Genomic DNA, 52299 nt, shown 5'->3' with positions numbered 1-52299 from the left:
GGTGAGCGGGGCAGGCGCCGGGTGCGCCCCGAGCGCAGGGCCTTGTCCACCCGCAGCTGCTGACGCAGGCTCCCGGCGCCCTGGACGTAGAGAGCCTGGTAGATCTGCTCATGGGATATGCGCATGGACTCATTGTCGGGGTGGGCCCAGCGCAGGCGCGCGCTGATCTGGCGGGGGCTGGCCCCGTCCTCGAGCAGGGCCACCACCTCGGCGCGCAGGACAGGATCGGCGTCGAGCCTCCTGGTCTTGGGACGGGCCAGGCGCTCCTGGGCCGCAGCCGAGGCCCCCGGGGCCCGGTAGACCCCGTCAGAGCCGGTGTTACGGGCGATCTCCCGCCAGACGGTCTGACGGCACCGCCCCAGGGCGCGGGCGATGGCGGCGGCCGACTCCCCACGGGCCCGGCCCTGAGCGATCAGGACCCGCTCGGCGTCGCTGACGCGCTGCCCGCGCCCGACCCGCCCGGCGCAGGCCGACGCCGACCAGCCCTCACACCCCCGCCGCCTTGGTGAGCGTCCTGATGCTGATGCTGCGTCCTCCACGGCCTGATCGTGCCAGTACCGCCTCGCGGCATCCCGGCTCACCCCGGCCGCGGCTGCCGCCCGGGTCAGGGACGCTCCGGCCAGGACAGCCTGAACGACCTTGGCGCGTCTGGCCTGGTCGGACTGGGCAGTCCCACCCCGTCGTCCGCCCACCAGCTCCACCCCCGCCTCCTGGCACCACAGGCTCACCGACCCACGACAGCACCCCAGATCCCGCCCCACCGCCGAAGCCGACTCACCAGCCACCACCCGCGCCACCGCATCACGACGAACTCCCTGATCAAACCAAGTCCTAGACACAAAACACCCCTCCACGAGTGGTGCATCCACCACCAGAACCCACCGGGTCTTTTCTGAAGATTCGGTCGAAGTGTTGAGGGCGACGGCGGGCTCAGGCGCGGAGCTGAGGTGCACAGTCCACAGTCATACCCAGCCCGCAGTCAGAGGCGCACAGCCGGCGGTCAGTTGCCGGTGCCGTGGAAGACGGCCTCGAGGTTGTTGCCGTCGGGGTCGAGGACAAAGGCCCCGTAGTAGCCGGGGTGATAGTGCGGGCGCTCGCCAGGACCGCCGTTGTCGGTGCCGCCCGCCGCCAGGGCCGCCTCATGGAAGGCGTCCACCTGCACCGTTGACGACGCCGTCACAGCAACGTGGCAGGGCGTCAGGTGCTCCGCCGGGGTCAGCCACAGGTCCGCGTGGACCGGGGTGTCCTCCGGCGCGCCGGGCGTCGACCCACCCAGTCCGGTGACGGGCCCGAACTCCATGACCACGCGGTAGCCCAGCGGCGCGAGCGCCGTCTCGTAGAAGGCTCTCGAGGCCGCCGGATCACTGACATTCACAGAGATGTGATCAATCATGCCTCCAGACTAACCACTGGTTGATACACGGTGGGCGCATTGACAGGATCCAACCATGACATCATCCGCAGCTCCCTCCTCCGAGGACTCAGCAGCCTCCTCGCCCTCCGACGATTCAGCCGGCCCCGTCCCCTCCTCGCGACGCACGCGACCAGTCAACGTATGGGCCCCGATCCCATTGATCGCTTGGGGAGTTCAGATGGTGAGCGCCACGATGTCCCTTGGCTCCAGCAATGGCTCCGCCAAGCCTGCTCAGGACTACGAAGACGGACTGACGAGCTCTGTCGATCTTGCCTTCCCGCAGGCGATCAGTGGCGTGGTCCTGTTCCTGGCCTTGATGGGTGTTCTCATAGCGATACACCTCGCCACGGTCGACCGCGCAGTGGGCGCGGCCGCACTCAGCATGGTTCTGGCCGGCATCTCCCTGTCGGTCTCTCTGACCTACCTCGTCATGTCAGCGGCGCCCGACCACCTCATCTGGTACGACGGGCGCTACCTGGTGAACGTCCTGCCCGCGGTGGTGCTCCTGGCCTCGGCAGTGACGCTCGACCGGCATGCGTCGACACCTGAGGTGGCTCAGTAAGGAGGCACGTCACCGGCGCAGCGGGGCTGCCCGTCGGGCTCACGCAGCGGAGGGGAGGTGCACAGTCGGCGGTCAGTTGCCGGTGCCGTGGAAGACGGCCTCGAGGTTGTTGCCGTCGGGGTCGAGGACAAAGGCCCCGTAGTAGCCGGGGTGATAGTGCGGGCGCTCGCCAGGACCGCCGTTGTCGCTACCACCCGCCGCCAGGGCCTCCTCGTAGAAGGCCTTCGAGGCCGCAGGATCACTGACATTCACAGAGGTATGATTGATCATTCCTCCAGGCAACCCGCTGGTTGATACACGGTGGGCGCGTTAACAGGATCCAGCCATGGCATCGTCCGCAGCCCCTCCGATCTCACATGAGTTCGTGAGGGCGAGACACCTTCATCGGTTCAGCACGAGTCTGACGGCCTGCACCATTGGATTCCGGGGTCAAGGTTGACGTTGACGTGAACTCTTTCTCTTGCTCCGCCGGCCTTGCTCTTATCGGGCGGGGATGTGGACGGTGGAGTGACGGCAACAAGTGTGACGGTGCCCAGCCCATCGATATGAACACTTTCGCCCAGGTGCAGCTCATACTTGGTCGACCTCCTTCCCTTCGGGGTCCACCACACCGAGCCGATCCACTGGTTCTGCTCGACGCGCATACCGCCAGCCTCCAACCTCCCAACCTTGGTCTCAGGAGCCCGAGTCGCTCCCCCGAGAGACACGATATCGCCCTTTCCGATCCCAGTCGGCAGCATAACGCGCGTGATTGATGGAGAAGCGCTTCCAGCCGATCGAGAGGTAGCGCTGGGACGGGTCCACCACAGCCAGCCGCCCACCCCCAGTAGGAGCGCGAGTACGACGACGACTCCGACTGTGCCCCAGAGAACACGCTTCCTTCGGCGCCTCACTCGGTCAATACCGTAAGGGGAAAAGGTCGCCACAGCGGGACTCTCAGGACTCTCATGGACGGGAGGCGCCATAGTCACGACCAATTCCCTTCTTGGAGGAGAATTATCAAGGCACAGTGTTGGACAGAGCCATCATCGATGAAGCGAACTACGTGAAAACCGGTCGCCTTCACGGATTCAGCAGGGATCCCAGGGTTCACACCAGTGCAGTCCGGGGTCAAGTACGACATGAACTCGCGTCGTCCACCCACCTTCTTTTTCCTGAAGGATCAGGGGCGGTGGATTGACGGCGAGGAGGGTGACGGTTCCCAGTCCGTCAATGTTGATACTCTCACCCAAATGCATCTCGTACGTGGTCGCCTTCCCTCCCTTGGGGGTCCAGCGCACCGAGCCGATCCACTGATGACGCTCAGAACGCATTCCCCCGGTCTCCAGCCTCCCGGTCTTGGTCTCAGGAGCAGGAATCGACCCATCAAGCGACATCACGTCACCCCTCCCCACCCCCGCAGGTACAGCAACGCTGGTGGTGCCCGGGCGGGTCCACCACAGCCAGCCGCCCGCCCCCAGTAGGAGCGCGAGTACGACGACGACTCCGACTGTGCCCCAGAGAAGACGCTTCCTTCGGCGCCCCACCTGATCAACACCGTGAGGGGAGGCCGCCGCGGCGGGGCCCACGAGCCCCTCAGGGGCGGGCTGCATCTCGACCATGATCGATTTCCTTCCTGGGAACGAGTTCTAGAGACGCAGCATTGGACAGACGCGTCCCCGGATGAAGCGAGCTCAGTGACGGCCATACGCCTTCACAGGCTCAGCATGGATCCCATTTTCGACACCAGTGCAGCCCAGGATCGAGATTGACGTGAACCTCGGTTGTCCATCCACCTGCCTCGCCTTTGTCAGGGGTGTGCAATCGTGGGTTAACAGCGAGGAGGGTGACGGTGCCCAGCCCATCGATATGAACACTTTCACCCAGGTGCAGCTCATACTTGGTCGGCTCCTCTCCCTTCGGGGTCCACCACACCGAGCCGATCCACTGGTTCTGCTCGACGCGCATACCGCCAGCCTCCAACCTCCCAACCTTGGTCTCAGGAGCCCGAGTCGCTCCCCCGAGAGACACGATATCGCCCTTTCCGAACCCAGTCGGTAGCAGAACGCGCGTGATTGATGGAGGAGCGCTTCCGGCCGATCGAGAGGTAGCGCTGGGACGGGTCCACCACAGCCATCCGCCTGCCCCCAGTAGGAGCGCGAGCACGACGACAACTCCAATGGCACCCCAGAGAACACGCCTCCTTCGGCGCCCCACCTGGTCAACACCTTGAGGGGAGGCCGCCGCAACCGGACTCACTGACCCCTCAGGGGCGGGAGGCGTCTCAGTCACGACCAATTTCCTTCCTGGGAGCGGGCTCTAGAAGCGCAGTGTTGAACAGAGGCGTCCCTGGATGAGGTGAGCTCAGTGACGGCCAGACGTCTTCGCGGGTTCAGCAGGGGTTCCAGGGTTCACACCAGTGCAGGTCTGGGTTGAGGTTGATGTGGACCTTGATGGTCCAGCCGCCGGACTTCTGGTCTGGGCGAAGGGGTGGTGGGTTGACGGCGAGGAGGGTGACGGTGCCCAGGCTGTCGATGTGGACGGTCTCACCCAGGTGCAGCTCGTACACGGTCGGCTTCCCTCCCGTGGGGGTCCAGCGCACCGAGGCGATCCACTGATGACGCTCAGAGCGTAGGCTGTCATATCCCAGCGCTCCCGTTCTGGTCTGTCGGGGAGGAAGTGAATCAGCGAGACGGGCTGTCTCACCCCCCTCCACCCCAGCCGGCAAGGAAACACTCGTGGTACTCGGGCGGGTCCACCACAGCCAGCCGCCCGCCCCCACCGCAATCGCAACAACAATGATAATGGCTGCTTGCAGCATTGCCTTCCCACTTCCCGCCTTTCTCGTGTACCCATTGTTTTCACGCAATGTCACATCGTTTCTTGTATCACCAGCCGTTGCTTTGCTGCGATCGTGCTGCACATCTGTCATAGGTACTCTTTCAGGTGTCTTCCACATCAGGGTATTGGACTGATGTCTGTGCGGGCAAAGTATTTTTCGTAGTCCTCTCGGGTGATTCGGATGAGTCCCCCAGGCTCTGCTACGTTGTTCGGATCTGTGTTCATCCCCCATGGGTTACGTAGAATAACGTAGTTGTCGTCGATGGCTTCAACGGTATATGAGTGGTGGTCACTAATTGTGAGCTCTTGCTCTTTGTCCGACTGCACATCATTCCCACCCGCGCTGGTGGTGTCAATTTTACCATCACCGTTGGTGTCAGTTACTGCCGTGACTTTGTTTCCATTGTTGAAATCTCCTCCTGTTGTTGTCCCGACAACGACTTGTCCGGAGTCAACAGCGTTCTTAATGGTATTCCACTCGCTTTGGTCGTACTTGTGGTCCTCTATTGGTGAGGTCCAGCCGAACCAGCCAGGTTCTGAGCCCCACGTGTCGACGTGGTGAGCATCGGTGCCTGTGCTGACCTTCATAGCATCGTCTTCAACTGCACCGCCGTCGTCGAGGTCTTGGAAGCCGAAGTGCTTGCCGTAGGCGCGTTCGTAGAGGCTCATGAGGGTGGGTCGTCCCTGATGGTCTTTGGTGCCGTCAGAGTAGTAGTCGTCCACGTCGACGTAGACGGGTTTGCCGTTGTCGTAGAGGGTGACGACGAAGCAGCCCTTCTTCTCGTCCCACCTGACCTGGTCCCGCAGGAACTGCTGGCCGTCCTCGGTCCGGGAGTAGCCCTGCAGCGTGGCAAGCAGGTAGCAGTCACCAATACCCTTTTGATTGGCGTCGGGGTCCCAGTCACCCTTGCCGTCGGCCTGCTCCCGCAACCGAGCAATATCCTCCTCCGAAAGCGGAGCATGCCCAAATGGAGCCATCATCATTTGCCGAACAAGATGCTGCAGTCGCTTCTTTTCCTTTTCTCGACTGTCTGCCGCTGCCGCCGCTCCACCATTCTTCCCACCTCCAGGCCCCGCGCTGGCTGCGGTGCCGAGTGAGGCGGCGGCACTAGCAGCTGCCAGGTCGACGGTGGACAGTAGGGTGTTGAAGGTAGTCGTGACGACGGTGGCCGCCACCTGACAGGCCGGAGCCGCCGCAGGACTGGCGATCGAGGTCACCAGCAACCGGGCAGCCTGCGCCCGCAGCTCAGCAGCCATACCGTGAGCCCGCTCCAGAACACCCGCATAAGCATCCATCACGCCGGCCCCGCGCCCCAGCTCCCCGGCCCTACCGGAGAGCTCACCACTCAACGACGAAGCCGCAGCCGAGAAGGCCTGCGCACTGACCCCCTGCCACGACGGAGCCGACGACCCCGCCGAGGACATCAACGACGCCCCCTCACCGACAGCCTCCCCCGACCGGCGCCAGGACGCCGCCAGAGACCTGACCCCACCAGGAGAACCAGGAACCCGCGTAGCAACCACAGCCGCCAACCCAGACAACCCGATTGGCACCACACTCATCGACCCACCCCCAGACCGCCACGGCCCTGGCCGGCGCAAACCCCCGCACCGGCGCCGGTGCTCATCAGGCTGTGGGCGCCGGCGGCTGAGGACTCATCGGTCTCGGCCAGGGCGGACATGGCGTACCTGACCCCGCCGGCAATCTGGTCGGCGCCTGCGGCCCCGTCGCGAGCACCGGCGCTGTGGGCCGCGGCGTAGGCCGCCGCAGCCGCCACCAGCACCCCCGGCCCCAGGTCGCCGCCGCTGCCGGGCTCGACACTGACCGACCCCACCGCGGCCGAGCACTCATCAGCCAAGGACACCACCCGCGCCAGCTCCTCGGACACCACCCGCAACACCATCAGCAACCACTCCAACCACCCGCCCAGGAGGCACCAGCATCGCGCCCCGGGAGAAGCCTTGTAGGAATCAGGGAACGTCACAGAAGTTAATCTGCCGATCAGCAAGCATGCAAGGACCAAGGCCCCGCTCCCGAGCCCAGTCCTGCGCCCGGCCCCGCACTGGGCCACCTACTGGCGCAGCATGCCGCGCGCAACACCCGGTCCCCTTTGGCACGATCACCTGATGTCACTCACCGCACTCCGTCCGGCTTCACCGATGATATCTCCCTGGATTTCACGCCCGCAGGAGGGGGCGAGCCGGTATCCTTTGCTGCAAGGGCGCCATTCATCAGACGTTCTCGGCTCTCAGCAATCCGCCTGATTCCAGGAGCCAGGACCACCTGATTGGCCCCCCGACGACGTAGTCCCGAAACTGAGGGAAGCGAGTGGGTCGTGGCAGACGAGGGCGAAAGCGACGTCAGAAGCGAGGGCGGTGCCCCCGTTGCGGAGACTGCCCCGCAGGTGGGTGGACGGCGAAAGCATGGTGTCACGGTGCGACGCACCCTCCTCGGGATCATAGGAGCCTGCCTGGCCATGGTGATCGGCCTTGCCGGCTGGCTGTACTGGACCCACCCGAGCACCACCACTGCCTCCCTGCCCGACGGCGCCCAGAGGGGCGAGGAAGAATACCTCAGCTGGGCATTACCCCCTCCTGTCACAAGACACGGGATGCTGCGCCCAGGGCCACTGCACTCCAGGAACCACGAATGGGTTGGCACGGTGACATGGAAACCGTTCAATGCGACGGAGCAGGACTATGAGCTGCACCTCGGCGAGAGCGTCCACATCGAGGGACTGGGAACAGTGACCCTCCTCGAAGTCAACCCACCCCCAGCCATCCCAGATATCAACTTCTTCAAGGACAGAAGTGCAGGAGGCTGGAAGTATCGAGTGACTATCGCCCTCGACCCCGGACTCTCCCTGTGCACAAAACGCAACCCATGCACACAGAAATAACGAAGGAATCTGACATCACTTACTTCGGCTCGGCAGCAATACGAGTCTGCGAGAAGTACCTCTCATAGTCTTCCCGACTTATCCTAATGAGCCCACTATCCGCATGCTCACCTTTCGGCGTCAAATTCATTCCCCAAGGATTTCTCAGCGTGACATACTGGTCATCAACTGCCACCACCGTGTACGCATGGGACGTCTTTTCCCCATCTTCATTCTCATGTCCACCCCCTAAAAGACGAACACCTTCCTGGTCGGGCGCCTCCCCGTGAGCCCCCTTGTTCTCAGTGTCGATCTTGCCGTCGCCATTGGTATCAGTAGCAGCCTTAACCTTGGTATCGGGCTTTATATCCTCAGCGGTCACTGCCACGACAGGACACCCAGCATCCACCGAACGATCAATGCTGCCCCACTGCCTTCCAGAGTACTTATGGTCCTCTCTTGCGAGAAACCAGAAGAACCCAGTACCACCCCAGGTGTCAGCCGAGGTCACATCCTTGCCGGAAATTCTTTTCATAGCCTCAGCTGGCGGCTTATTATTCAAGTCGCCATCACCAAACTGTTCCCCATAGGCACGCTCATAAACGCTCATCAGAGTGGGGCGACCCGCTTCATCCTTAGTGCCATTGGCGTAGTAGTCGTACACATCAACATGCACCTCATTGCCTTTATCGTCATACAGGGTCACAGTAAAACAGCCCTTCCCGCCATCCCACTTGACGTGATCACGCAGAAACTGCTGCCCCTTCTCAGTCGCTGAGTACCCTTGAAGGGTAACCAGCATAAAGCAGTCAGGCATGCTGGTCTGATTGGCGTCAGGGTCCCAGTCACCCTTGCCATCGGCCTGTTCCCGCAGTCGCATCTTATCTTCCTCCGAAAAACTCTGCGTATCGCCTTTCCCCTTCGATGGATCGCCGTTCCCGTTTCGTGACTTGGCGCTTACTGCGGTGCCGAGTGAGGCGGCGGCACTAGCAGCTGCCAGGTCGATGGTGGACAGTAGGGTGTTGAAGGTAGTCGTGACGACGGTGGCCGCCACCTGACAGGCCGGAGCCGCCGCAGGACTGGCGATCGAGGTCACCAGCAACCGGGCAGCCTGCGCCCGCAGCTCAGCAGCCATACCGTGAGCCCGCTCCAGAACACCCGCATAAGCATCCATCACACCAGCCCCACGCCCCAGCTCCCCGGCCCTGCCGGAGAGCTCGCCACTCAGAGACGAGGCCGCAGCCGAGAAGGCCTGCGCACTGACCCCCTGCCACGACGGAGCCGACGACCCCGCCGAGGACATCAACGACGCCCCCTCACCAATCCTGTCCCCCGACCGACGCCAAGACACCGCCAGAGCCCTAACCCCACCAGGAGAACCAGGAACCCGCGTAGCAACCACAGCAGCCAGCCCGGGCAACCCAACCGGCACCGCACTCATCGACCCACCCCCAGGCCACACCCCGTCCGACACGGACATCTGGAGCGTTCTTGTAGAAATCAGGGAACACCCCAGAAGTTAACCGGACGATCAGCAAACTCACAAGGACCAACGACCCCTCACGGACATGGCTCCCAGTTGAGCCGCGTCCCGCGAAGGCGACGGTGGACGAGTGGGCTCAGAACAGCGCCGGCAGGACGCCCTCGACGTCGTCCCCCAGCTCGGCCAGGTCCAGGACGAGGGGACGCCCGGCACCGCCGTCGGAGAGCAGATCACTGCCGGCCACGACGAGCAGGTCGCCACCGGTGGTCCCCAGGCGCGCCACGGCGACGTCCTCGGCCTCGGCGGCCGCGGTGACGGCGGGCACGAGCCCCTCGCGCACGGCGACGATGGCGCGGGCCCCGGACTCGGAGAACAGGGCGGTGAAGTCGTCCACGCCCTCCTCCTGGATAGCGGTCAGGTCCACGCTGGCACCGACGCCGCAGCGCAAGCAGGAGTCCGCGAGGGTCTGGATGAGGCCGCCGGTCGAGCAGTCGTGGGCGGCGCGCACCAGAGGCTCGCCGTCGGGCCCCTCCGCCTCGCTCAGGGCCAGCAGCACCCGCCCGAGCGCCATCTCCGCCTCGAGGTCGACGCGCGGGGGCAGCCCGCCGAGGTGGTCGTGGACCACGCGGGACCAGGCCGAGCCGTCGAGCTCGTCGGCGGTGGTGCCCAGGGCCATGATGGCCAGGCCCTCCTCGTGCCAGCCCGAGGGGTTGGCGCGGCGCACGTCGTCCATGACGCCCAGGACGCCGACGACGGGCGTGGGGTTGATCGAGGAGTCGATCTGCCCCTTGACCTTGCCATGGGAGTTGTAGAGGGAGACGTTGCCGCCGGTGACCGGCACCCCCATGACGGCGCAGGCGTCGGCCAGGCCGGTGATGGCCTCGACGAGCTGCCACATGGCGTCGGGATCCTCCGGCGAGCCGAAGTTCAGGCAGTCGGTGACGGCCAGGGGCCGGGCGCCCACGGTGCACACGTTGCGGTAGGACTCGGCCAGGGCCTGGGCGGCGCCGGTGGCCGGGTCGAGCTTGGTGAAGCGGCCGTTGGCATCGGTGGAGATGGCCACGCCGCGGCCGGTGGCCTCATCAACGCGGATGACGCCGGCGTCGTCGGGCTGGCACAGGGCGGTGTCGCCGCGCACGAAACGGTCGTACTGGTTGGTCACCCAGGCGACGGAGGCCTGGTTGGGGCTGGTGACGACGGCGCGCACCTGCTCGGCCAGCTCGGTGGCGGACTCGGGGCGGGCCAGGCGCTCAGTGGTGTCGGCGTTGAGCGCGTCCTGCCAGGCGGGGCGGGCGTAGGGGCGCTCGTAGGTGGGGCCCTCGTGGGCCACGGTGCGCGGGTCGACGTCGACGATCCGCTCCCCGAAGTGGTCGATGGTCAGGCGGCCCGAGCCGTTGACCTCGCCGATGACGGCGGCCTCGACGTCCCACTTGTCGATGACGGCCATGAACTCCTCGAGCTTGTCGGGCGCGACGACGGCCATCATGCGCTCCTGGGACTCGCTCATGAGGATCTCCCCGGCGGTCAGGGTGGGGTCGCGCAGGAGCACCTTCTCCAGGTCCACGTGCATGCCGCCGTCACCGTTGGAGGCCAGCTCGGAGGTGGCGCAGGAGATGCCGGCGGCGCCCAGGTCCTGGATACCGAGCACGAGCCCGGCGCCGAACAGGTCCAGGCAGCACTCGATGAGGACCTTCTCCATGAAGGGGTCGCCCACCTGGACGCTGGGGCGCTTGGCGGGCATGCCGTCCTCGAAGGACTCCGAGGCCAGGATGGAGGCCCCACCGATGCCGTCGCCGCCGGTGCGGGCCCCGAAGAGCACCACCTTGTTGCCGGCGCCGGTGGCGTTGGCCAGGTGGATGTCCTCGTGGCGCAGCACGCCCACGCACAGGGCGTTGACCAGTGGGTTCTCCTGGTATGAGGAGTCGAACTCGGTCTCGCCGCCGATGTTGGGCAGGCCCAGGGAGTTGCCGTAGGTGCCCACGCCGGCCACGACGCCGTGGACGACGCGTGCGGTGTCGGGGTGGTCGACGGCGCCGAAGCGCAGCTGGTCCATGACGGCCACGGGCCGCGCCCCCATGGAGATGATGTCGCGCACGATGCCGCCCACGCCGGTGGCGGCCCCCTGGTAGGGCTCGACATAGCTGGGGTGGTTGTGGGACTCGACCTTGTAGGTCACGGCCCAGCCGTCACCGATGTCGACGACGCCGGCGTTCTCACCCATGCCGACCAGGAGGTGCTCGCGCATCTCGGGGGTGGTCTTGGCGCCGAACTGGCGCAGGTGGATCTTGGAGGACTTGTAGGAGCAGTGCTCGGACCACATGACCGAGTACATGGCCAGCTCGGCGTTGGTGGGGCGGCGCCCCAGCAGCCCGCGGATGGACTCGTACTCGTCGGTCTTGAGGCCCAGCTCCTTCCAGGGCATCTCCCGCTCGGGCGTCGCGGCGGCGTCGGCGACGGTGTCGGGGTGGGCGGCTGGGATCACGGGCTCGGACGCCATGGGGGCTCCTGGTTGAAGAGGGAGTGCGGCCGAGCCAAGCCTACCCGCGCCCCCGCAGCACCTCACACCACGACCCTCGCGGGATCGCACTCCGCACACCCTCCGCTCCCGCCGAGAACACCGCGTTCGCCCGATCAGGGCGCTGCGGAAGCCCGCCAGAAGAATGCCGAAACGGCAACAAGACGCCACGCCCAGGCTCAAAGTGCTGCGCCTCACAGGATTTCGGGGGAAGATCATGGCATGAGAGACATCGACGTCGCCCCGCTGCCCCTGTCGCACTTGGAGAGCCACCTGGACGAGGTAGCCGTCAAACGACTGCACACGAGCCTGACGGGCGCCGAGGCCCTGCTGGAGGGGCACACCGTGTGGACGGTCACGCCGTCGGCCGCCGCCGGCTCGGGACCGGCGGAGACGGTCGCGCCCCTCGTGGGCTACTCCCTGGGAGCCGGCCTTAACGTGCGCTGGCTGACTCTGGACGCCCCTGAGGAGTTCACCCGGATCGCGACGCGCCTGCACGCCGGCATCCACGGGGACCACGGCGACGGCGGCAAGCTCGGGGACAAGCAGCGCGACATCTACGAGCACGTTCTGGCCTCCAACGCGGAGAACATCGTCGAGGAGGTCCGCCCCGACGACATCGTCATCCTTCACGACCCGCCCACGGCGGGCCTGGCCAAGGCCCTCAAGACGGCGGGCGCCACCGTCATCTGGCGCTGCCACGCCGGGGCCGAGGGCGCGGGCGAGGCCGCTGACTACGCCTGGGCCTTCCTGGACCGCTACCTGGAGGACGTGGACCTCGTCATCGTCTCCCGCCCCGAGTACCGCCCGCCCTACATCGAGGCCGAGCGCTGCGCGGTCCTGGCCCCCTCCATCGACGCCGACTCCCCCAAGAACCGGGTCCTGGACCTGGACGAGGCCTGGTCGGTGGCGCGCCTGTCGGGGATCTTCGCCGGCGAGCCGCCCTTCGAGGCCGTGCCCTTCATGCGTTATGACGGACGCGCCGACGCCTTCCGCGGCCTGCCCGAGGACCCGGTCCTGGCCGGCGACCCTGTACCGCTGGGCGCCCGGGTCATCACCCAGGTCAACCGCTGGGACCGACTCAAGGGCGGCCTGGAGCTGGTGGAGGCCTTCGCCGATAACATCGCCGTGCTGCCCGAGGACGCCCATCTGCTGCTGGTCGGCCCGACCCCGGACGGGCGCGAGTCGCAGGCCACCCTCACCCAGATCGTGGAGCGCTGCTCGGTGCTGCCGGAATCGGTTGCCTCGCGAATCCACGTGGCCGCTGTGAGCATGGAGGACCGTGAGGTCAACGCCACCGTCGTCAACGCCGTCCAGCGAGTCAGCTCGGTGGTCACCCAGCGCTCCCTCATCGAGGCCTTCGGGCTGACGGTGGCCGAGGCGATGTGGAAGAAGGCCCCGGTGGTCGCCTCCGCGGTAGGCGGCATCCGCGATCAGATCGACGACGGCGTCGACGGCGTCCTGGTTGACCCGGCTGACGGCGCCGCCTGGGCCGAGGCCGTGCGCGACCTGCTGCTCTTCCCCGAGCGGGCACAGGAGATGGGGCTGGCCGCCCACGAGTCCGTGCGCCGGGAGTTCCTGTCCAACCGGCACCTGCAGGACCTCCTGCAGATCGTGGCCGACCTGGTGGGCTGACGAGCCGACGAAAAACGCCTGGCGGGGGTGTCGGTGTCCATGGTGCTGCTCCCCATGCTGCGCGTGGACGACCCCGTGTCGCCGAGGAGGAGTCGGCCGCGGAGGCCGCCGTCGCGTTCGTACCTTATGCCTCGCGTTCGGGGGTTCAGGGTACGAACTCGCGACCTACCCTACGAACGCGCGGCGCTCGACGTCGATATGACGCTGCGGGTACAGACTGACGGGAGACGACGCCATGGCAGCCATGACACCCAAACAGCACCACCTCATTCAGCGCATCCGCGCGCTGGTCGACGACGAACCGGACGTGCGCGAGGTCCCCATGTTCGGAGGTCGGGCGATCATGGTCAACGACAAGATGATCGTCAGCGCCGGAAAGGCCGGGGACCTCCTGGTGCGTGTTGCCGCCGACCGCCACGAGACGCTCCTGAGCGAGCCGGGCGCCGAGCAGGCCCAGATGGGGGCCGGGCGAGTCATGAGGCCCGGCTGGATCACCGTCGCCCCCGAGGCCATCGCCGACGACGACCGCCTCGCCTTCTGGATCGACGTCGCCATGCGCCACAACCGCGCCGTCACCGGCGGGCAATCGGTAGGCAAGAAATCCCGGAGGGCATGAGGGGTCCTCCAAGGACCGCCGTCAGGCCTCTTGGGGCCCGGCCCGACGAGCACATCTGGAGGCACCTCCGCGACCAGTGAGTGGCTGACAGCCGCGCGTTGGTGAGCCGGCCCAGGGGCTTCATCACACCCTGAGCGGAGTTATCCACAGGTCGTGTCCACAGGCTTGTGCAGGGGTGTGTGGGTTCGTGGAATGTCGCCACTCCCCCTGTGCACAAGACCCGTTCGAGACCTCCAACCCGGGTGAGCGATCATGCTGGAGGCTTCCCACAAACACTCCCGCACACCTTGGGGCATCATCGCTATAGACAGAGTTTTGGCTGGAAAGACAGGGAAACTAGCCGATCAGTCGGGTCCTGTCCCCGGGATTCCAACAGCCACGACCCCGGCGACGGCGACAGCACACTCTTCATCGTCGTGCAACTCGAACAAGACCGCTCCGAGGAGGTCCGGGCAAGGAGTCACCCCGCCCTCTCCACAGTTCCACACAGGCCCGACACGGATCTGTGGATAACTCGGAGGAGCGGGGTGTTCTGGTTCTCGCCCCCTGATGACCGTCAGAAGCGGCGCTGCCGGAGCGAGCCCGGCGACCTCAGACGGACAGCAGCGAGTCGATGGCGGAGCGGAAGACTCCCAGGCCGTCGGTCCCGGTGCGCGGGCCGGCCTGTGAGCCGGGACCGAAACCGGGCTCCACGGCGTGCTCGGGGTGGGGCATGAGTCCGACGACGTTGCCGCGCTCATTGCGCACGCCGGCAATGTCGCGGGCCGAGCCGTTGGGGTTGCCCACGTAGCGGAAGACGACGAGTCCCTCCCCCTCGAGGCGGTCGAGCTCCTCGGGGGAGGCGATGAAGTTACCCTCGCCGTTCTTCATGGGGACGACGATCTCCTCCCCCTCCGCGTACCGATTGGTCCAGGCGGTCTGCGTGTTCTCCACGCGCAGGCGCTGCTCGACGCAGATGAAGCGCTGGTTCGCGTTGCGCAGGAGGGCGCCGGGCAGGAGGTGGGCCTCAGCGAGGATCTGGAAGCCGTTGCAGATGCCGAGCACCGGCATGCCGCGCTCGGCGGCGGCCACGACCTCCTCCATGACGGGGGCGAAGCGGGCGATGGCGCCGCAGCGAAGGTAGTCGCCGTAGGAGAAGCCTCCGGGCACGACGACGGCATCGACCCCGCGCAGGTCGGCGTCCTTGTGCCACAGGCTCACCGCCTCGGCCCCGGCCAGGCGCACGGCGCGGGCGGCGTCGACGTCGTCGAGGGTCCCGGGGAAGGTGATGACGCCGATACGGGCGGCGGGGGAGCTGTTGGGCGACTCACTCACGGCTCAGGCCTCCTCGTCGGCGGCGACGGAGACGACGTCCTCGATGATCGGGTTGGACAGGAGGGTGTCGGCGGCCTCGCGGGCGGCGGCCAGGTGCTCCTCGGTGACGGGACCGTCCACGGTCAGCTCGAAGCGGCGGCCCTGACGCACACCGGTGAACTGCTCGAATCCGAGGCGGGGAAGGCTTCCGACCACCGCCTTGCCCTGGGGGTCAAGAATCTCGGGCTTGGGCATGACCTCGACGACGATGCGTCCCATGGGTGCTCCTCGGATAAGGCGGGATGAGTGCGCAGCCCAAGACTACCCGCATGCAGCCCGGGACAGTGACCTGGCGGGCCCGCGCGGGCTCAGACCTGGCCGAGCCACTCGCCGGCCAGCCGGATCGCCAGGACTCCGCCCAGGGTCAGGGCGGCGGTGGCGATGAGCCAGGCGGAGCCCAGGATGAGGGCGACGACGGCGCAGACCACGGCGCTGGCGAGCATGAACCCGCCCACGGCGCCGGCGACACCGGCGGGGGCGTGGATGGACTGGTCGACGGTGGAGGTCCCCATGACCGGCGTGGGGCCGGAGTCCACGGTGGGGGCCGTCTCGTCGCCGCGCTCGGAGGTGCCCAGCAGGAGCGGTCCGCGAGCGCGGGCCACCAGCCGGGCGGGGTCGTGGACCTTGACGGACCCGGTGGTCAGACCGGCGGCGGCGTCGAGCACGCCGGGCTTCCAGCGCTCGGCCTCGCGGCGCACCGGGGTGCCTCCGGCCCAGGCGAGGTAGCCGGCGGCGGCCACCAGCCCGGCCCCGCCGAGGACCGCGACGAGCCACGGCGGGATCCACGGGTGGCCGGCTTCGGCGTTGCGGGCCAGGTTCATGGCCGAGGCGGTGGCCAGGACCAGCCCCAGCAGGGCGAAGGCCACGCCGGCCAGGCGCTGGCGGCGCACGGCTGCCGGCCACGGGGAGCGGGTCCGGGCGCTGGAGCTCTTGGCTCGTCCGCGCCCCACGCCCCAGTCGGTGCCCGAGGAGGGGCGGCGGGGGCCGCGCCCCTTGGCGGGGCCGTGTCCCACACCCCAGTCGGTGCCTCCCTGGGCCTGGATCTCCTCGGCGTCCAGGGCGTTGGTGGCCGCTTCCCAGGCGCTGGACTCGGCCAGGATGCCGGCGTCGTCCTCCTCGCCCTCGGGCGGCTGGGCCGCTGGGCTCGTGGGCGCAGCGGGAGCAGTGGACGCAGCACTGGGGCGCGTCTGGTAGCCGCGGCCGCGGGCGGAGGGGGTTCCCACGCCGGGGGCTTGCGCTGCGGTCGCGGCCGGCGCTGCTGGCGCGGCCGGTGCTGCGGTCGCCGGCGGCGGTGCGGAGGCCACAGAAGCCGTTGAGGCGCCGCTGGGCACGGCCTCGGGCCTGCCCTGGGAGATGGTGAAGACGCGGGTGGTGGTGGCTCCTGTCTGGGGCGCGCTTCCCGGTCCCTCGACGGCGGTGGGGCGCACGACGGGCCGTGGTGAGCGACCGTCGGCGCTGACGGCGGCGGCCCGCTCCTGCTGGGGGGTCGGGGAGCCGGGGGCGCCGGCGGCACTGCCGGCGCTGGCGGGGAGCGGGTCCGGGGTACCCGTCGGGTCGGGCTCACCGTGGCCCCCGGGGGTGTCGAAGGGGCGGCTGTCAACGTGCAGGGTGGCCGGGGAGGCGGGCGAGCCGGCGGACAGGGCGGAGTCGGCCCAGCCGGCGTCGTCGTCGGTCACGTCGGCCAGGTCAATGGCGATGGCGGCGTCGACGGCGTCAGCGGTTCCTGAGGCGATGGCCTGGGCCGCGGCCGAGCGCAGGTCCTCTTCCGTCATGACCGCCGCGTCACCCGTGCCGCCCGCCTCGCGGGCGCCGGCGGAGCCGTCGACCGAGCCGGCGCCGGAGGCCGCGGAGCCTCCCGAGGTGGACGAGGCAGCCGAGCCGGTGGGGGCGGGGTTGTTGCCGGAGCGGACGACCTCAAGCAGGCCACTGCCGCCGGGCCGGGTGGAGGCGCTCTTCGGTCGTGGGGTCCGTTTGGGCATGATGCCCCAGTTGACGGGCCCCTGCTCGTTGTCGGGACGTCGGTCACGAGGGGTCATGAGATCACCTGTCCCAGGATGGAGGCGAGCCCCAGGGCCACGAGCACGAAGCCGGTGGCGCCGAGCAGGAGCTGGCCGACACGGATGAGGGTCTCGCCGGTGGAGGTCCCGGCCAGGCGCTCGTCGGCCGCACGCCCGAATGACGTCGCGGCCAGTGCGGTGGTGACGGGGCCCGAGACCACGTCGAGGGTGGTCAGCTCACGCCGACCTGTCGACTCAGGCACGAGCACCTTGGTTCCCGGCACGGTGAGCGTTGCCAGATCGGTGCCGGGCAGGCGTGCGCCGTCGGCCCCTGGGCCCCGCTGCGAGGACGGGGAGCCCTTGGCCCCCTTGCCGCTTCCCCCCTTCTTGGAGGACTCGCTGAGCTGCCGGGCCTGGGCCGCGCGGACCCGGTTGCGCTCCAGGCGCAGGCGGGGGGCGTTGACCACCAGGGAGCGTGCGGAGAGCCTTAAGGAGGCGAGCATGCCCAGCCCCACCAGGACCAGGGCGATACCGCCCAGGATGCGGGAGGTCTCGTCCGCCCCGAGGGCGGAGGTGATGGCGGCCGACAGCGCCAGCACGATCGTCAGGACGATGAGGCCGACCAGGACGTAGAAGCCCGGCCCCGGTTTGAAGGCGCGGGCGGTGCTCCCGGTATCGGGGAGGTCCGACGTGGGTGAGGTCGTGGTCATGACAGCTCCAGGGGGTGGCCGGTCAGCCGCTCGTAGGCCTCGAGGTAGCGGGCTCGGGTCCGTTCGACGACGTCGTCGGGCAGGGCGGGGGGCTCCTGGCCGCCGTCCCGGTCCCAGCCGGAGGCCGGGGAGGTGAGCCAGTCGCGCACGTACTGCTTGTCGAAGGAGGGGGTGACCCGGCCGGGCTCCCAGGCGTCGGCGGGCCAGAAGCGGGAGGAGTCGGGGGTGAGGACCTCGTCGCCCAGGATCAGCTCGCCGTCGGCGTCGGTGCCGAGCTCGAACTTGGTGTCGGCCAGGATGATGCCGCGGTCCCGGGCGATCTCGGCGGCCCGGGAGTAGAGGGCCAGGGTGGTCTCGCGCAGGGCGGTGGCGGGCCCCTCCCCCACCATCTGGATGACGCGCTCGAAGGTGACGTTCTCGTCGTGCTCCCCGAGCTCGGCCTTGGCGGCGGGGGTGAAGATCGGCTCGGGCAGGCGGGAGGCCTCGGTCAGTCCCTCGGGCAGGGCGACGCCGCACACGGAGCGGCCCTGGCGGTACTCGACCAGGCCGGAGCCGGTGAGGTAGCCGCGGGCCACGCACTCCACCGGGTACATCTCCAGCCGCCGGCAGATCATGGCGCGTCCGGCGACCTGGGCGGGGACGTCGAGGGAGACGAGGTGGCTCGGGACGACGTCGGCGAGCCGCTCGAACCACCAGGCGCTCAGGGCGGTGAGGACCTTGCCCTTGTCCGGGATCGGGGTGGCCAGGATGTGGTCGTAGGCGCTGATGCGGTCCGAGGCGACCACGAGGAGCACGTCCTGCCCGCCCCACGGGCCGTCGGAGGTGGGGGCGTAGACGTCCCGGACCTTGCCGCTGGAGCGGTGCGCCCACCCGGGGACGGCGGGGGGCCGGGAGCCGGCTGCTGAGGCACTGGGACCAACTGAGGCGGAGCTCGCGGACTGAGTCATACCCCCATCCTGCCATCGGCGGGCACCCTGTGTCCGATTCCGGGCCGCTGCGTCGCCCGCAGGGCTCACCACTGGATGCCCGCCCGCTTGCCGCGCCATGACGCCCATTCATCCGGGCCGGCCCGTCGGTGGGAGCCGGGGCGCGACCGGAGCAAATCCCACCGACGGGATGGGAACGGATCTCTCCTCCCGCCCCTTCCGAGCAGTCAGGCAGTGGACTGATGTGGGTCAACACCGGTGCCGGAATCCGCCCCTCACCATCCGGCGAAGGGTCGCAGTACTCCCTCAGGAAAGAGACGAGCGGTGTGCGTTTGGTCTCGGAAGAAGTGCGTGCGTCACGCGCGCCGCCTCCGCGGCCGGGTATGGCGGCGCGGCCTTCCGGAGGGTTCAGCGCACGGCGAGACGCGCGCCGTGGTCGCGACGGTCAGGAGGCTCTACTCAGCTACTCGGCCCCGTCGGCGCTGGCAGCACTACCGACGCTGCCGACGCTGCCAACGCTGCTAACTCTGCCTTCACTGGCCGCTTGGGCGATGTCGGTGCGGTACTGGGCACCCTCAAGGTTGATGCGCTCGACGGCCTCGTAGGCGCGTTCCCGCGCCGCCTCGAGGGTTGCCCCCAGGGCGACGACGGACAGGACCCGCCCGCCGACGGCGACCAGCTCCCCGCGCTCGGTGGTGCCAGTGCCGGCGTGCAGCACGTGGACGTCGTCGAGCTCCTCGGCGGCCTCGATCCCGGTGATGGTGCCGCCGGTGGTGACGGTCCCGGGGTAGCCGGGGGCGGCGATGACGACGTCGACGGCGCTCTGCTCGGACCAGGTGGGCTCGGGGGCCTCGGCAAGGCGGCCGGTGGCGGCGGCATGGAGCAGCTCGGGCAGGGAGGAGGTCAGACGGGCCAGGACGGCCTGAGTCTCGGGGTCGCCGAAGCGGACGTTGAACTCGACGACGCGCAGGCCGCGGCTGGTCAGGGCCAGGCCACAGTAGAGCAGACCGATGAAGCTGGTGCCGCGGCGGGCCATCTCGTCGACGACGGGTTGGGCGACCTCGCGCACCACCTGCTCGGTGAGGTCCGCCGGGGCCCAGGACAGGGGCGAGTAGGCGCCCATGCCGCCAGTGTTGGGGCCGGCGTCGTCGTTGAGGAGCCGCTTGAAGTCCTGGGCGGGGGCCAGGGGGCGGACGGTGGCGCCGTCGCACACGCAGAACACGGAGGCCTCGGGGCCGTCGAGGTAGTCCTCAACGACGACGCGACCGCTGCCGCGGGTCAGGCAGGCGCGTCCGTGGGCCAGGGCGACGGGGCGCTCGTCGGTGACGACGACGCCCTTGCCGGCGGCCAGGCCGTCCTCCTTGACGACGTAGGGGGCCCCGAAGCGGTCCAGGGCGGCGGTCAGCTCGGCCTCGGTGGTGCACACGGCCGCCTCGGCAGTGGGGACGCCCGCGGCGGTCATGATCTCCTTGGCGTAGGCCTTCGAGCCCTCCAGGCGGGCGGCCTCCGCGCTGGGACCGAAGCAGGGGATCCCAGCGTCGCGCACGGCGTCGGCGACACCGGCGACCAGGGGCGCCTCGGGGCCGACGACGACGAGGTCGGCCTTCATCTGCGTGGCCAGGGCCACGACTTCCTCGGGGACGCTGGGGTCGATGTTGAGGTTCGTGGCAATGGCCGCCGTGCCGGGGTTCCCAGGGGCGACGACGAGCTCAGCGGTCTGCGGATCACGGGCGAGGGCACGGGCCAGGGCGTGCTCGCGCGCGCCGGAGCCGAGGAGCAGGATCTTCACGGCGACAGCCTAGATGATGGAGGCCATAACCACGCCCGGAACTGCGGGGACTGTACGTTCGGCAGGGCATATATGTCCGGCGGTGAGGACTGGTGGAGCGGTCTCCTCGGATCGGCTGCGCCTCAATCCCGGATCGATCAGTTCTCCAGGACGTAGCGCGGGAGTGCGTCGAGGTAGGGACCGAGGTCGTCCTTGAAGGTCGGGGAGGTGATGATGTCCGGCCATGGCAGAGGCACGCGGTTGAGCTGGTGGTCGATGAACTCGACGACGTTCTGCGTCTGCCGGACGATGACGGCGAGGTTGTCGAGGCTGACGACATGGGCCTGCCCGATGCACTCGTTCCTCATCCTGCCCTCCGCGTCACACGTCCGCAGGTAGAACCCCTCGGCGATGAGATGGTCGGTCAGGTGAACGGAGTGGTGGAGGCTCGAGCCGGTGTCATCCGCCGGGGGCGCATCGGCCCACAGGAGGCTGTTGGCATCGTCGGGCAGCCACGGTTCCCTGACGTCGATGCACCCGGTATCGAGGAGGTCCGCAGTGTCGTCGCGCAGGGGGATGTGGAGGCGGTTCACCAGATCCTCGCCGGCGGGGTATGACCGTCGGTTGAGCAGCTGCTCCAGGACGCGGTGTCGGCAGGCCCTGGCGGCTTCCTCATCGGCGAGGCAGAAGATGACGACGTCAAGGTTTCCCAGCGGGATCGGCTCCCGGTGCACCCGAGAGTGGTGGTCGAGGTCGGCCAGAGCGTTCCCGATCCTCAGGTTGAGGGAGTCCACCTCGGCGCGTCCCCGCATCCCTGCGGGGACGGCCACGGAGACGATGACGCCGTCCCGGTCACAAGGCACCAGGGTGGGCTGCCTGCAGGCCTCGAGGAGTCGCCGCGCCGGAGCGACGCCGTAGGACGGTTGTCCACTCCACCCGGTGCCGACGGCGCGCGGGTCGTCGGTGACGAAGGTGTGGCGAACCCGGCAGGCTGCGGGTGCCACATGGGCCAGGAGAGCGTCGGCGACGTCGAGGTTCCGCGGTCCCCGAATGCGCAGGTCGCCCAGCGTCAGCGCATTGGCGCCGATGTAGGCAGCCAGGTCCTGAGGCCAGACCGGCCTGGGAGTGGGCGCCGGTTCGGCCGGTACCGTCAGGCCCGGTGCGGCGAGGAGCCCACCGAGTCGGTCCCAGGCTGCCAGGACAGCTCGGCTCCGCCCCTCGATCATGACGGTGGTTGAGATGGTCCCCACGTCCACTGAGACCAGGGGCGGGGGAGACTGGGCGTCCCTGACGTTGATGGAGCGTTGAAGATCCGCTTTCAGCGCCGCCGAAAGCAGAGCCAGCGTGCCGATCCGCGACGGCCCCTCGTCGACGAGGCCGTAGTCGAGGGTCATACCGACCCTCAGGTGATCGGGACCTTGCGGGCCTGGATTCAGGATCCTCCAGTCATGTCCCGCATGGGTCACCCACTCGCTGTTATCCAATGCTTCCCCTACTCTGCCCACTGGTTCTCGCAGAAGTCCGACGCATGAGTCCAGTGGACGTCGAATGCGGTCAGCCTAAATGCTTGGGCCACTGCTCAGAAGCCCAGGGCCAGGCACTTTCCATGGGGAGACCGGCCCTGATGAATCCGCGAGATGACGCATATGCTGGGGTGAGTCGTTCGGCAGGGCAACAGACGGAGGACAGACGTGAACAGCACCGTGAACCTCGAGGTGGAGATGTCCAACCGCGTGGCCTCGCTGATGGGCACCACCCTGACCGGGGCGGACGTGCACCGCTTCCTGCTCGACGCCGCCGACATCCTGGGCACCGAGTCCTTCGCCGTCTACGGCCCGGACCTCTTCTTCCGCTGGCGGGTCGGGGAGCGGGTCGTCGAGATCGAGCCGGACTATCGCCCGTTGAGAGACGAGTACGAGCTGACTGTCAACTCCTACAACCCCGCCTACCCCATCGATACCGACGAGTTTCAGAGCTTCAAGTGGGGCGAGGCCGAGGACTATCCATACTTATGGACGGTAGAACTTGGACGGGAGCCGGTCAGTGACTGGGGCCCCGGAGAGGCCTACGTCGTCAACTGGGAGATGTTCGAGGAGACCACGGCGAAGACTCTCGGCGGCCTTCCCGACAACCTGGCTCTCATGCCGCCGCAGTGGCGCCGTCCCTTCACCCTTCGCTGGGACATGGGCGCCGCGGGCCTGGGGCTCGTCTCCTTCGCCGGCACGGTCGAGGGCCTCACGGTCACCGTCGAGTCCACCGGGGAAGAGGTCCTCATCCCCCGCAACCTCCTCGGCAGCGAACGAAGCCAGATCAGTATGCGCGACGTCGTCGCCGGCCTGGCCGGTGGGCGCCCTCTCATGGACATCCGCTTCGCCGGCTCCGAGGGCTTCGGCGACTATGGTCTCATCGCCGCCAGCCCCAGCGGAGACGAGAACGATATGGAAAGGGACGATATCGAGTTCCTCCTGGAGGATCGGGGGAAGGACTCGCCCAGGCCAGCAATGACGATGGACGAGCTTCGCAGGCTGGCCGCCTCCACGCCCGCCCCCACCGGTCCCGACCGGCCACCGGTGAACTGGCAGGTCGTACCGATGCGGATCGGACTGTCCATCCCCCAGATCCTCTCCGTCGTCGAGCAGGTCCTCGACGGCGCCGCCATCACGAGCGTCCTCAAGCGGCTCGGCGGCCGCCCGGGCATCAGGTTGGACCGCCCCATTCTGCGCGGAGACGGCTGGCTCGCGGAGAAATCGCGATTCTCCGGCACCTGGGGCATCGAGGTGGTCACTAAGCCTGAGGGGGATGAGGAGGAGCGGCTGCGCTTCGACGACCGCCACGTGGCCGACTACACCTGGCGAATCGCCCAGGCCCTGGAGCAGCGCTATGGGTTCCCCTACGGGATACGCACCACGAACGACGGGTTCCTCATGCGCCTGTTCCAGGTCGGGGACCACGGAGTCGAGGTGACCAGCGGATTCAGCAAGGTTGAGGTTGAGATCGACTCCTTCCGGACACTGCTGGAGAACTCGTACGGACGCTACTGAGTCACCCAGCCGCCTTCCGCCCCCAGTGTGAGGAGCGATGCTTCGGTAGGCTCAAGCCGCTTTCGGGGAGGGGAGTCCCTGGAGGGCGATGTGTCGGGAGGCCCGGGTGGAAGTCGATCAGTCCCCTGCCAGGAGGGCGCTCGCGGCTGGAGCCGGCACGCCGGCTGCCCCCGCCCCCGGTGCTGAGGCGGCCGCGGAGCTCAACGCGGTGACGATCCGCCGGCTCGGGGCCGTCCATCTCCCGCCGACCGCCGGCGGGCCGGCGCCGTCGCGCTCCGCTTCAACGCAGGGTGCGGAGCCCGCGCCGCAGCGGGGCAGCGACGCGGGTGTCGAGGCGGCCCTGAGCACGCTGCGCGCCCTGGGCTACCGGCTCTCCGACCCCGCCCGGGAGGCCCTCACCCGCCCCGAGCAAGCCTGGGCGCTGGTCAATGCCGCCGCCCGCCTCACCTCCGGCTCCCCGGCCGCCGACTACCGGCCCTTCTACCCCGACTTCCCCGTCCAGGTGCGCAGCGCCTCCGAGGCCACGCTGCTGGTCAATGCCGCCCTGCACTACCTGGGCGACGTCGTCGGGGTCCGGATCCTGGCGGACTACCGGCCCAGCCCCCGCGAGCCCCTGCCGGGAGACGACAGCGCCCTCACCGAGCTGGGCCTGGCCACGGCGCAAGACCTGGAGCGGATCGTGGCCGACCTCGCCGCCCAGGCGACTCCCTTCAGCGCCCAGGACCGCGTGGACCTGATGGCCCTGCGCGACTTCGGCCCCGAGCGGGCACCGCACGTGGCGGTCAAGGAGAACCTCGCCGTCCTCACCGTCACCTTCCCCGACCTGGACTTCTCCGCCTCCTACCACACCGTCACCGACGTGCTGCGCCTGGCGGTCGCCATGGCGGGCGGCGATGTCTCCCTGGCCGAACCGTGCCGGTTCCCCTCCTTCTCCCGCACCCATCGGCGTCGGCTGCTGGGACTGCTCGACGCCGTCGGGCAGGTCCAGGACGGCCGGGACTGCGCCGAGGAGATAGCTCGGCGCTGCGAGCGGTGGAAGCGCCTGGCCCGTCACCTGCGCCCCGGCGACTACGCCCGCCGCTTCCCGCGAGCCGCCGCGCTGCTGCACCAGGTCGCCTCCGGTGGCGCTGAAGCGGGTTTCACCTCCCGCCTGGAGGAGGCTCTGGCGCGCCGCGACGTTGAGGGAGCCCTTCGTCTGCTGGCCGCCCGCCCCGGGGTCTTCGCCCGCCGACTCAACCACCTGCTGCGGCTGTGCGCCGATGACGCCGCCCGCGAGCGCGTGGTCGCCGAGTTCGCCCGGGTCGCGCCCGAGGTCTCTCTTCCGGTCCTGGTGCGCCTGTGGGAGTACTTCTCCTCCCCCGGGCCAGACACCCTGCCGTGGCGGGTCGTTGCCATCAAGGCGGCCGCGGGCACCAAGACGACGCTCATCCCCTCCACCCGCCGCCCCGGCCCCGTCGACGCGGAGGTGGTTCGCGTCGTCGAGGAGGCCCTGAGCCGGCGGGCGCACCTGGGGCGGATCGCCGTCGACCAGGGGCTTTATGAGGGTTACACGGCCCCGCTGGGTCTGCGCTCGGCCTCGCCGGGCCTGCGCACGGCGGGGCGCGGTACCCGTCTGCCGCTGCCCGAGGGCGAGACGATCCGCTTCTTCCTGCACTGGCACGACCTGCCCGAGCACCCACCCGAGACCCCGGAGCCTGCCGGACCTGTTGCCGAGGATGGCCGAGGGACCCGCGTGGACCTGGACCTGTCGGCCTTCTTCGTCTCCGAGGACCTCGCACGCACCGAGCAGATCGCCTACTACAACCTGCGCTCGACGGCGGCCGTGCACTCCGGCGACCTCACCTCGGCGCCCGACGGGGCGGCCGAGTTCATCGACGTCACCCTGGCCGAGGCGCTGCACCAGGGGTGGCGCTATGTCGTCATGACGGTCCACTCCTTCTCCCACCACCGGCTCAGCGAGGTGCCCGAGTGCTGGACGGGGGCGATGGCCCGCGGCACGGACCTGCAGCGCGGGGAGGTCTTCGAGGCCTCCACTGTCATGCAGCGCCTCGATCTGGTCTCTCCCACGTTCAACGCGACGCCTTTCGTCATTGACCTCGCCGAGCGCCGCCTCATCTGGTGGGACCTGCCCGTGGGGGTGGGTGAGCACCAGGTGGCGAACCTGGATCGCAGCAGCAACCGGGTCCTGGCGCACCTGCTCGACCTGCTGGAGGGGCGGCGCATGCCGTTGGTGCACCTGCTGGGGCTCCTGGCCGACGTCGTCGTCGAGGACCCCGATGAGGCCGAGCTGGTCTTCGGTGAGGGCGGGATCCTGCCGTGGCAGACCGAGCGGATTCTGGCGCTGCTGGGCCCCGCGGAGGTCACGGTGGAGGCGGCCTTCGACGCGGGCCAGGGCACCGAGGGTCGGCAGGCGGAGTAACCTGAGCCGTGTCCGGCCATGAGGGTGCTTCCTTCTGCCTTCACATTTCTCCCAGCGCCTTCGCTTCCCGGACGCAGTCGGGCGGGCCCACCGGTGGCCCCGCCCGACTGGTGCGTGAGGATCAGAACGTGGTGAGCGACCAGCGCGCACCGTGCGGGTCCGGCCGCCCTGGTCGCGACGGCGGGGCTGGTCATCCCATCCGAACCGCTCTAGAACTTGCATCACCTAATGACGATTCTGGTGCAGGAGGTATCGTGCGAACCACTGTGACACTCAGTGATGACCTCATTGCCAACGCGCAGGAGCTCACAGGCATCACTGAGCGCACCGAGCTGCTGCGGGCCGGTCTGGAGACCTTGGTCAGAGTGGAGAGTGCACGTCGCCTTGCGGCTCTCGGCGGCTCTGATCGGAAGGCGAGCGCCGCTCCGCGCTGCCGAAGAGTGCGGAGTCTCCTTCGTCGAGGGCCCAACGGCTGAGGGACGGAAATAGGCCGCTTCGCAGAAAACCTGACTTGCTACGCTACAACGGCAGTTGAAGCACAGCCAGAAAACGGATCGATGTCGACTCCCCAGAATCAGCCCCCGTATCAGCCGCCATACCAGCCCCCGTATCAGGCTGTACCCCCTTACGGGCAGCAGCGTCCCCGCCAGACGCACGTCGGAAAGTTGGTCATGGCGATCATCCTGTTCGTCATCGGCCCAGTGATGGGGCTGTTCATCGGGGGCATCGGGTCGGCCATCGTCGCCGCCAGCATCGCCACCAGTGGTGACGTCATCACTAACGGACAGCAGGTCAGCCTGAGCAGCAATGACGAGCGCGCCCTGTACGTGTCGAACGCCGCCACCGTCAACAGCTGCACCGTCCTTGCCCCTGACGGCAAGGAGGTCCCCACCTCCCGTAGCGGCGGGACGCATGTCTCCAACAACGACGGCGATTTCAGCTCGGTTCTCACATTCAAAGCCGACAAGGCGGGAGACTACCGGGTCTCATGCGAGGGCCTGGACAACACCGACGCGATCCTCGTAGGCCCCACCTTCACGTTCAGCAAGTTCACGGTGCCCCTCATCGCTGGCCTGGCCGCCGGGGCGATCTGCTGGATCCTTGCCATCATCCTGCTGATCTGGCGCCACCGGGCCCTGGCCGCACAGAATCAAGCGGGCTGACCCCGGCGAGGAACCGCTAAGCCGATCCCGCGTTCAAGGATCTCGCGCTCCTCCTGCATGCCGGCATTCCCAAGGGGGACATAACGACCGGTCTCCCGGGTCGCGCCATGGGCGACCCCCCAGAGCCAGATCGCCTCACACCTGGCGACCAGCTGCTCCTGTCTGCGCTGAAAGCTCCCCCACGTGACACCGGCACCATCCAGGGCCAGGTGCCTGCCGTTGCCATAGACGACGAAGATCCGGTCCCCAGCAACGAACAGTCCGGAGCGGGACTCCGGCCAGACGCACGAGCGTCTTCCCACGCGAATCCCCTGCTCGTCCACGACGACTCGCTGAAAGCACTCGTAGATCTTGTAGAGCGGATACGCCATGGTCACCGGACCGAGCAGAAGGAAGAGTAACGCGAAGGCGATATCCGATCCGCTGAGCGGCTCCGTCTCGAAGAACAGCTGCTGACCACCGATCACCAGGAACAGCACCCCCATGCCGATGAGGAAGAGCCCGCCGTTGCACAGGTGCTCCTTGATTCTGCGCCAGAGCGGAGTACGGAACACCAGACGGCTGCGCTGCAGCATCTTCTCCGCCCCGTGCCGTACCCTGGCCGCCACGAGATGTGGGTCCTCGCTGACAGCGACCTCCTCCGAAATACCCCACCCCCGCGCGTAGATGTAGTACTGCAAGTCCCCCACAGCCGCAGAGGCACGGTCCTCAGAGCTCCCCCATGTCATCCCGATGACGCACCCGGGAAGCCGGATGGCATCGTCGTCGCCGTTCTCGATGGCGATCCGAGTCCGCTCAATGAACCCGCTGTGCGCCGCGTCCTCAGTCAGATTGAGCGTGGACAGCGTGAACCTCGAGCCCACCGACTCCCAGGGGCGCCGCTCGGTGAACAGCAGGCGGCGCATGGTGATGCCGTTCTTGCTCAACACCGTCCGACGCCTCAGGGTATTGATCGCCCAGACCACCGGAATGCCGAACATGATCGCCCCGATCATGGCGTCCTTGACTTCATACTCGGTGATGTAGGGGCTCATCAGCGGCAGCACGTTGTAGATCATGGCGGGCACCCCCACCACGAGCGCCACCAACGCACAGCAGCGGATCATCACCGAGCGTCGCAGGAGCAGGCGCCCATCAGACGTCTCCGTCGCCCACCACCGCATCGACTTCCCCAGCGTCTCATCGAACAGGTTCCCCCGACCGCCACCGCGGTCGTTGTCCCGCCATTCCATGCTCCGCCCTTTCCACGCCGCTGCAGGTCACCGGCACGTTGGGAAAGCGATCCACGCTCCCACCATCGGCCCTTCGTCACTGTAGAAGCGACCGCGGCGCCAATTCGCATTCTCCGATGAGCATCGTTCACCATCCCGTCTGCGACGTCGCCCCGCGAGGACGCCCCACACGATCCGAGGACTGTGCCCCCGGCGCTCAGCTCTCGGGCCTGAGAGTGCGTTCTCGACGCCGACACTGCGCACAGCCGCCACTGAGCCGGCAGCAAGGAGCAAGAGCAGCAACGAGCAGGGGCTCCAGCCGGCGAACCGGTCGGAGCCCCCGCCTCATTCCTCCCCGGGGAAGGACCTCAGTGGCGATCAGGCCTTCTTGGCCTCGTCAATGCGCGCACGGAACTTGGCGAGCTGCTCCTTGATGGCCTCGGGCAGCTTGTCACCGAACTGCTTGTAGTACTCCTCGGTGTCGTCCATCTCGGCGGCCCAGGCCTCGGGGTCGATGTCGTACATCTTGGCCCACTCCTCCTCGCCCAGGTCGAGGCCCTCGAGGTTGAAGTCCTCGAACTTGGGGTAGCGGCCGGTGACGCCGTCGACGGCCTCGACCTCGCCGGCGGCGCGGCGCACGATCCAGTCGAGCACGCGGGAGTTGTCGCCGTAGCCGGGCCAGATGAACTTGCCGTTCTCGTCCTTGCGGAACCAGTTGACCTGGTAGACCTTGGGGAACTTGTCGCCCAGCTTCTCCTGCATCTCCAGCCAGTGCGACCAGTAGTCGGCCATGTGGTAGCCGCAGAAGGGCAGCATGGCCATGGGGTCGTGACGCAGGGAGCCGACCTTGGCGTCCAGGGCGGCGGCGGTGACCTCGGAGGCCACGGCGGAGCCGATGAACACGCCGTGGGCGTTCTCGTACTGCTCAGCGACCAGCGGCACGTTGGTGGCGCGGCGACCGCCGAAGAGGATGGCGTCGACGGCCACACCCTCGGGGGCCTCCCAGTCGGGGCAGATGATCGGGCACTGCGAGGCCGGGGTGGTGAAGCGGCTGTTGGGGTGGGCGGCCTTCTTGCCCTCGGCGGCGTCGGCCGGGGTGAAGTCGTTGCCCTGCCAGTCGATGAGGTGCTCCGGCATCGGGGCGTCGATGCCCTCCCACCACACGTCACCGTCGTCGGTCAGGGCGACGTTGGTGAAGATGGTGTTGGCCTTCATGGTGTCCATGGCCATCGGGTTGGTGCCGTAGGAGGTGCCGGGGGCGACGCCGAAGAAGCCGGCCTCGGGGTTGATGGCGCGCAGGCGGCCGTCGGGGCCGGGGCGCATCCAGGCGATGTCGTCACCGACGGTCTCGACCTTGTAGCCCGGGATGGTGGGCTGGAGCATGGCGAGGTTGGTCTTGCCGCAGGCGCTCGGGAAGGCGGCGGTGACGTGGTACTGCTTGCCGCTCTTCTCGTCGGTCAGACGCAGGATGAGCATGTGCTCGGCCATCCAGCCGTCGCGGCGGGCCATGGTCGAGGCGATGCGCAGCGCGTAGCACTTCTTGCCCAGCAGGGCGTTGCCGCCGTAGCCGGAGCCGAAGGACCAGATCTCGTTGGTCTCCGGGAAGTGGGTGATGTACTTCTCGTCGTTACAGGGCCAGGTGGTGTCCTTCTCGTGCTCGGCCAGCGGTGCACCGACGGAGTGGACGGCCGGGACCCAGGGGCGGCCCTCATTGATGAGGTCCATGGCGGCCGCACCCATGCGGGTCATGATCCGCATGTTGACCACCACGTAGGGGGAGTCGGTGATCTCGATGCCGAGCTGGGAGATGGGGCCACCCAGGGGGCCCATGGAGAAGGGGATCACGTAGAGGGTCCGGCCGCGCATGGCGCCGTCGAACTTCTCGTTGAGGATCTTCTTCATCTCGGCCGGGTCGTACCAGTTGTTGGTCGGGCCGGCGTCCTCCTCCTTCTCGGAGCAGATGAAGGTCCTGGACTCCACGCGGGCGACGTCGCTGGGCAGGGAGCGCGCGAGGAAGGAGTTGGGGCGCTTGTCGGGGTTGAGGCGCGTGAACACGCCGGACTCCACCATCTCAGTGGTGAGGCGGTCCCACTCCTCCTGTGAACCGTCCGTGAAGTAGACGTTCTCGGGCTTGGCCAGCTCGGCGATGCGCGTGACGAATTCGATGACATCCTCAGGGGCGTTAGCCGGCGCGGCGGCGCGAACGTCCTTCTCAGACACAGTCATGCGAGTCCCTTCCTTGGGTATGTTGATCCGGTGAGCGCGCCGTTGCCGGTTCGCTCGGTCGAGGGCCATCCTCCCCTACCTGGCGCCTCAGGTCACATCGCCGAAGGTCCCAACTCGACCTCACTCCCCTGCCGGACCAGCATGTGATCGGCCACATTCGGGAGGATGACGGCTTTTGCCGCCTTTGAAATGGCGGCGTTCCGCCCTCAGTGAAGGTCCAGTGCGAGCGTGTAGCGTGCCCGCATGCCCGTCGCGCCGTCCTCCGCGTCCAGTTCCACGAGCTCCTTGCCGCACGCCCTGCCCCGCCCGCCGGCACCCCGGGGCCTTCGACCGGCCGTGGTGGCGGCCGTCGCCTGTCTGACGCTGTCGGCCTGCACCGCCCACATGGACATGACCATCAGCTCCCAGGGCAGATACGACGTCGCCCTGGAGATGCGCGACACGACCGGGACCGTCTTCCCGAAGGGAAAGGCCCCCGACTGCTCGGCCTACTCCGACCCCACCGCTCTGGGCGTGCCCGCGGGCACCACGGTCAAGGCCGAGCCCATCACCGGCGACGACGGACTCGGCTGCCAGGTCACCATCAGCGGCGTCAAGGTCCCCCAGGCCTCTCAGGCCGAACCGAACACGATCGTCGTTCGCGACGGCGAGGTCTACAAGGTGACGATCCAGCCCTTCCCCTCCGACCCCTCCCAGGACGCCAACGGGTCCGGTGACGCACAGGGGGGCGCACCGCAGGCCTCTGCTGCGCCGTCGGGCGGCCCGGGCGGAGCCCAACCGACCAACGCGTCCTTCAAGGGCATCGTCGACACCAAGGTCTCCGTCACCTTTCCCGGCGCGGTGACGCAGTCCGGCGGGGGGAAGGTCTCGGGGACCACGGTCACCTGGGACGATCCGGACACGGTGGCCAAGGGCGTGAGCGCCTCGGGCTACGCCCAGGACTCTCAGGGCGTATCTTGGTGGAGTCGCTCCCGCATCTGGCTGACCGCGGGGCTGGCCCTGCTCGGCGGCATCCTGGCTGTGGCCGTCCTCCGACGGCGCAGCAGCGGTCGCGCACCCCGCAAGGCAGCGCGAGGGTGGCGCTGAGCATTCCGACTGTTCCGCGTAGACACAGCACCGAATTAGACTCGACGCATGAATCATGACTCCCGCACCGTCAGGCGACGCGTGGCCGTGGCGGTACTGACCGGCCTGGCACTGCTGCTGTCCGGATGCGGGGCTCACTACGACTTCGTCATCCATGACAACGAGACCGCCGACCTGACCTACGTCATGTGGGACTCATCGGGGCTGTCACTCATCACCCGGGAGAGCTGCACCCAGGACAAGCTCGAGAAGTCCACCCCCCTGCCCAAGGGAGTCAAGGCGATCTACACCTTCACGTCTCACAACGGGCAGCCGGCGTGCCAGGTCACAGCCAAGTCGGTTCCACTCAACAACCTGCAGACCGACATCTGGACGATCAAGCACCAGGGCGGGAAGTACGTCTTCGACCTGTCCCCCGAGGCGCTGAGCAAGCTCGGTCAGGACGACTCCCTCCCCTCCTCCTCGGGCGCCTCGGGAGGAATGAAGATCTCGATAGCCGTGACCTTTCCCGAGAAGGTGACGAAGTCCAACGGGAGGAATGACGACAACAAGGTCACCTGGGACAACGTGCTGGAGAGCCCCGAGGCCCTCCACGCCGAGGGCGGGGACGGCAAGTTCCACCTGCAGTGGTGGATGATTGCGACGGCCTGCGCCGTCGTCCTCCTCATCGTGATCGGCGTCGTGATGTACCTCCTGAGGACTCGCCGCGCCAAGCAGCTGGCTCCGGCGCTGCCGTACGGCGAGGCCTTTCAGGGTGCCGCGGCGACCAGCACCATGCCTCCGGAGATCTATACCGGTGGCCCGTACCAGTCTTCCCCGGGTCCCCTGCAGCCGATGCCGGGATCGACCCACCCCTATCCCGTCACCAACCTTCGCGACGGCTACGCCCCCTACGCCGACCCGGGCCAGGACACCAGCGTCTTCGCGCCACCGCAGGTCTCTGGAAGCGCAGGCGTGTTCAGCACCTACGGGGCCCAGCAGGGGGGACCTCAGTCACCCGGACCCGGGTACACCCACATGCCCTACCAGGAAGGGCACAGTCCCACTGACTTCCAGCCCCCGTCTCAGCAGCCCCGGTGACGGTCTGCCCGGAGCGGGGAACGATACCCATGACGACCCGGTTACAACCTGGCATCTGACCCGCTACTGTGTGGGCATGACACCTGCCATCGCTCACCGCATCCCTAGGCCCCTGTCCGTCTTCACAGCTCTTGCGGCGCTCGCCCTGTCCGCACCCCTCGCACTGATCGGCACCCCGGGGCACGCCGCCCCCATGGCCGACGACTCCTCAAACTCCGGCCTGAAGATCACCTCAGACATCGTCATCAAGTCCAACGACACCTACTCCGTGAAAGCGGTGATGACCGACAATAGCGGTTTCGGCATCTTCAACAAAGACAATTGTAAAGTCGACGATTTCTCGAAAACGCAGTTCGGCAAGAACTCCAAGAACGCCAAGGCCACTTTCAAGGAGGATGGCGACTCGACTTCCTGCACGATTGAAGGGTCCGCCTCCATCAAGGACAGCGACGACACAATTAAGCATCAGGGCAGCGAGTACGTCGTCAAGATCGGCACCGACGAGGCAATCGGCGACACGGGCCAGCTTGACGTCACCCAGACCATCACCTTCCCTGGAAAGGTCACAGAGGCCGACGGCGGCAAGGTCGACGGCAACAAGGTCACCTTTACCGACGTCAAGTCCCACACCGTGAAGGGCAGAGACGGCTCCATCCCCATGTGGGTCTGGATCGTCGTTGGAGCCGGCGCCCTGGCGCTCATCGGTGGCCTGACCCTCTTCTTCGTCATCCGCAGCAAGAAGAACAAGACCCAGACGCCCTACGGAGCCCCCGGCCAGGGCTATGACCCGAACCAGGCGTTCCCGGCTCAGCAGCCCGGCTACGGAGCCCCCGGCCAAGGCACCTACTGACCCATTACCCCTCTCTGTTGTTGTGGCCCTCAGATCTGACGATCCAGGGCCACAACACCTTTCTTCGCGTCATCATTCCCCATGCGGGGAGCCCATCAACACTGACCAGCTAGGGTGAGGACTATGGCTATAACCGCCTCCCGACACCGCTCCTTGGGCGCACTCGTCTTTCTGGCATTTCTCTTGAGCCTGACGCTCTTGACCCCTCCAAGTCACGCCGTCACTTCCGCCGCGCACGACGATCCAGACCGCTCGCTATCCGTGCGGATCGTCATCAACCAGGACGACACCTACAACATGACCGTCATAGGTCAAGTCAAGAGCAAGTCCTCCTCCGACAAGCGGGAAATGAAGGAGAATTGCAACTCTTCTGACGCCGGAGAGCCGTTTGACGACCTGAAGGCCTCCTACTCCGAGAGCAACGGCTTCCCCACCTGCACCTTCACCGGAAAGTCGATCGACCTCTCCGAGGCCGATGGATTCATCAAGCACAAGGGCGACGAGTACGTCCTCGACAGCCAGAAGGGGAACTTTCCCTCCTCTTCTTCCGGATTCGACATTGAGTACAAGTTCTCCGTGACATTCCCCGGGAAGGTCACGGATGCCGACGGTGGCAAGGTCAACGGGAGCACGGTGACCTTCACCAAGCCTGGAAGGTACCGCGTCAGCGGCAAGGACACTCCCGCCTTTCCCTGGGTATGGGTGATCGTGGGGGTAGTGCTGGTCGGAGCGACCGGCGGAGGCCTCTTCTGGTTCCTCAACCGCAAGAAGAAGGCGCAGCAGCAGGCCTACGCGGTCGGCACCGCGGGTTATGTGCCGCAGCAGCCCTACGCCCCTGGCCAGGTGCAGGCTCCCGGCGCCGTGCCCCCGCCTCCTTCCGGCTTCGTCGCCCAGGGTGACAACCAGCCCGGGCCGAGCGGCACGATGCCTCCGGGGGCTGTACCGCCCCCTCCCGGCTACCCACCGGCCCCTTCCTCCACTTGGGGCTGAGCTCCGACGGCGGGCACCGACACTCTTCGCACCCTAGCGACGGCGCCCTCCGCACCGCTCTCCAGTCACCTCACCCACACCATTCGAAGGCCGCACATGCGCTACCTCACTTTGAGGCACACCCCAGTCACGAGTCTCGTCGGGATGCTCTGTCTCACGACCTCACTCCTCCTCGTGGCGGCAGCGCCCCCCAGCAGCGCCGCAGTTCTTGCAAAGCTCACGAACGAAGACAAGCTCAGCGCTGAGATCGTCATCAAGTCCGATCAAGAGGTGACGACAACCATCACGATCACTTCGCCGACCTCCAGAGAAAAGAACCTGAAAGAGTTCTGCGTCGAAAGCAGCTTTCGCCAGACTCCCACAAAGACCGATGCGACCTTCTCCAACGAAAACGGGGCTCCGACCTGCAAGGCCACGTCCACGAGAGCCATATCCCAAAACAAATATGTGTCTCACGACGGGGATGAGTATGTCGTCGACACTTACAAGGACTCCACATCCGATGGCAGCGACAACAACTCAACGCCTCTCACCATCGTCTTCCCCGGCAAGGTAACGGAAGCCGATGGAGGGAAGATCGAGGGCGACGAGCAGAACAAGGTGTCATTCTCAACCTTCTACGATCACAAGGCCCGCGGCAAGGACACCGCCCAGGCAGCATCTCAGCCTGAGTCCAGCTCAACACCCTCGTCCAGTTCGACGCCCACACCCGGTTCGACGTCCTCGTCTCACTCATCGGGCGGGATGACAAGCATCATCGTGATACTCATTGCGATCGCTGTTATCGGAGCAGTTGTCGCCATCGTCAGCAACACACTCAAGAAGAACCGGGAGCAGAAGTACCTGGATGCGCTGGGGCAGCAGTCGATTCAAGCAAGTGCTCCCATCCCCGCTTCCCAGCCGGTCGCCTTCCCCTCTCAAGCACAGGCAGGTCCGCTCCCCACCCAGCCCAGCTCGCCTGCTTCCCAGCAGTACCAGCCGCGATTCCCTCAGGGACCAGGCCCCACGTCGCATGTACCGCCGAACCACAATGGCTACCGCGGCTAATGAGCCTCAGACTGAGGCAGGTGTCAGACCGCCGGCATTGATGCCCGTTACCTTGTTGTGAACCCGACGATATAATCACCGCGGCACGCTCAAACAAAAGAGCCGCAAATCGCTCGCTCAACGAGCAACTTACCCGATTTTACCTGCACCCCGCCGACTCACCTCCACTCTTACCGTGAGCATGAAGATCCCCGACTATCTCCAGGACCGGAAAGTCCATTAAACTGCGAACGTGAACGAGTCCACTCCGGTGACCGAGGTGCGGGCGAGCATCAGGATAGTTTGAGTAGAAGTCAACAATTCTTTCAAACTGAACATACCCCAAAGGGAGCGCAAACATCGGAAAAGCATACTGCACCCCATACTTATCTTCAATGAGGACGAACATCCTCCCATGACACCGTTGCCCTCCCACCACATGAGGTCGATCGCTCCAATCAATTCGAGCCCCATACCGTCCTCCAGGCCGGAGAACAATTTCGCTCGAGTTAAGGATGATGTCGGGTTCCGAGACACCACCGAATGGGAGCGTTACTAGACTAGCTGCAGCCAATATGAGCATGAAAAGTGCAAAGGCAGCAGCTCTAAACGCAACCCGGACCGGGATCGAGCCACTTTCTGCAACAGACAGCGCCATCATTGCGATTGCACCTACAATGAGAATTAGGGTGCTCGCAGCCTCCCATAAAACAAACAGCGATGACGGACCGAATATCACCTCGTCACCACAAGCATTCCAGCGCCTATACGACACCCTTGAGCATCTAAATTGTGTGTACTGCATCGACGCAATTGCGACTAAATACGTCCCACAGGTGAAATAAAACACTAACATCGGCACCGACGTGACACTCAAATATAGTGCACTAGCGCCAACCAAGATGATCCCAAATACAACAAACAGATACGACTCTCTAAGGCGATTCTCATCCATAGCCTCACAGGAATACAGCTTGCTCATTGACCTAGTCTCCCCCACAGCGACCTTCCTGGCGAGAAGCATGCGACTCATTGAGGCTTATTCATAGGGGTGTTGATGGTGTTTTGCCGCTATTACGTGCGTTAAGCAGGGTGGCGGCTTGCTCTTGAGAGAATCTTTGGTGTCTAAGCCAATCCAATCAAGAAGCAGACCGCCATGACGAATAGTAGCACGAGGATCACTCGCGATGATGTCCTGGACCTGTGCGAGGCCATTCACGCTTCCGGCCCCCTGCCGGTGTTCGGGGCGAGGGTGTTGGGGCTGTTCCTGTGCGTGCGCCTGACCCTGACGTACCTGAGACATAACCTGTCCCAGGAGCTGCTCACCGAGGTCTACTGCGTCTCGCAGGCCACCGCCTCCCGCGTCATCGGCGCCTACACGCCCCTGATCGCCCAGGTTCTTCAGGAGCACGTGCCTACGGTGGAGGATCTGGATCCCACGGCCCAGCTGATCATCGACGGCACCCTCCTGGAGTGCTGGTCCTGGGCTGATCATCCTGAGCTGTACTCCGGCAAGCACAAGACTACGGGGCTGAACGTCCAGGTTGCCTGCACCCTCTCAGGGACCCTGGCCTGGGTGTCCGACCCCCAGGACGGATGCACACACGACGCTCAGGCCCTGCGCCGCAGCGGCTTGCTTGACATCCCGGACGGATCCCCACCACCGCAGCACATCGGCGACAAGGGATACATCGGACTGGGAATGATCACCCCGAAGAGAAAACCTCCGAACCTGCCTCTTCACCCAGACGACAAGACCTATAACAAGACCGTCAACCAGGCCCGCTACAAGATCGAGCGAGTCATCGCCAACATCAAGACCTGGAGAGTCCTGCACACCGGCTACACAAGACCATTAGAAACCTTCCCAGAAACCATCACCGTCATCCTCGGACACATATTCACATACACCCCATGGATAAGCCTCCATGACAGTGATCCTTCCCATCATCACCGCCTCCGTCAAACCCGGGACGATTCAACCCGACAACAGGCTCCACCCACCGCACCCTCAAACAAAAAGAGTCGCGAGCCACTCGGCCAACCAACTACACCGAATTTACCGGCCCGCTGTCGGTTCGCCCCTATTCTCACTGAGAGCATTAAGGTCTTCAACGATAAACGAAACAGGAGAATACATTAGCCTGCGAACATGGACTAACCCTTCTCGGTGACCAAGATACTCGCGAGCATCAGGATTATCCGAGTATAAGTCAATAACTTTTTCAAATTGAACATACCCCAGTGGAAGGTAGGACATCGGAAAGCTATATTGCAACCCGTTTTTGTCCTCAATGAGAACGAACATCCCGCCATTGCTCCTTCGGCCGCCTATCATGCGAGGTCGATCGCCCCAATTAATTCGGGTCCTGTACCTCCCTGCGGGCCAGACAATAATTCCGTTCGAGTTGAGAATGATCTCCGGTTCTGTCATTGCACTGAACGGAAACGTCACTAGACTCATTATTGCCATGACCAGAAAAAAGAACGCACCCATGGCAGCCGCATAGGCAACCCGCAGTGTAGTCGAGTCGCCTCCCGCAACAACCATCATCCCAATCACTGCTGCTCCAGCAATCAGAACGATGGAGCTCATGACTTGCCATATGAGAAATAGCAACGAGGGTCCGAACGTTACCTCACCACCACTTGCGTTCCAGCGCTTGTACGACTTTTTTGCGAATCTAAACTGCGCGTACTGCATCAACGCCACCGTAACCAGATAAGTCCCGCCGGTGCGATAGGACACCAGCGTCGGCGCCAATGAGATACCGGAATATAGCACGCTGAAACAGAGTAGGACGATGCCGAAGAATCCATAATAATATACCTCTTTGAGACGATTCGCGTCCATGGCCGAACAAGAATACGACTCGTCCATTGGTCTCACTTTACCCACGTGCAACTGTCTTCCTGTCGATCATGCATTCGCAGCCTCGACGACGCCGACCTCGGTAACTTAAGGTGACTGGCCACGCATGCGCACGCCCAGTATGCAGAAGACGCCTCCAAGGGACCGGCGAGAATCCACAAAACTGGATTTAAGTGCAACACCTTACGAATGCAAAGGCCACTTATACGCCAAGTTTATCCCACGTCCATGCCGATGCGCTATTCCAGGCATCCGAGGCTTTATCCTCCAGGTACTTCCCAGTGTCTTCAGCCCAGTTCCCGACGGCATCTACTCCTTTACCTACCCCTTTCTTTGTTTCCTCCCAAGGGTGGTTAATAATCTCTCGATGCTCCAATGATATTGCATTATCATAGAGCCAACCTACCCCTTCTGCCACGCCAGTCGCTACGAAAGCGACTACAATGACACCACCCACAGTAGCAGCTTCGGGTAAGAGCGCCACCGTAACTATGCCTGCAGCCGTCGTGGCCGCAACTTTAGCTAATGGGGCGCCGGTTGCAAGATCGACCGCCGGACCGCCAAACGCCACCGCCTTCCCTGCGAACTTGCGGACGCCGTCTCCGACGGTTTCAAGACCGTCGGCAGTTCTGCGCAAGGCCGTCGGCTTTGGTTTGTTGAGTTTGTTGTCAATTGCTTTTTTGCTGGGCGGTCGACTTCGAGTCTGCACTGATGGATTGCGAGAACTTTCAGCAGCCCGTATAGATGCCCAATGGTGTGCAGTATCCCTTAGCGCATCTGCAGCTGAACGATAACTATTCTCGACGTATCCACCATCTCTGGCCGCGTTACCTATCACGTTTTCAACAAACGTTTTTATTGCACCGGGGTAATGAGCCTGCAAGGTGTCTCGTTTTGCCGTAACGAGATTGTTTATGATCCAGTCATTCAGCGCGTTGAACGTTGCTTCAACCCTGCCTTTGATCTTTTCGAAGTCTCGAACCTTAGCCAGATAATTATCATACGCTTCATCTGCGGCGAACCAATCATCTCTGGCCTTTTTCGTACCTTTCCGAGGAAACTTACCAGGCGCCGACACTTGCTCAGGATACTTGATGATATTTCCATCTACTTGCAGTCCATCGCCCCGGGCCGTCTCAAGATGCTCCTTCATATCTTGCTTTCGCCACGACAACTGGTCCGCAAAAGAGCGGATGACATCTGCAGCTTTTTCTGCCCGATCATGAACATGTTTAACCGCATCGCACAAGGTAGTTGAATACGTACCTACGGCGAGACCGACTTCACCCCAACTCCGGTACCAGATCCGTTTTTAGCGAACAAATTTGCCGCACTGCTGGCATTGTCACGCAGTCCCTCTAACCACCGTGCGGCGTCATCAACAGACGATTCGCTTCCGGGAATAGTAACATCAATGTCCCCACCAGTACTCATGATATTTCTTTCTCCATCTGTCGGAAGGTCTGGGCAACACTCTCGTCCACCCCATTAATTTTATCCGCAGCATTCGCCATTTTGTCTCCACCAAGTCCGGAGCAAATCGCTATATCTCCTGCATCCTCAGCAATCTTAGTGATCATGTCGACGATGTATTCTGTTCCGTCGCCGCCATCCACACTCTCAGGAAATCCCTTTTCATCGCTCTCTAAATCATCTCGGGCGGTATAAAAATTATTCTTGATATCTTCTGCATCATCATAATCTATTTTAACTTCGTTGGCCATTACTATCTCCTTTCTTCTTGATGCCAGAGTTCCCGTGGTATGCGCTGGTCCAGCATGACCACGTCGAAGGGCTGCGCCTCAGCAAGCTCGTCAAGGTTCTCCGTGAGGAACAGCGCCCACGGCTGATTCGGCCCCATACACTTCACCAGACGATCAACAGCCGTATAAGCCAGCAACGCCCTCCGCCCATCCCTCAGACGCCGCAGCTCAATCTCCGCGCCCCTCGCATTAGGAACCCCGGTCGAGGGCAGATACAGCGCAGGCGGCACGAACGGACGCTCCGGGTCCGGACCGAGCGACCCCTCATCGCCCAGCGGCTCAGCGGCCTCCGCCCGCTCAGGAGGGGACAGCAACATGAAGTCACGAGAAGATCTCATGCTCCAACGCTATCGAGAGCACTTGTGCATCGCAGCACTATTTACCACTAGTACTGTGACGTTGGTCGCTCCAGAGGTGCCGCCGACGCCGGTCCAGTGAGCCCCTGCACACGCCACAGGCCTTCCTCAGTGGCGAGCTCGGCGCACAACTCAGGATGATGCGAGTAGAACGCCACCACCCGCTGCAACTGGACACTGGTCAGTGGAAGAGTGTCCATCTCCGCCCGGATGCGACCGACCCGATCGTTCTCCACCACGAGATTCCCACCGGCGCTGCGGCCCACGAGCCGCGGGCGGTCGGCCCACCAGAACAGCGACTCACGGCTCGTCCCCACGGCGAAGCGGATGCGCTCCGCGTCAAGAACAATCTCCGTGCGGCGCCCAGGCAGCGGCTTCGACAAGCCCAGGAAGAAGGAGGCGATGAGGAAGACCATGGCCAGGAGTAGGGGCACCACCACGGTTCCCCGATCACTGCGGTCACTGACTGCCAGGAGTCCGACGGCCAGCAGGCCCCCGAGCGCCATGAGTGCTGCCTCGACGTGAACCGCGACCTGGACCAACCACGTGTTCCGCAGGCAGATTCCCTCACTGCTCCGGGTCCACCGCCGAGGAGCCGCTGTTCGAGACCTGCGCGCCGCGGCGAGCGCGACGGCGTGGATGAGGAGCACCAGGCTGAGGACCACCCCCAGAAGGAAGCCCGCTGTCTGTCTCCCGCTCGTTGCATACGTGAAACCGACCAGGACGATGACGGCCCAGATCAGGAGTCTCCACGGTGCTCGCTTAGCGCGTCGATCGGCTTCCTCGCATGTACTCGGCTTCGAGGAGTCCGCCTTTTCTCTCTGGTCCTCCTCCCCAGCGCTGCGCTCCACGTCTGTTGACACGTGCGGCGCCGTCTCGACCGGCGCATCACCGACTCCCTCCCCTGCAGGAGCAGACGGAGTTGGGGAACCGTACGGGGCCGCGGAGAAGGGCCCCGCCGATCCAGGCACCGGGACATAGGCACTCGCAGAGCCGTAGGACTCCCCTTCCCTAGGCGGCCGTCCGCCTTGGGGGCTGCCGTACCGGATACCCTCATACGGAGAACCCGATCCCGGTGCTGCCCCATGCGCCGGCGTCGGAGATACCGGTACGCCCACCGACGGCGTCGAAGCCTGCATGGGGACACCGGAGGAGGCAGTCCTCTCTGCCTCCTGCACGGGAGGGGTCATGAGTGCACGCACCCGCTGCAGCCCTTGGCCAGTGCCGAGCTCTCCTCGCAGCTCGGCGTGAATCGAGTAGAGCTCGAGCACGGACTGAAGCTGAACGTGTCCAATGGGTACCACGAAGATAGGAAAGTTCACCGCCCCTCCCGCACCACCGGTGATCACGGCGTGCGGTCGCATGCGATGAGTAATGCTCGCCTCAAGATTCGGCCGCGCCTCCCAGGGAATGCGGACTCGTGTGTTCCCGCCCGCCCAGATCCATACCGCGTCCGGCGTCAGGACGATCTCCGGTGCTCCTCTACCACCGATGGGAACAGTCGCGCATCCCACCAGCCAACCGAGCAGCACGACGACAGCCACGGCGATCGTCCATGCGCCGTTGGGAGAGGCAGCGGCGGAGAAGAGCTGCATACCGATGGCGCTCAGCGCACCTGCCCACGCCACCGCAGCAGGCAGATACTCCAGCAGGCCACTGAGGCGTGAGGGCCCGAACTGGACGCATCCGGGCCCTTGGCTCCAGTAGTCGGCGGACCGCGCGATCCGGCGGCTCAGGGCTGTCCTGCCCGCCCCGTACAGGGCGAGGCTCAGGCTGCCCACGACCAGCATGACGCCCAGTGGCTTCTCAGGACCGCGCAGGCACAGGAGGCCACCGACGAGGACGAAGGCGCCGAGCACCTTGACCAGGCACCCCTGGCCAGCCCTCCCACGGTCGACACGCTCCCGGAAGGTCTCTACACCATGTCCTGCCTGCGACGCCGTCGAGTAACCACTCTCGCTCATGCTCCGCCCTCGGGTCACCCGATGAGCGAGTGACGGGAGATCGTGGCCTCGCGCCCCGGCCCGACGCCGATGGCGGAGATGCGGCAGCGGGCCAGCTCCTCGATGCGCAGCACGTAGTCCTGGGCGGCCTGCGGCAGGTCGGCGAAGCTGCGGACCTCGCTGATGTCTTCGCTCCAGCCTGGCAGCTCCTCATAGACGGGGGCGGCGTGGTGGAAGTCGGACTGGGTCAGCGGCATCTCCTGGGTGACGGTGCCGTCAATGTTGTAGGCGACGCACACCGGAATGGTCTCGTGCCCGGTGAGGACGTCGAGCTTGGTCATCACCAGGTCGGTCAGCCCGTTGACGCGCGCCGCGTAGCGGGTGACGACGGCGTCGTGCCAGCCGCAGCGGCGGGGCCTGCCGGTGGTGACCCCGTACTCGCCACCCTCGGTGCGAAGACGTTCCCCCGTGTCGTCGAGCAGCTCGGTGGGGAAGGGCCCCTCCCCCACGCGGGTCGTGTAGGCCTTGACCACGCCGACGACCGAGTCGATCCGGGTGGGCCCCACGCCGGTGCCGGTGCAGGCGCCGCCGGCGGTGGGGTTGGAGGAGGTGACGAAGGGGTAGGTGCCGTGGTCGATGTCGAGCATCGTGGCCTGGCCGGCCTCGAACAGGACGGTCTTGCCCTTGTCCAGAGCACTGTTGAGCACCAGGGAGCAGTCCACGACCATGGGCCGGACCCGCTCGGCGTAGGACAGCAGCTCGTCGGCAACGGTGTCGGCGTCGATGGCGGCCCGGTTGAAGACCTTGAGGAAGAGGCTGTTCTTCTGGTCCAGGGCCGAGCGGACCTTCTGACGCAGGATCGACTCGTCGAAGAGGTCCTGGACACGGATGCCCACGCGGTTCATCTTGTCCGCGTAGGTAGGGCCGATCCCACGGCCGGTGGTGCCCAGGTGACGCGAGCCCAGGAAGCGCTCGGTGGTGCGGTCCAGAACCCGGTTGTAGGAGGGGATGATGTGGGCGTTGGCACTGATGAGGAGGCTGGAGGCGTCCTTGCCACGGGAGGTGATCTCAGCGATCTCGTTGAAGAGGACCTCCAGGTCGACGACGACGCCGTTGCCGATGATGGGCGTGACCCCGGGGGTGAGGACACCGGCCGGCAGGAGGTGGAAGGCGAACTTCTCGCCGTCGATGACCACGGTGTGGCCGGCGTTGTTGCCGCCATTGAACTTCACGACGTAGTCGACGTCCTGACCGAGCTGGTCAGTCGCCTTGCCCTTTCCCTCGTCTCCCCACTGGGTACCGACGACGACAACGGCTGGCATGGCTGCTCCCTGACTTCAGTGACGGCGTGCCGGTGGACACACCGCCCTCAAGCCTACCGGAGCCGAGCGACGAGGTGCCGTCACTTCCCCCACCAACGGAACGAGGAGACGATACGGTGGGGGCATGCCTCATATCACCGTCCGCCGTAGCTCCACACAGCGCCCTGTGCTGGCGAGCCTCCTCGTCCTGACCGTATCCGCCGTCCTGGTCCTGGCCGGCACCCCGGGGTACGCCTTTCCCACGGCCGATGAGGATATGAGCTTCAGCATTTCCAGTGACATCGTTGTCAAGGACGAAGACACGTTCTCTGTGAAGCTCACGATGTCTGAGAGTGAATCCGTTCCGGTGCTCAGTAAGAGCGTGTGCGATAAGGGCTCGCCCGACTCAAGCAACTCGAGCATCAAGGACCTCAAGGTGAACTTCAAATCTGAAAACGGCACCCGTACGTGCACGATGGAGGGGACCGGCTCCATCACCTCATCCTCGAAGAACGTCAGGCACAAGGGCGATGAGTTCATCGTTCAGACGCTGAACTTCGATGACTTCCCCTCCGGCGTCTCCGCCGACGTCACCCAGTCAGTCACTTTCCCGGGTAAGGTCACCGAGGCCGACGGCGGCACGGTCGAGGGCACCAAGGTCTCCTTCAACGACAACGACCAGCATGAGGTCAAGGGGAAGGACAAGCCCGCCAAGAGCGCAGCGACCGGCAGCTCACAGGACGCTGCGGGAGAGGATGACAGCAGCTCCATTCCCGTGTGGGTCTGGGTGCTTGTCGGCACGCTTGCCGTGGCCATCGTGGGCGGCGTTGTGGCCGCGATCGTCATGAGCCAGAGGAAGAAGCAGTCCCAGTTCAATCCTTACGCGACTCCTGCACAGGGCTACGACCCCAACCAGGCATTCCCCGGACAGCCAATGCAGCAGCCCTACCAGCCCGGCTACACCGAGCCCTACCAGCAGGGCCAGCCGACGCCGCAGCCCTACCAACCGGGTCAACCGGGCCAGCAGCCCTACCAGCCCGGCTACACCGAGCCCTTCCAGCAGCCCTACAACAACCAGCCGGGCCAGCCCGGCCAGGGGTTCTAAAGAGCCCCCGAGACGCATGGCCCCGGAATCAGTCGATTCCGGGGCCATGACACTGCGTGGTGACGCCGCACTCACCGAGGGCGCGTTCGCATCATTGAGGACTCCGACGTCGAAGCACCACGGAGCGCCACCATGGTGGAACGCTGCAGCAGGGCGATGAGGTAGGTCTGGAAAGCCGGCCCGACCAGAACCATGAACCACGTGACCGCGGCCCGCGAAGCCGGCAGCCCCCACAAGACGATCGCCGGCGCCGCCACGATCACCAGAGCAATCACCGTGACTCCCAGACGGCCCACCGCAAGACGAAGCGCATTGGACAGGTGCCGGCCGACCGGGGCGTCGAAGAAGGCGGCCAGCGGCAGCAGCCAGATGAGGATCGCGGCCAGGAGCACTCCCCCGGCCAGCACCAGCCCGGACAACGCCCCGCTCGTTCCACCGTTCCGCTCCCCCAGGGAGGAGCCGGACAGGAGCAGGTACTCCCAGGCACTCAGGGCCACCAGGACGAGCACCGGCGGCCACCAGGCCAGGGACTGGCGCAGGTTGAGACGGAAGGACCGCCACCACGTGCTCATGACCGCCGGCTCGTCGTCGGCCACCATCTCACCGGCCACCCGGGCGCAGGCCGTCAAGGAGGCTCCTGCCGTCACCACCGGCAGGCAGCCGGCCAGAGTGAGGACGTTGAGGATGACGACATCCGCCGCTGCGGACCAGGCCCGGTAGGCCGGGCTGTCGGGGCCGGGGAACAGCGCCACGAGAGCTCCTTCGTCGAGACTCGAGCAGTAACAGGTGGACATGATACGGACGGTTCTCAAGGCCGGTGGTGGGGCCTTGAGAACCGCCCGTATCAGAACAGGTGCGAGGGGATCAGCCCTTGACCGCCCCCGCGGCCACGCCCTCGATGATGTGCTTCTGACCGAAGAGGTAGAAGGCGACGATCGGGACGATGGCGAAGACGAGCATGGCCATCTGGGCGCCCATGTCCCGGTTGCCGTTGGAGCCGACAAGAGACTGGATGACGATCGGGACCGTCTTGTAGCGCTCGTCCTGGCCGATCACGAGGTTGGGCAGGAGGAAGTCGTTCCACACCCACATGGCGTTGAGGATCGCCACCGTAACCGCCGTCGGCTTGAGCAGCGGCATGACCACCTTGAAGTAGGTCTGCAGCGGGGAGCAGCCGTCCATGTAGGCGGCCTCCTCGATCTCCATGGGGATCGACTTGATGAAGCCGGCGAACAGGAACACCGACAGCCCACCACCGAAACCGAGGTAGAGGACGATCATGCCCCAGGGCGTGGCCAGGCCGAGCTGGTCGGCCACCTTGACGGTGGGGAACATGACCATCTGGAAGGGAGCGATCATGGAGAAGGCGAAGGCGTAGTAGATCATGGAGGTCCACCACGTCTTGATGCGGGTGATGTAGTAGGCGGTCATCGCCGTGAGGAACACGATGACGACGACGGAGCCCACGGTGATGAACAGCGACCAGCCCATGGCGCTGGCGAAGCCCGACAGGGCCAGGCCGGTGGCGTAGTTGTCCAGGCCGGCGAAGGTCTTCGCGGTCGGCAGGGCGAAGGGGCTGTCGGAGATGTAGAACTTGCCCTTGAAGGAGTTGATGACGATGAAGGCCAGCGGAATGACCCACACGAGGGCCAGGACGGCCAGCAGCCCCACGAGTGTCTTCTGCCCCGTTGTCTGCGGAGCGGCCTTCTGACCGCCCTGACGGGCAGGGGCGGCGGATCCGGGGGACTGAGTCTTGACGGCGGTGCTCACGCGTCGACCTCCTTGGAACGAGTGGCGCTCAGCTGGATGAGCGCGATGGCGGCGACGATGAGGAAGAAGATGACGGCCTCGGCCTGGGCGACGCCCTCCTGGCCGATCTTCTTGTACATCGTGTTGACGATGCTGAGCGCGGCCATCTGAGTCTGCTTAGCGGGCGCACCGTTGGTCAGGGCGAGGTTCTGGTCGTACATCTTGAAGGTGTTGGCCAGAGTGAGGAACAGGCAGATGGTGATCGAGGGCATGATCATCGGCAGCGTCACGTTGCGCAGCGTCTGCCACCTGCCGGCGCCGTCGATCTGCGATGCCTCGATGAGCTCGGGCGGCACGTTCTGCAGACCGGCGATGTAGATGACCATCATGTAGCCCATGAGCTGCCAGTTGACGAGCATGACCAGTCCGGCCAGCCCCAGTCGCCAGTCGTTGACGATCGTCTGCCCCCAGTGCTGGAGAATCGCGTTGAGCATCACCTGCCAGGTGTAGCCCAGGACGATGCCGCCAATGAGGTTGGGCATGAAGAACACGGCACGGAAGAAGTTGGTGCCGCGCAGCTTACGGGTCAGGAAGTAAGCCAGGGCGAAGGCCCCCAGGTTCACCGTGACAATCGAGATGACCGAGACAACGGCAGTGAAGACAAGCGCCTGCGGGAAGTCGCTGCGCTCCCCCAGTGCCCTGGCGTAGTTGTCAGTGCCCACGAACCGCGCATTGGTGAGGGTGCTGAACTTGGTGAAGGAGAGATAGAGCCCCATGAAGAAGGGGACGATGAACGCGATCATGAAGGCCAACAGGGTTGGCCCTGCAAATACTGGGAAGAACTTTTTCAGTGCCTTGGTCATATCTGCCTCGAGGTGCGACCGGCACCCGACGAACTGGCCGGGTACCAGAGAGCTCCCACCGGGGCGGCAGCGCGAGACGAACGGCTCGAACGTGCCGCCCCGGCAGGAGAGGGGATGGGGAGATGAGTCGCCGTCGCGATGCCCGCTGGAGCAGCGCCCTCAGCGGTGGGCTCGGGCGACTCCTGGTTGTCAGCCCTCCTTGGAGGCCTTCTTCTCGGAGGCCCAGGTGGTCACGAAGAAGTCCTTGACCTTCGCCCAGTCCTCGCTGCCGGAGGCGTACTGCGCCAGGTGCTGGCCGAGCTGGTCCTTGAAGTCCTGGCTCGGGAAGGTCGGGAAGACCCACTTGACGGGCGTGAGGTCCTTGTTGTTGATGGCCGCGGAGACCTCCTTGCCCAGCGGGTCGGAGGGGGCCAGCTCGGCGTAGGCCTTGTAGGGCGCGATGATGCTGAGCTTCTCGGCGGCGAGCTTGGCACCCTCGGCGTCGGTGAACAGCCAGGTGAGGAAGTCCTTGGTGGCCTTCTGGTCGCCCTCGGCGGCCTGGGAGTTGATCGTCAGGTAGTTCTCGGTGCCGATGGCGATGTTGGACTTGTCCTCGCCGGAGACGCCGACGTAGATCGGCATGAAGTGGACGTCCTCGGCCTTGACCGTGTTGCCCGAGACCTCGGAGATCTGCGACCAGCCCCAGTTGCCGTTCTGAACCATGGCGGCCTTGCCCAGGGCGAAGTCGGCCATGGAGTCGGTGACCGTCTTGGCACTGGCCTCGGTGGGCTTGATCGTGGAGTTGTTGAGGTAGAGGTCGAAGATCTGCTTGTAGTTCTCCGAGTAGGTCAGCTTGACCTCGTCGAGGTCGTCGACCTTGGCGTCGCGGTACTCGTAGTAGACGGGGTAGTTGGCCAGGTGGGTCTGCCAGCGCCAGTCCTCACCAGGGGACAGCGAGGTCGCGGCGAAGACGCCCTCGATGCCGAGGTCGGCCTTCTTGGACTGCATGTCCTCGACGACCTCCTTGAGCTTGTCGAAGCCCTTGATCTCGTCGACGGAGGTGGCCTTGGCGCCCTCCATGCCGAAGTACTTCTTGAGGATGGCGGCGTTGTAGATGATGCCGTAGCCCTCGATGGCCAACGGGACGCCCACGACCTTGCTCTCGTCACCCTTGAGGGCCATGGACTCATCCGTCAGCTGCTTGGTGAAGTCGGCGTCGGACAGGTCGGAGGCGTAGTCCTTCCAGTTGCCGTAGCCCACGGGGCCGTTGAGGTTGAACAGCGTGGGCGGGTTGGACTTGGCGACCTCGGACTTCAGGGTCTGCTCGTAGGTGCCCGAAGCAGCGGTGACGACCTTGACGTTCACACCGGTCTTCTTGGTGTAGGCGGCCGCGATGTCCTTGAACGCCTGCTCCGACTCGGGCTTGAAGTTGAGGAAGTAGATGCCTCCGGCGCCGTCGGAACCGGACGAGCCCTTCGAGCAGGCCGCCAGGGTCGCGGCGACGGCGATCGCAGCAGTTCCACCGAGCACGGAGCGGCGGGAGATGAGTCGCATTGGGGTCCTCCTTTGGACGCATGGGACAGGCGCGGACAGAGGCGTCCGCAAGGTGCGACTGCCGTGTCGCCGGCGGCGGACCCGTCGGCTCAACGGCGACGACCTATCATGGCACATTTCCGCCCGTATTGCTGCAAGGTTTGCAATCAGTGGCCTGGGTCTCAGCCAGACATCTTTCGTTCGACAGGCTGTTCACCCCGGCAGGTCGCAGATCCTGCCTCCCCTCTAGGAGACACCATCATCGCTTATCCCCCTTTGCAAGAATGCAACCGATCGATCAGTTCGCCGTCGGGAGCCTCTCCACCGACCCCACCACCCCCTGCGCGAACAGGACGTGGCCCCGGCACCACAGGGGTGCCGGGGCCACGCGCAGCGATCAGTCGCCGCTCACCCCCGTACGGGGTGAGGACTCACTTGCGGGCGGAGCCGACGGAGCCGAGGCGCTCGCAGGCCTCGACGACGCGGGCGGCCATGCCCTTCTCGGCGGCCTTGCCCCAGGCGCGCGGGTCGTAGGCCTTCTTGGAGCCGACCTCGCCGTCGATCTTGAGCACGCCGTCGTAGTTCTTGAACATGTGGTCCGCCACCGGGCGCGTGAAGGCGTACTGGGTGTCGGTGTCCACGTTCATCTTGATGACGCCGTTGCGCACGGCCGTGGCGATCTCCTCGGCGGTGGAGCCGGAGCCGCCGTGCATGACCAGGTCGAAGGGGGTCTTCTTGTCCCCGACCTTGGTGGCCAGGCGGTCGCCCAGGCGCTTGGCGACGTCGGCCTGGATCTCGCCCAGGAGCTCGGGGCGGAGCTTGACGTGGCCGGGCTTGTAGGCGCCGTGCACGTTGCCGAAGGTCAGCGCCGTGGTGTAGCGGCCGTTCTCGCCCAGGCCCAGGGCCTCGACGGCGGCCCAGGCGTCGTCGGCCGTGGTGTAGAGGCTGGCGTTCTCCTCGCCCTTGATGCCGTCCTCCTCGCCGCCGACGGCGCCGATCTCGATCTCCAGGATGGTGTTGGCCTTCTTGCTCATGGCCAGCAGCTCGACGGCGAGCTTGATGTTGTCGTCGAGGGTCTCGGCGGAGCCGTCCCACATGTGGGACTGGAAGGCGGTGGGCTCGCCGCGCTTGGCCTGCTCGATCTCGATCTCGAGCAGCGGCCTGAGCCAGGTGTCGACCAGCTTGCGCGGGCAGTGGTCCGTGTGCAGCGCGAAGGTGATCGGGTACAGGTCGGCGATCGAGTAGGCGTAGGCGGACATGGCCAGGGAGCCCTTGACCCTGTCGGCACGGGAGGAGCCGGACCAGTAGGCGGCGCCCCCGTTGGAGACCTGGACGATGCCGTCGGACTCGGCCTCGGTGAAGCCCTGGAGGGCGGCGGACAGAGTCTGGGACGAGGTGACGTTGATCGCGGGGATGGCATACTTGCCGGCCTTCGCGCGGTCAAGCATGTCGGCGTAAGACTCCGGGGTTGCAATGGCCACTGGGTGCCTCCTGATTGTCTGTGTGAGTCAGTGGTGCGGGGCCGATTGTTCCACGAATTCGAGGCCGAGTGAACCGGATCATGGTCCCAGGTCGGGCAGCGGTCGGGCGCCATGCCCTGTTCAGGGGTGGTTTGGCCCCGCCGTCCACGAGGCGGGCCGTCGCAGCGGGCCGCAACGGCCCCGGAGTCAGTCGGGCGCCGGCCCCGCGTGCTGGAGTATCCAGGCGTGCATGGCCACCGCCGCGGCGGCCGCCACATTGATGGAGCGGGTGGAGCCGTACTGGCCGATGCGCAGCAGGCGGGAGCAGCCGGCACTCAGCTCGGCGCTGATGCCCTCACCCTCGGAGCCGAAGACCATGAGGCAGCGCTCGGGCAGATCGGCGGACTCCAGGGGCTGGGCCCCGGGGCCGTTGTCGATGCCGACGACCTCGTAGCCCTCGGCCCGCGCCCAGGCGAGCAGCTCGCCGGGCTCGGGGTGGTGGCGCACGTCCAGGTAGCGGTTGGTGACCATGGCGCCGCGCTTGTTCCAGCGGCGTCGGCCGATGATGTGGACGCCGGCCACGTTGAAGGCGTTGGCGCTGCGCACGATGGAGCCGATGTTGAGGTCCTGGCTGACGTTCTCGATGGCGATGTGCAGCCGGTGGGCGCGGGCGGCCAGGTCGGCGCGGATGGCCGCGACGGTCCAGTAGCGGTAGCGGTCGACGACATTGCGCCGGTCACCGGCGGCGAGCAGCCCGCGATCGTAGCGGGGGTCGGAGGGCCAGGCCCCGGGGCCGCCGGGCCAGGGGCCGACGCCGACCTGACGGACGTCGGCCGGCCGATCCTCCTCCGGACTCGGCACAGAATCCGCGGCGGAGGCCGCGGGCAGGTACTCCCCCTCAGGCAGGTCGGCAGGGGCCTCAGGCTCCGCCCCACCCGCCCGCGGGCGCCGTCGGGCGCTCACTCCAGGCCGAGGTCGGCCAGACCGAGCGCCGCGTAGTAGGGCAGGCCAGCAGCCTCGATGCGCTCGCGCGCCCCGGTGGCCCGGTCCACGATGACGGCCACGGCCCGCACGTCGGCGCCCGCCTCGCGCAGGGCCTCGACGGCCTCCAGGGGCGAGCCGCCGGTGGTGGAGGTGTCCTCCAGGACCACCACACGGCGCCCGGCGACGTCGGGGCCCTCGATACGGCGGCGCATGCCGTGGTCCTTGGCGGCCTTGCGCACGACGAAGGCGTCCAAGTCCAGGCCGCGCGAGGCCGCGGCGTGCAGCATGGCGGCGGCCACCGGGTCGGCCCCCATGGTCAGGCCGCCGACCGCGTCGATCTCGTCGGTGCCCAGGCCCGCCTCCTCGAGGAGGTCGAGCATGACGTGGCCGATGAGGGGGGCGGCCTCGTGGTGGAGGGTGGCGCGGCGCATGTCCACGTAGAAGTCGGACTCGAGGCCGGAGGCGAGGGTGACCTTGCCGCCGACGACGGACAGCTCGTTGACGAGCTCGGCCAGGCGGGTGATGTGGGAGTCGTTGGTGCTCACGGCTCCGATGGTAGTGGGATTCGGGGGTCGTGCGACGGGTAGACACCCGCTGCGGCAGGAGCCCGCCCCATCCGCG

General features: G+C 66.0%; 48 protein-coding genes. 15 read left to right on the top strand and 33 right to left on the bottom strand.

Features of this window, described 5'->3' with window-relative positions:
* Both BKH20_RS08840 and BKH20_RS08835 read right to left on the bottom strand, forming a co-directional pair.
* On the bottom strand, positions 1 to 728 hold a 728-nt coding region (locus BKH20_RS08840), incomplete at its 3' end, for a helix-turn-helix domain-containing protein (protein ID WP_143224980.1).
* A 272-nt stretch (positions 729 to 1000) separates the two neighbouring features.
* Positions 1001 to 1393, bottom strand: a complete 393-nt coding sequence (locus BKH20_RS08835) for a VOC family protein (protein ID WP_075390748.1) — start codon at positions 1391 to 1393, stop codon at positions 1001 to 1003.
* Between the two features lie 55 nt (positions 1394 to 1448).
* Between BKH20_RS08835 and BKH20_RS08830 the strand changes: the two genes are divergently transcribed.
* Positions 1449 to 1976, top strand: a complete 528-nt coding sequence (locus tag BKH20_RS08830; protein ID WP_075390747.1) for a hypothetical protein — start codon at positions 1449 to 1451, stop codon at positions 1974 to 1976.
* A 72-nt stretch (positions 1977 to 2048) separates the two neighbouring features.
* Here BKH20_RS08830 and BKH20_RS08825 read toward each other — a convergent pair whose 3' ends face one another.
* The 6 genes from BKH20_RS08825 to BKH20_RS08810 form a co-directional block, all read right to left on the bottom strand.
* On the bottom strand, positions 2049 to 2228 hold the full coding sequence (locus BKH20_RS08825; protein WP_430793391.1) for a glyoxalase: 180 nt from the start codon (positions 2226 to 2228) through the stop codon (positions 2049 to 2051).
* Positions 2229 to 3046: 818 nt separating this feature from the next.
* Complete coding sequence (locus BKH20_RS08820) at positions 3047 to 3577, bottom strand: hypothetical protein (RefSeq protein ID WP_075390745.1); 531 nt, start codon at positions 3575 to 3577, stop codon at positions 3047 to 3049.
* Between the two features lie 100 nt (positions 3578 to 3677).
* Positions 3678 to 3923: a hypothetical protein gene (locus BKH20_RS14085; protein ID WP_143224979.1), complete on the bottom strand. Its 246-nt coding sequence runs from the start codon at positions 3921 to 3923 to the stop codon at positions 3678 to 3680.
* A 424-nt stretch (positions 3924 to 4347) separates the two neighbouring features.
* Positions 4348 to 4524 (bottom strand): hypothetical protein, encoded by a 177-nt coding sequence (locus tag BKH20_RS14265; protein ID WP_178388580.1) that lies wholly within the window; start codon positions 4522 to 4524, stop codon positions 4348 to 4350.
* Between the two features lie 389 nt (positions 4525 to 4913).
* A complete protein-coding gene (locus BKH20_RS08815; RefSeq protein WP_178388579.1) occupies positions 4914 to 6053 on the bottom strand; it encodes a C2 family cysteine protease in 1140 nt (379 codons plus the stop codon).
* Between the two features lie 302 nt (positions 6054 to 6355).
* Positions 6356 to 6688: a hypothetical protein gene (locus BKH20_RS08810; protein ID WP_075390744.1), complete on the bottom strand. Its 333-nt coding sequence runs from the start codon at positions 6686 to 6688 to the stop codon at positions 6356 to 6358.
* Positions 6689 to 7273: 585 nt separating this feature from the next.
* Between BKH20_RS08810 and BKH20_RS14080 the strand changes: the two genes are divergently transcribed.
* Positions 7274 to 7696: a hypothetical protein gene (locus BKH20_RS14080; protein ID WP_143224977.1), complete on the top strand. Its 423-nt coding sequence runs from the start codon at positions 7274 to 7276 to the stop codon at positions 7694 to 7696.
* A 19-nt stretch (positions 7697 to 7715) separates the two neighbouring features.
* Here the strand turns inward: BKH20_RS14080 and BKH20_RS08805 are convergent, their stop codons facing one another.
* Both BKH20_RS08805 and purL read right to left on the bottom strand, forming a co-directional pair.
* The gene (locus BKH20_RS08805; RefSeq protein ID WP_143224976.1) at positions 7716 to 8810 is read right to left on the bottom strand and encodes a cysteine protease; all 1095 of its coding nucleotides are present in this window, start codon (positions 8808 to 8810) and stop codon (positions 7716 to 7718) included.
* A 484-nt stretch (positions 8811 to 9294) separates the two neighbouring features.
* Positions 9295 to 11655 carry a phosphoribosylformylglycinamidine synthase subunit PurL gene (gene purL / locus BKH20_RS08800; protein ID WP_075390743.1) on the bottom strand — a complete coding sequence of 787 codons (2361 nt, stop codon included), beginning with the start codon at positions 11653 to 11655 and terminating at the stop codon, positions 9295 to 9297.
* Between the two features lie 240 nt (positions 11656 to 11895).
* Here purL and BKH20_RS08795 point away from each other — a divergent pair, with 240 nt between their 5' ends.
* Both BKH20_RS08795 and BKH20_RS08790 read left to right on the top strand, forming a co-directional pair.
* The gene (locus tag BKH20_RS08795; protein ID WP_075390742.1) at positions 11896 to 13308 is read left to right on the top strand and encodes a glycosyltransferase; all 1413 of its coding nucleotides are present in this window, start codon (positions 11896 to 11898) and stop codon (positions 13306 to 13308) included.
* Positions 13309 to 13543: 235 nt separating this feature from the next.
* Positions 13544 to 13924 carry a TfoX/Sxy family protein gene (locus tag BKH20_RS08790; protein ID WP_075390741.1) on the top strand — a complete coding sequence of 127 codons (381 nt, stop codon included), beginning with the start codon at positions 13544 to 13546 and terminating at the stop codon, positions 13922 to 13924.
* A gap of 591 nt (positions 13925 to 14515) precedes the next feature.
* Here the strand turns inward: BKH20_RS08790 and purQ are convergent.
* From purQ to BKH20_RS08755, 7 genes are all read right to left on the bottom strand, one after another.
* Positions 14516 to 15238 carry a phosphoribosylformylglycinamidine synthase subunit PurQ gene (gene purQ / locus BKH20_RS08785; RefSeq protein ID WP_075390740.1) on the bottom strand — a complete coding sequence of 241 codons (723 nt, stop codon included), beginning with the start codon at positions 15236 to 15238 and terminating at the stop codon, positions 14516 to 14518.
* Between the two features lie 3 nt (positions 15239 to 15241).
* A complete protein-coding gene (gene purS, locus BKH20_RS08780) occupies positions 15242 to 15496 on the bottom strand; it encodes a phosphoribosylformylglycinamidine synthase subunit PurS (protein WP_003787688.1) in 255 nt (84 codons plus the stop codon).
* An 89-nt stretch (positions 15497 to 15585) separates the two neighbouring features.
* Positions 15586 to 17313: a hypothetical protein gene (locus tag BKH20_RS14260; RefSeq protein ID WP_075390739.1), complete on the bottom strand. Its 1728-nt coding sequence runs from the start codon at positions 17311 to 17313 to the stop codon at positions 15586 to 15588.
* Positions 17310 to 17984, bottom strand: coding sequence for a hypothetical protein (locus BKH20_RS08770; RefSeq protein ID WP_075371470.1), 675 nt, complete (start codon positions 17982 to 17984; stop codon positions 17310 to 17312). The genes BKH20_RS14260 and BKH20_RS08770 overlap by 4 nt, the downstream gene beginning before the upstream one ends.
* On the bottom strand, positions 17981 to 18931 hold the full coding sequence (locus BKH20_RS08765; RefSeq protein ID WP_075390738.1) for a phosphoribosylaminoimidazolesuccinocarboxamide synthase: 951 nt from the start codon (positions 18929 to 18931) through the stop codon (positions 17981 to 17983). Before BKH20_RS08765 ends, BKH20_RS08770 begins: the two co-directional genes overlap by 4 nt.
* A gap of 442 nt (positions 18932 to 19373) precedes the next feature.
* Positions 19374 to 20699 (bottom strand): phosphoribosylamine--glycine ligase, encoded by a 1326-nt coding sequence (gene purD, locus BKH20_RS08760; RefSeq protein ID WP_075390737.1) that lies wholly within the window; start codon positions 20697 to 20699, stop codon positions 19374 to 19376.
* Positions 20700 to 20836: 137 nt separating this feature from the next.
* Entirely contained in the window at positions 20837 to 22072 is a 1236-nt protein-coding gene (locus BKH20_RS08755; protein WP_075390736.1) for a hypothetical protein, read from the bottom strand.
* Between the two features lie 297 nt (positions 22073 to 22369).
* Between BKH20_RS08755 and BKH20_RS08750 the strand changes: the two genes are divergently transcribed.
* From BKH20_RS08750 to BKH20_RS08735, 4 genes are all read left to right on the top strand, one after another.
* Positions 22370 to 23719, top strand: coding sequence for a hypothetical protein (locus BKH20_RS08750; protein ID WP_075390735.1), 1350 nt, complete (start codon positions 22370 to 22372; stop codon positions 23717 to 23719).
* Between the two features lie 106 nt (positions 23720 to 23825).
* Positions 23826 to 26138, top strand: a complete 2313-nt coding sequence (locus BKH20_RS08745) for a TerD family protein (RefSeq protein WP_075390734.1) — start codon at positions 23826 to 23828, stop codon at positions 26136 to 26138.
* An 8-nt stretch (positions 26139 to 26146) separates the two neighbouring features.
* A complete protein-coding gene (locus BKH20_RS14955; protein WP_346477255.1) occupies positions 26147 to 26614 on the top strand; it encodes a type II toxin-antitoxin system VapB family antitoxin in 468 nt (155 codons plus the stop codon).
* 195 nt (positions 26615 to 26809) lie between these two features.
* Positions 26810 to 27301: a hypothetical protein gene (locus BKH20_RS08735; protein ID WP_256277253.1), complete on the top strand. Its 492-nt coding sequence runs from the start codon at positions 26810 to 26812 to the stop codon at positions 27299 to 27301.
* Here the strand turns inward: BKH20_RS08735 and BKH20_RS08730 are convergent.
* Entirely contained in the window at positions 27289 to 28533 is a 1245-nt protein-coding gene (locus BKH20_RS08730; protein WP_075390732.1) for a hypothetical protein, read from the bottom strand. The two genes, BKH20_RS08735 and BKH20_RS08730, sit on opposite strands and share 13 nt — an antisense overlap.
* Positions 28534 to 28890: 357 nt before the next feature.
* Positions 28891 to 30738 carry a phosphoenolpyruvate carboxykinase (GTP) gene (locus BKH20_RS08725; RefSeq protein WP_070658231.1) on the bottom strand — a complete coding sequence of 616 codons (1848 nt, stop codon included), beginning with the start codon at positions 30736 to 30738 and terminating at the stop codon, positions 28891 to 28893.
* Positions 30739 to 30981: 243 nt separating this feature from the next.
* On the opposite strand from BKH20_RS08725, the gene BKH20_RS08720 reads away from it, so the two are divergent.
* The 5 genes from BKH20_RS08720 to BKH20_RS08700 all read left to right on the top strand — a co-directional run bounded on the left by BKH20_RS08720 (position 30982) and on the right by BKH20_RS08700 (position 35791).
* The gene (locus tag BKH20_RS08720; protein ID WP_070658229.1) at positions 30982 to 31824 is read left to right on the top strand and encodes an LppM family (lipo)protein; all 843 of its coding nucleotides are present in this window, start codon (positions 30982 to 30984) and stop codon (positions 31822 to 31824) included.
* Positions 31825 to 31872: 48 nt separating this feature from the next.
* Positions 31873 to 32904 carry an LppM family (lipo)protein gene (locus BKH20_RS08715; protein WP_075390731.1) on the top strand — a complete coding sequence of 344 codons (1032 nt, stop codon included), beginning with the start codon at positions 31873 to 31875 and terminating at the stop codon, positions 32902 to 32904.
* A gap of 76 nt (positions 32905 to 32980) precedes the next feature.
* Complete coding sequence (locus tag BKH20_RS08710; RefSeq protein WP_178388577.1) at positions 32981 to 33754, top strand: LppM family (lipo)protein; 774 nt, start codon at positions 32981 to 32983, stop codon at positions 33752 to 33754.
* Positions 33755 to 33952: 198 nt separating this feature from the next.
* The gene (locus BKH20_RS08705; RefSeq protein WP_256693110.1) at positions 33953 to 34744 is read left to right on the top strand and encodes an LppM family (lipo)protein; all 792 of its coding nucleotides are present in this window, start codon (positions 33953 to 33955) and stop codon (positions 34742 to 34744) included.
* 174 nt (positions 34745 to 34918) lie between these two features.
* On the top strand, positions 34919 to 35791 hold the full coding sequence (locus BKH20_RS08700; RefSeq protein ID WP_256693109.1) for a hypothetical protein: 873 nt from the start codon (positions 34919 to 34921) through the stop codon (positions 35789 to 35791).
* 139 nt (positions 35792 to 35930) lie between these two features.
* Here BKH20_RS08700 and BKH20_RS14075 read toward each other — a convergent pair whose 3' ends face one another.
* The gene (locus BKH20_RS14075; RefSeq protein WP_143224975.1) at positions 35931 to 36752 is read right to left on the bottom strand and encodes a hypothetical protein; all 822 of its coding nucleotides are present in this window, start codon (positions 36750 to 36752) and stop codon (positions 35931 to 35933) included.
* A gap of 174 nt (positions 36753 to 36926) precedes the next feature.
* Between BKH20_RS14075 and BKH20_RS08690 the strand changes: the two genes are divergently transcribed.
* On the top strand, positions 36927 to 37913 hold the full coding sequence (locus BKH20_RS08690) for a transposase (RefSeq protein ID WP_256693108.1): 987 nt from the start codon (positions 36927 to 36929) through the stop codon (positions 37911 to 37913).
* Here the strand turns inward: BKH20_RS08690 and BKH20_RS14070 are convergent.
* From BKH20_RS14070 to BKH20_RS08670, 6 genes are all read right to left on the bottom strand, one after another.
* On the bottom strand, positions 37830 to 38651 hold the full coding sequence (locus tag BKH20_RS14070; protein ID WP_143224974.1) for a hypothetical protein: 822 nt from the start codon (positions 38649 to 38651) through the stop codon (positions 37830 to 37832). The two genes, BKH20_RS08690 and BKH20_RS14070, sit on opposite strands and share 84 nt — an antisense overlap.
* Before the next feature lie 193 nt (positions 38652 to 38844).
* Complete coding sequence (locus BKH20_RS14065; RefSeq protein WP_143224973.1) at positions 38845 to 39891, bottom strand: hypothetical protein; 1047 nt, start codon at positions 39889 to 39891, stop codon at positions 38845 to 38847.
* A gap of 181 nt (positions 39892 to 40072) precedes the next feature.
* Positions 40073 to 40366: a hypothetical protein gene (locus BKH20_RS08685; protein WP_075390727.1), complete on the bottom strand. Its 294-nt coding sequence runs from the start codon at positions 40364 to 40366 to the stop codon at positions 40073 to 40075.
* Between the two features lie 2 nt (positions 40367 to 40368).
* A complete protein-coding gene (locus BKH20_RS08680; protein WP_143224518.1) occupies positions 40369 to 40743 on the bottom strand; it encodes an SAV_915 family protein in 375 nt (124 codons plus the stop codon).
* A 47-nt stretch (positions 40744 to 40790) separates the two neighbouring features.
* Positions 40791 to 42725 carry a hypothetical protein gene (locus BKH20_RS08675; protein WP_256693107.1) on the bottom strand — a complete coding sequence of 645 codons (1935 nt, stop codon included), beginning with the start codon at positions 42723 to 42725 and terminating at the stop codon, positions 40791 to 40793.
* A 14-nt stretch (positions 42726 to 42739) separates the two neighbouring features.
* Positions 42740 to 44026 (bottom strand): adenylosuccinate synthase, encoded by a 1287-nt coding sequence (locus BKH20_RS08670; protein WP_075390726.1) that lies wholly within the window; start codon positions 44024 to 44026, stop codon positions 42740 to 42742.
* A 124-nt stretch (positions 44027 to 44150) separates the two neighbouring features.
* On the opposite strand from BKH20_RS08670, the gene BKH20_RS08665 reads away from it, so the two are divergent.
* Positions 44151 to 45110 carry an LppM family (lipo)protein gene (locus BKH20_RS08665; RefSeq protein ID WP_075390725.1) on the top strand — a complete coding sequence of 320 codons (960 nt, stop codon included), beginning with the start codon at positions 44151 to 44153 and terminating at the stop codon, positions 45108 to 45110.
* A gap of 71 nt (positions 45111 to 45181) precedes the next feature.
* On the opposite strand, the gene BKH20_RS08660 is transcribed toward BKH20_RS08665, so the two are convergent.
* The 7 genes from BKH20_RS08660 to pyrE all read right to left on the bottom strand — a co-directional run bounded on the left by BKH20_RS08660 (position 45182) and on the right by pyrE (position 52223).
* Positions 45182 to 45862, bottom strand: a complete 681-nt coding sequence (locus BKH20_RS08660) for a DUF624 domain-containing protein (RefSeq protein WP_075390724.1) — start codon at positions 45860 to 45862, stop codon at positions 45182 to 45184.
* A gap of 112 nt (positions 45863 to 45974) precedes the next feature.
* Positions 45975 to 46880, bottom strand: a complete 906-nt coding sequence (locus BKH20_RS08655; protein ID WP_070658208.1) for a carbohydrate ABC transporter permease — start codon at positions 46878 to 46880, stop codon at positions 45975 to 45977.
* The gene (locus tag BKH20_RS08650) at positions 46877 to 47722 is read right to left on the bottom strand and encodes a carbohydrate ABC transporter permease (RefSeq protein WP_075390723.1); all 846 of its coding nucleotides are present in this window, start codon (positions 47720 to 47722) and stop codon (positions 46877 to 46879) included. Before BKH20_RS08650 ends, BKH20_RS08655 begins: the two co-directional genes overlap by 4 nt.
* A 189-nt stretch (positions 47723 to 47911) precedes the next feature.
* Positions 47912 to 49255: an ABC transporter substrate-binding protein gene (locus BKH20_RS08645; RefSeq protein ID WP_075390722.1), complete on the bottom strand. Its 1344-nt coding sequence runs from the start codon at positions 49253 to 49255 to the stop codon at positions 47912 to 47914.
* Positions 49256 to 49665: 410 nt separating this feature from the next.
* On the bottom strand, positions 49666 to 50715 hold the full coding sequence (gene fbaA / locus BKH20_RS08635; protein WP_070658201.1) for a class II fructose-bisphosphate aldolase: 1050 nt from the start codon (positions 50713 to 50715) through the stop codon (positions 49666 to 49668).
* Positions 50716 to 50901: 186 nt separating this feature from the next.
* Complete coding sequence (locus tag BKH20_RS08630; RefSeq protein ID WP_143224972.1) at positions 50902 to 51657, bottom strand: TrmH family RNA methyltransferase; 756 nt, start codon at positions 51655 to 51657, stop codon at positions 50902 to 50904.
* The gene (gene pyrE, locus BKH20_RS08625) at positions 51654 to 52223 is read right to left on the bottom strand and encodes an orotate phosphoribosyltransferase (protein ID WP_075390720.1); all 570 of its coding nucleotides are present in this window, start codon (positions 52221 to 52223) and stop codon (positions 51654 to 51656) included. Before pyrE ends, BKH20_RS08630 begins: the two co-directional genes overlap by 4 nt.
* Positions 52224 to 52299 lie beyond the last annotated feature (76 nt).

Origin of the sequence: Actinomyces oris, assembly GCF_001937445.1 — a bacterium.
In the GTDB taxonomy this organism is placed as follows: domain Bacteria; phylum Actinomycetota; class Actinomycetes; order Actinomycetales; family Actinomycetaceae; genus Actinomyces; species Actinomyces acetigenes.
The sequence above is the reverse complement of the archived record's forward strand: the minus strand, read 5'-3'. Positions and strand labels throughout refer to the sequence as shown.

Coding starts and splice junctions, on each gene's coding strand:
- BKH20_RS08685 (WP_075390727.1), bottom strand. CDS start 40,366: ATGGCCAACGAAGTTAAAATAGATTATGATGATGCAGAAGATATCAAG.
- BKH20_RS08815 (WP_178388579.1), bottom strand. CDS start 6,053: ATGGCTGCTGAGCTGCGGGCGCAGGCTGCCCGGTTGCTGGTGACCTCG.
- BKH20_RS08710 (WP_178388577.1), top strand. CDS start 32,981: ATGACACCTGCCATCGCTCACCGCATCCCTAGGCCCCTGTCCGTCTTC.
- BKH20_RS08765 (WP_075390738.1), bottom strand. CDS start 18,931: ATGACTCAGTCCGCGAGCTCCGCCTCAGTTGGTCCCAGTGCCTCAGCA.
- BKH20_RS14075 (WP_143224975.1), bottom strand. CDS start 36,752: ATGAGCAAGCTGTATTCCTGTGAGGCTATGGATGAGAATCGCCTTAGA.
- BKH20_RS14260 (WP_075390739.1), bottom strand. CDS start 17,313: ATGACCCCTCGTGACCGACGTCCCGACAACGAGCAGGGGCCCGTCAAC.
- BKH20_RS08715 (WP_075390731.1), top strand. CDS start 31,873: ATGAATCATGACTCCCGCACCGTCAGGCGACGCGTGGCCGTGGCGGTA.
- BKH20_RS14085 (WP_143224979.1), bottom strand. CDS start 3,923: ATGCGCGTCGAGCAGAACCAGTGGATCGGCTCGGTGTGGTGGACCCCG.
- BKH20_RS08805 (WP_143224976.1), bottom strand. CDS start 8,810: ATGGCTGCTGAGCTGCGGGCGCAGGCTGCCCGGTTGCTGGTGACCTCG.
- BKH20_RS08820 (WP_075390745.1), bottom strand. CDS start 3,577: ATGGTCGAGATGCAGCCCGCCCCTGAGGGGCTCGTGGGCCCCGCCGCG.
- BKH20_RS08670 (WP_075390726.1), bottom strand. CDS start 44,026: ATGCCAGCCGTTGTCGTCGTCGGTACCCAGTGGGGAGACGAGGGAAAG.
- BKH20_RS08690 (WP_256693108.1), top strand. CDS start 36,927: ATGACGAATAGTAGCACGAGGATCACTCGCGATGATGTCCTGGACCTG.
- BKH20_RS08720 (WP_070658229.1), top strand. CDS start 30,982: ATGCCCGTCGCGCCGTCCTCCGCGTCCAGTTCCACGAGCTCCTTGCCG.
- BKH20_RS08755 (WP_075390736.1), bottom strand. CDS start 22,072: ATGACCCTCGACTACGGCCTCGTCGACGAGGGGCCGTCGCGGATCGGC.
- BKH20_RS08725 (WP_070658231.1), bottom strand. CDS start 30,738: ATGACTGTGTCTGAGAAGGACGTTCGCGCCGCCGCGCCGGCTAACGCC.
- BKH20_RS14080 (WP_143224977.1), top strand. CDS start 7,274: ATGGTGATCGGCCTTGCCGGCTGGCTGTACTGGACCCACCCGAGCACC.
- BKH20_RS08680 (WP_143224518.1), bottom strand. CDS start 40,743: ATGAGATCTTCTCGTGACTTCATGTTGCTGTCCCCTCCTGAGCGGGCG.
- BKH20_RS08795 (WP_075390742.1), top strand. CDS start 11,896: ATGAGAGACATCGACGTCGCCCCGCTGCCCCTGTCGCACTTGGAGAGC.
- BKH20_RS14070 (WP_143224974.1), bottom strand. CDS start 38,651: ATGGACGAGTCGTATTCTTGTTCGGCCATGGACGCGAATCGTCTCAAA.
- BKH20_RS08735 (WP_256277253.1), top strand. CDS start 26,810: ATGGCGATCATCCTGTTCGTCATCGGCCCAGTGATGGGGCTGTTCATC.
- BKH20_RS08650 (WP_075390723.1), bottom strand. CDS start 47,722: ATGACCAAGGCACTGAAAAAGTTCTTCCCAGTATTTGCAGGGCCAACC.
- BKH20_RS08665 (WP_075390725.1), top strand. CDS start 44,151: ATGCCTCATATCACCGTCCGCCGTAGCTCCACACAGCGCCCTGTGCTG.
- purL (WP_075390743.1), bottom strand. CDS start 11,655: ATGGCGTCCGAGCCCGTGATCCCAGCCGCCCACCCCGACACCGTCGCC.
- BKH20_RS08790 (WP_075390741.1), top strand. CDS start 13,544: ATGGCAGCCATGACACCCAAACAGCACCACCTCATTCAGCGCATCCGC.
- BKH20_RS08830 (WP_075390747.1), top strand. CDS start 1,449: ATGACATCATCCGCAGCTCCCTCCTCCGAGGACTCAGCAGCCTCCTCG.
- BKH20_RS08770 (WP_075371470.1), bottom strand. CDS start 17,984: ATGACCACGACCTCACCCACGTCGGACCTCCCCGATACCGGGAGCACC.
- BKH20_RS08730 (WP_075390732.1), bottom strand. CDS start 28,533: ATGGAATGGCGGGACAACGACCGCGGTGGCGGTCGGGGGAACCTGTTC.
- BKH20_RS08835 (WP_075390748.1), bottom strand. CDS start 1,393: ATGATTGATCACATCTCTGTGAATGTCAGTGATCCGGCGGCCTCGAGA.
- BKH20_RS08645 (WP_075390722.1), bottom strand. CDS start 49,255: ATGCGACTCATCTCCCGCCGCTCCGTGCTCGGTGGAACTGCTGCGATC.
- purS (WP_003787688.1), bottom strand. CDS start 15,496: ATGGGACGCATCGTCGTCGAGGTCATGCCCAAGCCCGAGATTCTTGAC.
- BKH20_RS08675 (WP_256693107.1), bottom strand. CDS start 42,725: ATGAGCGAGAGTGGTTACTCGACGGCGTCGCAGGCAGGACATGGTGTA.